The 57,671-nt window shown below is 71.3% G+C and carries 42 protein-coding genes (2 of these 42 cut by a window edge); 32 read left to right on the forward strand and 10 right to left on the reverse strand.

The window, feature by feature from the left end; translation table 11 throughout:
• Positions 1-1,395, reverse strand: partial view of an FAD-dependent oxidoreductase gene (locus C6C15_RS02115; protein ID WP_105949171.1) — the 5' portion only. Its footprint begins 135 nt before the window's first position; 1,395 of the gene's 1,530 nt are visible here — the first part of the coding sequence; it begins with the start codon at positions 1,393-1,395; the stop codon falls past the left edge of the window.
• Positions 1,396-1,482: 87 nt separating this feature from the next.
• On the opposite strand from C6C15_RS02115, the gene C6C15_RS02120 reads away from it, so the two are divergent.
• The 9 genes from C6C15_RS02120 to C6C15_RS02160 all read left to right on the forward strand — a co-directional run bounded on the left by C6C15_RS02120 (position 1,483) and on the right by C6C15_RS02160 (position 11,880).
• A complete protein-coding gene (locus C6C15_RS02120; RefSeq protein ID WP_234024204.1) occupies positions 1,483-1,857 on the forward strand; it encodes a fluoride efflux transporter FluC in 375 nt (124 codons plus the stop codon).
• Positions 1,854-2,213 carry a fluoride efflux transporter FluC gene (locus C6C15_RS02125; RefSeq protein ID WP_060922306.1) on the forward strand — a complete coding sequence of 120 codons (360 nt, stop codon included), beginning with the start codon at positions 1,854-1,856 and terminating at the stop codon, positions 2,211-2,213. Before C6C15_RS02120 ends, C6C15_RS02125 begins: the two co-directional genes overlap by 4 nt.
• Positions 2,214-2,324: 111 nt before the next feature.
• Positions 2,325-3,584 (forward strand): ABC transporter substrate-binding protein, encoded by a 1,260-nt coding sequence (locus tag C6C15_RS02130; protein ID WP_105949173.1) that lies wholly within the window; start codon positions 2,325-2,327, stop codon positions 3,582-3,584.
• A gap of 4 nt (positions 3,585-3,588) precedes the next feature.
• A complete protein-coding gene (locus tag C6C15_RS02135; protein ID WP_105949174.1) occupies positions 3,589-4,551 on the forward strand; it encodes a carbohydrate ABC transporter permease in 963 nt (320 codons plus the stop codon).
• Positions 4,544-5,434: a carbohydrate ABC transporter permease gene (locus C6C15_RS02140; RefSeq protein WP_199787683.1), complete on the forward strand. Its 891-nt coding sequence runs from the start codon at positions 4,544-4,546 to the stop codon at positions 5,432-5,434. The genes C6C15_RS02135 and C6C15_RS02140 overlap by 8 nt, the downstream gene beginning before the upstream one ends.
• Before the next feature lie 3 nt (positions 5,435-5,437).
• Positions 5,438-6,493, forward strand: a complete 1,056-nt coding sequence (locus tag C6C15_RS02145) for a LacI family DNA-binding transcriptional regulator (RefSeq protein ID WP_105949175.1) — start codon at positions 5,438-5,440, stop codon at positions 6,491-6,493.
• A gap of 40 nt (positions 6,494-6,533) precedes the next feature.
• Positions 6,534-7,727 carry a Gfo/Idh/MocA family protein gene (locus C6C15_RS02150; protein ID WP_199787684.1) on the forward strand — a complete coding sequence of 398 codons (1,194 nt, stop codon included), beginning with the start codon at positions 6,534-6,536 and terminating at the stop codon, positions 7,725-7,727.
• A gap of 408 nt (positions 7,728-8,135) precedes the next feature.
• Complete coding sequence (locus C6C15_RS02155; protein ID WP_060922311.1) at positions 8,136-8,723, forward strand: TetR/AcrR family transcriptional regulator; 588 nt, start codon at positions 8,136-8,138, stop codon at positions 8,721-8,723.
• Between the two features lie 16 nt (positions 8,724-8,739).
• Positions 8,740-11,880 carry an efflux RND transporter permease subunit gene (locus C6C15_RS02160; RefSeq protein ID WP_105949177.1) on the forward strand — a complete coding sequence of 1,047 codons (3,141 nt, stop codon included), beginning with the start codon at positions 8,740-8,742 and terminating at the stop codon, positions 11,878-11,880.
• Between the two features lie 96 nt (positions 11,881-11,976).
• On the opposite strand, the gene C6C15_RS02165 is transcribed toward C6C15_RS02160, so the two are convergent.
• A complete protein-coding gene (locus C6C15_RS02165; RefSeq protein WP_105949178.1) occupies positions 11,977-12,873 on the reverse strand; it encodes an aldose 1-epimerase family protein in 897 nt (298 codons plus the stop codon).
• 273 nt (positions 12,874-13,146) lie between these two features.
• On the opposite strand from C6C15_RS02165, the gene C6C15_RS02170 reads away from it, so the two are divergent.
• Positions 13,147-15,255: a DEAD/DEAH box helicase gene (locus tag C6C15_RS02170; RefSeq protein WP_105949179.1), complete on the forward strand. Its 2,109-nt coding sequence runs from the start codon at positions 13,147-13,149 to the stop codon at positions 15,253-15,255.
• Positions 15,256-15,322: 67 nt separating this feature from the next.
• Here the strand turns inward: C6C15_RS02170 and C6C15_RS02175 are convergent, their stop codons facing one another.
• Both C6C15_RS02175 and C6C15_RS02180 read right to left on the reverse strand, forming a co-directional pair.
• Positions 15,323-15,862, reverse strand: a complete 540-nt coding sequence (locus C6C15_RS02175) for a YaeQ family protein (RefSeq protein WP_060923581.1) — start codon at positions 15,860-15,862, stop codon at positions 15,323-15,325.
• A gap of 43 nt (positions 15,863-15,905) precedes the next feature.
• Positions 15,906-16,997: an Rv2578c family radical SAM protein gene (locus C6C15_RS02180; protein WP_105949180.1), complete on the reverse strand. Its 1,092-nt coding sequence runs from the start codon at positions 16,995-16,997 to the stop codon at positions 15,906-15,908.
• Positions 16,998-17,071: 74 nt separating this feature from the next.
• On the opposite strand from C6C15_RS02180, the gene C6C15_RS02185 reads away from it, so the two are divergent.
• Complete coding sequence (locus C6C15_RS02185; protein WP_105949181.1) at positions 17,072-18,001, forward strand: M15 family metallopeptidase; 930 nt, start codon at positions 17,072-17,074, stop codon at positions 17,999-18,001.
• 164 nt (positions 18,002-18,165) lie between these two features.
• Positions 18,166-19,329, forward strand: a complete 1,164-nt coding sequence (locus tag C6C15_RS02190) for an acyl-CoA dehydrogenase family protein (RefSeq protein WP_060923068.1) — start codon at positions 18,166-18,168, stop codon at positions 19,327-19,329.
• A 97-nt stretch (positions 19,330-19,426) separates the two neighbouring features.
• Here C6C15_RS02190 and C6C15_RS02195 read toward each other — a convergent pair whose 3' ends face one another.
• From C6C15_RS02195 to C6C15_RS02210, 4 genes are all read right to left on the reverse strand, one after another.
• Positions 19,427-20,302, reverse strand: a complete 876-nt coding sequence (locus tag C6C15_RS02195) for a siderophore-interacting protein (RefSeq protein ID WP_105949182.1) — start codon at positions 20,300-20,302, stop codon at positions 19,427-19,429.
• An 11-nt stretch (positions 20,303-20,313) separates the two neighbouring features.
• The gene (locus C6C15_RS02200; RefSeq protein ID WP_105949183.1) at positions 20,314-21,132 is read right to left on the reverse strand and encodes an energy-coupling factor transporter transmembrane component T; all 819 of its coding nucleotides are present in this window, start codon (positions 21,130-21,132) and stop codon (positions 20,314-20,316) included.
• A complete protein-coding gene (locus tag C6C15_RS02205; RefSeq protein ID WP_105949184.1) occupies positions 21,129-22,796 on the reverse strand; it encodes an ABC transporter ATP-binding protein in 1,668 nt (555 codons plus the stop codon). The genes C6C15_RS02200 and C6C15_RS02205 overlap by 4 nt, the downstream gene beginning before the upstream one ends.
• A gap of 80 nt (positions 22,797-22,876) precedes the next feature.
• Positions 22,877-23,422 carry an ECF transporter S component gene (locus tag C6C15_RS02210; RefSeq protein WP_060923064.1) on the reverse strand — a complete coding sequence of 182 codons (546 nt, stop codon included), beginning with the start codon at positions 23,420-23,422 and terminating at the stop codon, positions 22,877-22,879.
• 175 nt (positions 23,423-23,597) lie between these two features.
• On the opposite strand from C6C15_RS02210, the gene C6C15_RS02215 reads away from it, so the two are divergent.
• The 7 genes from C6C15_RS02215 to C6C15_RS02245 all read left to right on the forward strand — a co-directional run bounded on the left by C6C15_RS02215 (position 23,598) and on the right by C6C15_RS02245 (position 33,363).
• Positions 23,598-26,783, forward strand: coding sequence for a S8 family peptidase (locus C6C15_RS02215; protein WP_158698507.1), 3,186 nt, complete (start codon positions 23,598-23,600; stop codon positions 26,781-26,783).
• A 191-nt stretch (positions 26,784-26,974) separates the two neighbouring features.
• Positions 26,975-29,260 (forward strand): carbon starvation CstA family protein, encoded by a 2,286-nt coding sequence (locus tag C6C15_RS02220; protein WP_105949186.1) that lies wholly within the window; start codon positions 26,975-26,977, stop codon positions 29,258-29,260.
• Between the two features lies 1 nt (position 29,261).
• On the forward strand, positions 29,262-29,507 hold the full coding sequence (locus C6C15_RS02225) for a YbdD/YjiX family protein (protein ID WP_105949187.1): 246 nt from the start codon (positions 29,262-29,264) through the stop codon (positions 29,505-29,507).
• Between the two features lie 121 nt (positions 29,508-29,628).
• Positions 29,629-30,810 carry a sensor histidine kinase gene (locus C6C15_RS02230; protein ID WP_083370996.1) on the forward strand — a complete coding sequence of 394 codons (1,182 nt, stop codon included), beginning with the start codon at positions 29,629-29,631 and terminating at the stop codon, positions 30,808-30,810.
• An 8-nt stretch (positions 30,811-30,818) separates the two neighbouring features.
• A complete protein-coding gene (locus tag C6C15_RS02235) occupies positions 30,819-31,538 on the forward strand; it encodes a LytR/AlgR family response regulator transcription factor (RefSeq protein WP_060923613.1) in 720 nt (239 codons plus the stop codon).
• Positions 31,535-31,909, forward strand: coding sequence for a heavy metal transporter (locus C6C15_RS02240; RefSeq protein ID WP_105949188.1), 375 nt, complete (start codon positions 31,535-31,537; stop codon positions 31,907-31,909). The genes C6C15_RS02235 and C6C15_RS02240 overlap by 4 nt, the downstream gene beginning before the upstream one ends.
• Positions 31,906-33,363, forward strand: a complete 1,458-nt coding sequence (locus C6C15_RS02245; RefSeq protein ID WP_105949189.1) for a sodium/solute symporter — start codon at positions 31,906-31,908, stop codon at positions 33,361-33,363. Before C6C15_RS02240 ends, C6C15_RS02245 begins: the two co-directional genes overlap by 4 nt.
• A gap of 488 nt (positions 33,364-33,851) precedes the next feature.
• Here C6C15_RS02245 and C6C15_RS02250 read toward each other — a convergent pair whose 3' ends face one another.
• Both C6C15_RS02250 and C6C15_RS02255 read right to left on the reverse strand, forming a co-directional pair.
• A complete protein-coding gene (locus C6C15_RS02250) occupies positions 33,852-34,769 on the reverse strand; it encodes a pirin family protein (RefSeq protein ID WP_105949190.1) in 918 nt (305 codons plus the stop codon).
• Positions 34,766-35,134, reverse strand: a complete 369-nt coding sequence (locus C6C15_RS02255; protein ID WP_105949191.1) for a GNAT family N-acetyltransferase — start codon at positions 35,132-35,134, stop codon at positions 34,766-34,768. Before C6C15_RS02255 ends, C6C15_RS02250 begins: the two co-directional genes overlap by 4 nt.
• Positions 35,135-35,239: 105 nt before the next feature.
• On the opposite strand from C6C15_RS02255, the gene recQ reads away from it, so the two are divergent.
• From recQ to C6C15_RS02320, 13 genes are all read left to right on the forward strand, one after another.
• Positions 35,240-37,267: a DNA helicase RecQ gene (recQ, locus tag C6C15_RS02260; protein ID WP_186326334.1), complete on the forward strand. Its 2,028-nt coding sequence runs from the start codon at positions 35,240-35,242 to the stop codon at positions 37,265-37,267.
• A 245-nt stretch (positions 37,268-37,512) separates the two neighbouring features.
• Positions 37,513-39,576 (forward strand): acyl-CoA dehydrogenase family protein, encoded by a 2,064-nt coding sequence (locus C6C15_RS02265; protein ID WP_105949192.1) that lies wholly within the window; start codon positions 37,513-37,515, stop codon positions 39,574-39,576.
• Between the two features lie 98 nt (positions 39,577-39,674).
• Entirely contained in the window at positions 39,675-40,721 is a 1,047-nt protein-coding gene (locus tag C6C15_RS02270; protein ID WP_105949193.1) for an NAD(P)-dependent alcohol dehydrogenase, read from the forward strand.
• A gap of 612 nt (positions 40,722-41,333) precedes the next feature.
• On the forward strand, positions 41,334-41,903 hold the full coding sequence (locus C6C15_RS02275) for a DNA-3-methyladenine glycosylase I (RefSeq protein WP_060922374.1): 570 nt from the start codon (positions 41,334-41,336) through the stop codon (positions 41,901-41,903).
• Positions 41,904-42,032: 129 nt separating this feature from the next.
• Entirely contained in the window at positions 42,033-43,166 is a 1,134-nt protein-coding gene (locus tag C6C15_RS02280) for a serine/threonine-protein kinase (protein ID WP_167627851.1), read from the forward strand.
• Positions 43,166-49,084 carry an Ig-like domain-containing protein gene (locus C6C15_RS02285; RefSeq protein WP_105949194.1) on the forward strand — a complete coding sequence of 1,973 codons (5,919 nt, stop codon included), beginning with the start codon at positions 43,166-43,168 and terminating at the stop codon, positions 49,082-49,084. Before C6C15_RS02280 ends, C6C15_RS02285 begins: the two co-directional genes overlap by 1 nt.
• 34 nt (positions 49,085-49,118) lie before the next feature.
• Positions 49,119-50,108, forward strand: a complete 990-nt coding sequence (locus C6C15_RS02290; RefSeq protein ID WP_060922371.1) for an AAA family ATPase — start codon at positions 49,119-49,121, stop codon at positions 50,106-50,108.
• Positions 50,105-51,475, forward strand: a complete 1,371-nt coding sequence (locus tag C6C15_RS02295) for a DUF58 domain-containing protein (RefSeq protein ID WP_105949195.1) — start codon at positions 50,105-50,107, stop codon at positions 51,473-51,475. The genes C6C15_RS02290 and C6C15_RS02295 overlap by 4 nt, the downstream gene beginning before the upstream one ends.
• Complete coding sequence (locus C6C15_RS02300; RefSeq protein WP_105949196.1) at positions 51,472-54,021, forward strand: transglutaminase domain-containing protein; 2,550 nt, start codon at positions 51,472-51,474, stop codon at positions 54,019-54,021. The genes C6C15_RS02295 and C6C15_RS02300 overlap by 4 nt, the downstream gene beginning before the upstream one ends.
• The gene (locus C6C15_RS17400; RefSeq protein WP_105949197.1) at positions 54,018-55,577 is read left to right on the forward strand and encodes a DUF5684 domain-containing protein; all 1,560 of its coding nucleotides are present in this window, start codon (positions 54,018-54,020) and stop codon (positions 55,575-55,577) included. Before C6C15_RS02300 ends, C6C15_RS17400 begins: the two co-directional genes overlap by 4 nt.
• Positions 55,574-56,401: a PP2C family protein-serine/threonine phosphatase gene (locus C6C15_RS02310; RefSeq protein WP_105949198.1), complete on the forward strand. Its 828-nt coding sequence runs from the start codon at positions 55,574-55,576 to the stop codon at positions 56,399-56,401. The genes C6C15_RS17400 and C6C15_RS02310 overlap by 4 nt, the downstream gene beginning before the upstream one ends.
• Positions 56,398-57,069: a hypothetical protein gene (locus tag C6C15_RS02315; RefSeq protein WP_060923219.1), complete on the forward strand. Its 672-nt coding sequence runs from the start codon at positions 56,398-56,400 to the stop codon at positions 57,067-57,069. The genes C6C15_RS02310 and C6C15_RS02315 overlap by 4 nt, the downstream gene beginning before the upstream one ends.
• A gap of 66 nt (positions 57,070-57,135) precedes the next feature.
• On the forward strand, positions 57,136-57,671 hold the 5' portion of the coding sequence (locus C6C15_RS02320; protein ID WP_105949199.1) for a hypothetical protein. 214 nt of this gene lie beyond the right edge of the window; only the first 536 of its 750 coding nucleotides appear in the window; it begins with the start codon at positions 57,136-57,138; its stop codon lies off the right edge, out of view.

The following is a 57,671-nucleotide window of genomic DNA, read 5'->3' on the forward strand; positions in this document are numbered from 1 at the left end:
GATGCCGCCGAGGTGCGGGCACACCGCGCTGACGGCCCTGGTCACGCCGTCGACCGTGGAGATGGCGACCGGGCGACCGCCGCGATTCGCCACGACGCCTTCGCCCTCCGCGGGCTGCGGAACCGGGACCGGCGTGGTCTCGGCCTCGACCCAGCCTTTCGTGGCGGCGGCGGCCACCTTCGCGCCCTCGACGGCGCCGCGCGCGAGATCGGCGGGGACGGTGAGTCGGGTGCCGAGGCGCAGCATCCAGGACGGGCGCTCGCTGCGCTTCGTCCCGATGATCTCCTCCGTGAGTCGCAGCGCCGCGGCGGGCGCGTTCGACAGCCCCCATTTCGCATATCCGGTGGCCATGCGGATGCGCCCGAGGCCGCGCGGCAGCGCGCCGACGAACGGGATGAGGTTGTGCGACTGGTAGTCCTGCGCAGACCAGCGGTGCGTCTCCTCCGCATCCGGGAAGTGCAGGCGGGTCCAGTCCACCAGGTCGTCGATCGCCGCGGTCTCGCCGTCCGAGCGGCCGACCGGATGCCCGTTGCCGCCGACCACGAGCTGCGCGGTGTCGGCGGGGCCGTCGGCGGCGGACACCGGCCGGATGGACCGCGTCGGGCCGTCGGCCGAGATGAACGAACCCTCCGGCACCCCGCCGGAGACCCGGAACGAGACGCAGTACGACCGCATCCCGGCGACCTTGGAGAAGTACAGGCCCCGGTCGAGGATCGGGGTCCCCGTCGCGAGGACGATGTGCTCGGCGAACATCGGGCCCGCCGTGGTCTCCACCCGGGGCTCCGGGAAGGCGTGCGCGCCGGTCACGCGGACGCCGGTGTGCAGCGTGCCGCCGCCCGCGAGCAACTCCTTCGCGAGCGCGTCGGCGACGGCGACCGGGTCGATCGTCACCTGCGAATCGAGGGCGACCGCGCCCGCGACGGGGAACGGCGTCGACAACTCGCCCGCGGTGAGCAGCCGCGTCGGCAGTCCCGCCTCCCGCGCGGCGGCATGTTGGGCTCTGACCGCCTCGAGCCCGTCCGGACCTTGGGCGTAGGTGTGGTCGGTCCGCTCGGTGTAGCTCAGGCCGGCGGTGTCGGCGAAACCGGTGAGCCACTCCATGCCGGCCCGGTTGGCGTCGACGTACGCCTGGACGAGCGCCGCCGGATGGTGCTTCCGGATGGTGGCGAGCTGCTGCCCCTGGAGGAGCGAGAGCTTGCCCGTGTTGCCGCCCGTCGACAGCTCCGCCACGTCCCCCGCGTCCACGACCACGACGTCGAGTCCGGCGCGGGTCAGGAGCACCGCGGTCGAGAGCCCGGTCAGGCCCGCCCCGACGATCAGCACGTCGTGCTGCGCGCCGGGATCGAAGGGAGTGCCGTGGGGTGCGTCCTGGTCGACCTTCCAGAGGGGCTTCATGCCGACAGTCAACGCCTGTCCCCGCCCCCACCCCAACGCCTTGACATCCGACGGTCGCGCTGTCATACGGCGACTACAGTGGCGAGCGTGAGTCTCCGTCGTGTCCTGCTCGTCGCGCTCGGCGGCACGCTCGGGACGGCGGCGCGGCTGGGCCTCGGACTCCTCGTGGACGATCCCGGCGGTTTCCCCCTCGCGGTGCTGCTGGCCAACGTGCTGGGCGCCCTGCTCATCGGGGTCGTGGCGGCGCGGCTCCCGGCCTCGGCGGAGCTGCGGCTGCTGCTGGGCACCGGCGTCCTCGGCGGCTTCACGACCTACAGCGCCTTCATGACCGGCACGTTGGCCCTGTGGGGGTCGGCACCGCTCCTCGCTGCGGCGTATGCCGTAGGCAGCCTCGTCCTCGGTCTCCTCGCGGCAGCCGTGGGGCTCCGGGTGGGACGCCCGCGCCGGGGAGGGGCCGCGTGAGTCCGCTGCTGTTCCTCGCCGCCGCGCTCGCCGGGGGCGTCGGCGCCGTCCTGCGCTATCTCGTCGATGTCGGAGTCGCCCGGCTCGTCGGCCGTCGGTTCCCGTGGGGGATCCTCGTCGTCAACCTCACCGGCTCCTTCGCGCTGGGGCTCGTGACGACGGCGCTGCCGGAGGCGGCGTTCGTGCTCGGGGCCGGTCTGCTCGGCGGCTACACGACCTTCAGCACCGCGATGCTCGACGCGGTCGCTCTGTGGCGAGACGGCGAACGGGGCGCCGCCGTGTTCGACGCGGTCGGCATGCTCGTGCTCGGTCTCCTCGCCGCGGGACTGGGGCTGGCGCTGGGGGCTGCGCTCTAACCGACGCTTGCGCAGAGCCGTCGGCGCGCGCTACTCTCGCTGCTAATCGTTTAACGCTAAACGGTTAACATCGCGCACCGCCTTCTCGTGCACCCGTCAAAGGAGACCTCGATGCCCCGCACCTCCCGCCGCGCCCTGGGCGCCCTCGCCGCCTCCGCGGCCGCCGTCCTGGCACTCTCCGCCTGCTCCTCCTCCGCCACCGGGGAGTCGGGCGGCGACATCACCCTCAGCTACGCGATCTGGGACGAGAACCAGAAGCCCGCGATGGAGGACATCGCCGCCGCGTACACCGAGGAGCACCCGAACGTCTCGATCGAGATCCAGGTCACGCCGTACAAGGAGTACTTCACCAAGCTCCAGACCGCGGTGACGGGCGGCTCGGCCGCCGACGTGTTCTGGATGAACGGCCCGAACTTCCAGCTCTACGCCTCGAACGGACAGCTCGCCCCGCTCGATGACGTGGACGCCGCCGACTACCCTCAGGGGCTCGTCGACCTCTACACCTACGACGACGCGCTCTACGGTGCCCCCAAGGACTTCGACACCGTCGCGCTCTGGTACAACAAGGCGCTGTTCGACGCCGCGGGGGTGGAGTACCCGAGCGCGGGCTGGACCTGGGACGACTTCCGTTCCGCGGCCGCGAAGCTGACCGACCCCGCGAAGGGCCAGTTCGGCGTCGCCGCCAGCCAGTACGGCCAGGAGAACTTCTACAACTCCATCGCGCAGGCCGGTGGCGAGGTCATCTCCGCGGACGGCACCGAGAGCGGATACGGCTCCCCCGAGGCTCTCGAGGGCATCGAGCTGTGGACCGACCTCATCGCCGACGGCTCCTCGCCCACGGCGCAGCAGATGACGGACACGAACCCGGAGGACTTCTTCCTGTCGGGCAAGGTCGCCATGTTCCAGAACGGCTCCTGGGCCGCCATCGCCTACGCGGACAACGCGGACATCGGCGGCAGCGTCGACGTGGCGCCGCTGCCGGCGGGTCCGGAGGGCAACCAGAGCGTGATCCACGGCGTCGGGAACGTCGCGAACGCCAAGAGCGCGCACGTGGAGGAGGCCAAGGACTTCGCCGCCTTCGCCAGCGGCGAGCAGGCCGCGAAGATCCAGGCCGAGACCGGCACCGTGATCCCCGCGTACAACGGCACGCAGCAGGCGTGGGTCGACGCCCTCCCGCAGTACGACCTGCAGGTCTACATCGACGCGCTCGAGACGGCCGTCCCGTACCCCGTGTCGAAGAACACCTCCGCGTGGACGAGCATCGAGAGCGAGGTGCTGTCCCAGGTGTGGTCCGGAGCGGTCTCCCCGAAGGACGGCCTGCGAGACCTCGCCGCGCAGATGCAGACCGCGCTGGACGCCGAGCAGGAGTGACCGCGTGACCGTCCTCGCGCCTCGCGCGGTCGCCCCCGCCGCCGGGCGGACCCCGGAGGCCCCGCCCTCCGGGGTCCGCCGGCGGCGCCGCACGCCCGGTGCCTCGCCGTGGTGGGCTCTGGTGTTCCTCGGGCCCACCGCCCTGGGCTTGGCCGTGTTCTACCTGTGGCCGACCGTGCGCACGCTCATCATCTCCTTCACGAAGTCGGGGCCGTTCGGCGGTGCGGAGTGGATCGGGTTCGAGAACTACGTGCGGCTGTTCCAGGACCCGGAGCTCCTCGGCGCCCTCCGCAACACCGCGGTCTACACGGTGATCGCGCTGATCGGCATCCCCCTCGCGGTCGGGATCGCCGCGCTGCTGAACACCACGGGTCTGAAGGGCCGCAGCGCCTACCGCACCCTCTACTTCATCCCCGTCGTCACCATGCCCGCGGCGATCGCGCTCGTCTGGCGCATGATCTACAACGGCGACTACGGTGTGCTGAACGCGGCCCTCGGTGCGGTCGGCATCGAGGGGCGGGGCTGGCTGACCGACCCGAACACCGCGCTGATCGCGATCGCCGTCGTCGGCATCTGGGCCGGCCTCGGGACCAACATCGTCATCTTCCTCGCCGGACTCCAGGGCATCCCGGACACGATCATGGAGGCGGCCGACCTCGACGGGGCGGGCCCCGTGCGCAAGTTCTTCTCCATCACGATCCCGCTGCTGTCGCCCTCGATCTTCTTCGTCAGCGTCATCAGCGTGATCGGGGCGCTGCAGGTGTTCGACCTCATCTACATGATGCTCGGCCGCAGCAACCCCGCGATGCCGAACACCCGGACGGTCGTCTACCTGTTCTACGAAGCGGGTTTCCTCGACAACGACCGCGGCTACGCCGCCGCCGTCGCCTTCCTCCTGCTGCTGATCATCCTCGTCCTGACGATCGTGCAGTTCCGGCTGCAGAAGAAGTGGGTGCACTATGAGTGACGTCTCCCTCGACACCCGTGCGGTCGTCGGTGCGGCCCCCGCACGATCGCGGAGGGCGGGCACCCCCCGGAACCGCGGACTGTGGATCGTGCACGTCGTGCTCATCGTCGGCGCCGCGCTCATGGTGTTCCCGTTCGTCTGGCAGCTGCTGACCTCGTTCAAGACGCTGTCCGACTCGGTGCAGGTGCCGCCGTCGTTCCTCCCGCGCGAGTGGGTGTTCACCAACTTCGCCGAGGTCTTCGACTCGATGCCGTTCGGGCAGATGTTCCTGAACTCCGTGCTCCTCACGGTCGGCCGCACGGTCGGGCAGGTCGCCCTGTGCACCATGGCGGGCTACGCGTTCGCGCGCATCGCCTTCCCGGGCCGGAACGCCCTGTTCGTCGTGTTCCTCTCGGTGCTCATGGTGCCCTCGCAGCTCTACCTGCTGCCGCAGTACGAGATCATCCAGACCCTCGGCTGGCTGAACACGCTGCAGGCGCTCATCGTGCCCGGCATCTTCAGCGCCTTCGGGACCTTCCTGATGCGGCAGTTCTTCCTCTCGATGCCGGCCGAGCTGGAGGAGGCGGCGCGCATCGACGGGGCGAATCCGTGGCAGACCTTCTGGCGGATCATGGTTCCGCTCGCGAAGCCTGGCATCATCGCACTTGTGGTGTTCACTGTGCTGTGGTCCTGGAACGATCTGCTGTGGCCGCTGATCGTGACGACCGATCCGGCGAAGATGCCGCTGTCGGTCGGACTCTCGCAGCTCGTCGGCATCCACGGCACCGATTACCCGGTGCTCATGGCGGGTGCCCTGCTGGCGACCCTGCCCATGCTGGTGACGTTCATCATCCTGCAGCGGCAGTTCATCCAGGGCATCGCGTTCAGCGGGACGAAGGGCTGAGACATGGCACAGCGTGAGCACGCCCCGAGCCGCCGACCGACCCTGCGGATGGTGGCCGAACGTGCCGGGGTGTCGACCGCGACCGTCTCGTACGTGTTCTCCGGGCGAGCAGGCGCGAGCGGCGCGGGCGTGGCCGAGGCCACCGCGGCGCGGGTGCTCGCGGCGGCGGACGAGCTGAACTACCGGCCGAACACGGCGGCCAGGGCGATCCGCACGGGTCGCAGCGGCATGGTGCAGCTCTCCCTGCACATGCTGAGCGATCCGTGGTCGCTGGCGGTGGCCGACGCCGTGAACGCCGAGGCGAACCGGCACGGGCTCACGACGCTGATCCTCGCCGACGGCGACTGGCACGCGGCCCTCGACCGCGTCGAGAGCGACGTGGCGTACCTCGACGGCGTCGGCCTGGACGAGGAGGACGCCCGACGGCTGGGCGACCTCGTCAAGCGCGGCCAGCGGCTCGTGGTGTTCTCGGAGCATCTGGAGCCGGACGGCTTCGACGTCATCCGCTCGGACGCGATCCCGGGGTGCGAACTCGCGATGGATCACCTGCTGGAGCGGCACACGGCCATCGGCTGCATCGCCGCGGAGGGTGCCGTCCGCCTCGCGGGAACCCGGGTCACGCGCTACACGCCGTACGTCGAGAAGCTCGCGGCGGCCGGCATCTCCCCGGATCCGGCGTGGACCGTGACCTATGCGGAGACCCAGGCCAGCGCCTTCACCGCCGCGATCGAGCTGCTGTCGCAGGAGAACCGCCCGGACGCCGTGTACGCGACGACCGACTTCGCCGCGATCGCCGCGATCAACGCCGCGCACATGCTCGGGCTCCGCGTCCCGCACGACGTCGCGGTGATCGGCGTCGGCAACACGCCGGACGCGCGGCTCATCGCGCCCACCCTCACCACCGTCGGCCCCACGGACTTCTACGAGCGTCAGGCGCGCATCATCGTCGAGAAGGCGCTCGAGAACGAGCCCTCACCCGGCGCGCTGCACGAGTTCCCCTGGGCTCTCGTGCCCGGAGGGTCGACCGACCTCGACGCCCCGGCCTCCCGCGGCCGCTGAGCCCCCCTCCTTTCTCCCCCTCTGTCACGAAGGACTTCTGTTGGACCTCCACATCGGCATCATCGGCTTCGGCGCGCGCTCCACCCTCCAGGAGGAGGTGCACCGGCCGGGCCACGGTTCCCGCATCACGGCCGTCTGCGACCTCGCCCCGCGCGCTCGCGCGGACGCCAGGGCGCTCGTCCCCGACGCGCTCATCACCGACTCCCTCGACGAGCTGCTCGCATCCGGTGTCGACGCGGTCATGGTGCTGACCCCGGACGACACGCACGCCGCCCTGACCATCCGGGCGCTGGAGGCCGGGGTACCCGTCTTCTGCGAGAAGCCCCTCGCGATCGATCTGGCCGACGCCGACCGCATGCTGGAGACCGCGCGACGCACCGGCACCCGGCTCTACATCGGGCACAACATGCGGCACATGCCCGTGATCACCCTCATGCGCGGGCTCATCCAGGACGGGCGCATCGGGCAGGTGAAGGCCGTGTGGGTGCGGCACTTCGTGGGGCACGGCGGCGACTTCTACTTCAAGGACTGGCACGCCGACCGGAGCCGCACCACCGGACTCCTCCTGCAGAAGGGGGCGCACGATCTCGACATCATCCACTGGCTGGCCGGCGCGTACACCGAGCAGGTGGCGGCGATGGGCGGCCTGAGCGTCTACGGCGACATCACCGACCGGCGGGACCGCACGGGGGAGCGGATGCCCGACTGGTTCAGCATGGACAACTGGCCGCCGACCGCGCTCACGGGACTCCACCCCGTCGTCGACGTCGAGGACATCTCGATGGTGAACCTGAGGCTCGAGGGCGGGATCTTCGCCTCGTACCAGCAGTGCCACTTCACCCCGGACTACTGGCGGAACTACACCGTGATCGGCACCGAGGGGCGCATCGAGAACTTCGGCGACGTGGCCGGCAGCGAGGTGAGGTTGTGGAACCGTCGGCACGCCGGAGCGGCCGACGCGGACGAGGTGTTCATCGTCCCCGAGGTGCCCGACGCCGGACACGACGGTGCCGACGCGCTGCTCGTGGCCGAGTTCCTGCGGTTCGTGCGGCATGGCGGGCTCACAGCGACCTCGCCCGTCGCAGCGCGGGAGGCCGTGGCCGCCGGGATCCTCGCGACCGCGTCCCTCCGCGGCGACGGCTCCGCGATCTCCGTCCCCCCGCTCGACCCCGATCTCGTCGCCTACTTCGAGCGCGGCCAGACCCCCTCCTCCTCTTCCTCCTCCGCCGCCTGACCCCCACCCTCTCGCCCGCCCCCTCCCACCCTCTCGCCCGCCCCCTCCCACCCTCCGGGTGGGAGTGCAATATGCCACCCCCACCGCGCGTTCAACGCCCCTTTCCCGTCCCGCCACCGCCTGACCCACCCGGCACCGGATCCAGCCCCCCGGCAGGGGAGTGCAATATGCCACCCGAACCGCGGCTCCCAGGCACGTTTCTGATCCCGCAGCGCGGCGGGGGTGCTCCGCCTGTGAGAGGGCGAAAGGGGGCGGGGAAGGGAGGTGAGGGGTGCGGAAGTGATCTCGCGGGGCGGGGGAAGGGGGAAGGGGAAAGGGGGAGATGGGGAGATGGGCGGGGGCTCTCAGGGAGTTCACACCGGAGCGAATGTACAAACGTACATGTACGGATGTCCAGGGGGGTGAGTGATGGCGGAGAGCGCGCGTCGGCGGCGGGATCCCGAAGCGCGCCGCCGGGAGATCGTCACCGCGACCGCCGAGTTGATCGTCGAGGTCGGGGCCGACGCCATCACGCACCGCATGGTCGCCGCCCGCGCCGGAGTGCCGCTCGGCGCGACCACCCAGTACTTCGACACCCTCGACGACCTGCGCAGCGCCGCCTTCCGTGCCCTCGCGGACGAGATCGAATGCCGGCTCGACGGAGTGCGGCAGACCCTCGCCGAACGCGGAGCCGGGGCCGACGTCATCGCCGCGCTCGTCCACGACAGCATCCACGACGGACACGCGGTGCAGGCGGATCGCGCCGTCGTCACGGCAGCCGTCCACGATCCGCGGCTGCGCGCGCTCGCGCGCCACCTGTCCGACCGCCTCGTCGACCTCCTGGAGCCGACCTATGGCGCCGACCGGGCCCGAGCGGCGATGATCTTCATCGACGGCGTCATGTGGAGCACGCAGATCCGCGACGTCGATCTCGAACAGTCCTTCCTCGAATCCGCACTGGCGCGGATCCTCGGAGAACCTCTCTCCCTCCCATCCGCAGCGACCGCCACCCCCTGACACCGAGGACCCCGCCTTGTCGAAACTCGCCATCCTCAGCCTGAAGAACCGCGCCCTCATCGCGCTCGTGACGATCGTCGCCGCGGTGTTCGGCGGGCTCGCGTTGACCAACCTCAAGCAGGAACTCATCCCGTCGCTCGAGCTGCCGGCGCTCGTGGTCATGACCACCTACCCCGGCGCCTCGCCCGAGGTGGTCGAGAACGACGTCTCGACGCCGATCGAGTCGGCCATCCAGGGGGTTCCCGACCTGGAGTCGACCACCGCGACGAGCACGACCAATGCGTCCATCGTGCAGGCGATGTTCTCGTACGGCACGAACCTCGCGACCGCGGAGCAGAAGATCCAGCAGGCGATCAACCGCATCTCCTCGCAGCTGCCGGAGGACGTCACGCCGCAGGTGCTCTCGGTCTCGATCGACGACTTCCCGGTGATCCAGGTGGCGGTCACCGGCTTCGACGACGCGGACAACGCCCAGGCCCAGCTCGAGAGCGTCGCGATCCCCGATCTGGAGGACGTCGACGGGGTGAACGCGGCCGAGATCGTCGGCGGCGTCGGACAGCGCATCACCATCACCCCCGACCTCGCGAAGCTCGCCGCCGCCGGACAGAGCAGCGAGGCGATCAGCACGGCACTCCAGCAGAACGGCACCCTGTTCCCCGGCGGCGAGATCACCGAGGACGACGAGACCCTCACGGTGCAGACCGGAGCGAAGATCACCTCGGTCGACGAGATCGCCGCCCTGCCGCTCGTCGGCACCGCGGTCACCATCGGCGACGTCGCGACGGTGGAGCAGGTGTCCGACCCGGTGACCTCGATCTCCCGGGTCGACGGCGAGGACGCCCTGTCGATCTCCATCACGAAGCTCCCCGCCGCCAACACGGTCGAGGTGTCGCAGGGGGTCATCGCGGCCCTCGACGAGATCGGGGAGGCGCTCCCGGACGCCGAGTTCACGGTCGTGTTCGACCAGGCGCCGTTCATCGTGCAGTCCATCGACACCCTCGCCACGGAGGGTCTGCTCGGCCTCGTGATGGCCGTCCTCGTGATCCTCGTGTTCCTCATGTCGGTGCGCTCGACCCTGGTCACCGCGATCTCGATCCCGACCTCGGTCCTCATCACCTTCATCGGACTGCAGGCGTTCGGCTACTCCCTCAACGTGCTGACCCTCGGGGCGCTCACGATCGCGATCGGCCGCGTGGTCGACGACTCCATCGTGGTGATCGAGAACATCAAGCGCCACTACGTGGGCGACGCGGACAAGGGCGATGCGATCCGTCTCGCCGTGCGCGAGGTCGCCGCCGCCATCACCGCCTCGACCATCACGACGGTGGCGGTGTTCCTGCCGATCGTGTTCGTCGGCGACATGGTGGGCGAGCTGTTCCGTCCGTTCGCGATGACGGTCACCATCGCCATGGTCGCGTCGCTCTTCGTGGCGCTGACGATCGTCCCGGTGCTCGCGTACTGGTTCCTCAAGCCCGGCAAGCCGCTCCTCGACGACCAGGGGAATGCGATCGACCCAGAGGACCCGGCCGCCCCGCCGACGAGGCTGCAGCGCGGCTACCGCCCCATCCTCGGCTGGACGCTGAAGCACTCGGGCATCACGGTCGCGCTCGCGGTGGTGGTCCTCGCCGGGACGCTCGCCGCCGCCCCGCTGATGAAGGTGAACTTCCTCAGCGACTCCGGTCAGAACACCATGACCGTGACGCAAGACCTCGGGCCGACGGCGAGCCTGCAGGCGAAGTCCGACGCCGCCGTGCCCGTCGAGGAGGCCCTCCTCGACATCGACGGCATCGAGCACGTGCAGGCCTCCATCGGGTCGAGCGGCTCCGCGCTGCGCGACGCGTTCTCCGGCGGTGCGGGCATCACCTACTCCGTGCTCACCGACGGCGACGCCGACCAGGAGAAGCTGCGCGCCGAGGTGCAGGACGCGATCGACGGTCTCGGCGACGAGGTCGGCGAGGTCACCGTCGCGGCCTCCGCGGGCTTCGGCTCCAGCGACATCGAGATCACCGTGTCGGCCGCGAGCGGTGACGACCTCGCCACCGCCACCTTCGCTGTGGTGAACGAGCTCGACGGCCGCGAGGGCATCGGGCAGGTCACGGACAACCTCGCCGAGGCGCTGCCGTACATCGCCGTGGTCGTGGACCGCGAGGCCGCCGCCCAGGTCGGGCTGTCCGAGGTCGCCGTCGGATCGATCGTGTCGAACACGATGCGTCCGCAGCAGATCGGCTCGGTCGAGATCGACGACACCGCGCTCACCGTGTACCTCGTCAACCCCGAGCCGCCGACGACCGTCGCCGCCCTTCAGCAGCTCGCGATCCCCACCGCGGCGGGCATCGTGCCGCTGCAGGACATCGCGACCGTCGAGCAGCGCAACGGTCCCACCTCGATCACCACCGAGCAGGGACGGCGCACCGCGACCGTCACCGTGCCGCCCGCATCGGACAACCTCGCGGTCGCCACCCAGTCGGTCACCGAGGCGCTCGCCGCGGCGGACCTGCCGGACGGCGCCTCGGCCGAGGTCGGCGGCGTCGCCTCGCAGCAGGCCGATTCGTTCGCGCAGCTCGGCCTGGCCATGCTCGCCGCGATCCTCATCGTGTACGTGGTGATGGTGGCGACGTTCAAGTCGCTGCGTCAGCCGCTGCTGCTGCTGATCTCGGTGCCGTTCGCGGCGACCGGCGCCATCCTGCTGCAGATCATCACGGGCGTGCCGCTCGGCGTGGCCTCGCTGATCGGCGTGCTGATGCTCATCGGCATCGTGGTGACGAACGCGATCGTGCTCGTCGACCTCGTCAACCAGTACCGGGAGAAGGGGCTGTCGACCGCGGAGGCGGTGATGGCGGGAGGGGAGAAGCGTCTGCGTCCGATCCTCATGACCGCGCTCGCCACGATCCTCGCCCTCACCCCGATGGCGCTCGGGATCACCGGGCACGGCGGCTTCATCTCGCAGCCGCTGGCGATCGTGGTGATCGGCGGGCTCGTCTCCTCCACCGTGCTGACGCTCATCGTGCTGCCGACCCTGTACAACCTCGTCGAGGGGGCGCGGGAGCGCCGCCGGGCGCGGAAGGACGACCCGCAGGCGGACGCGGGACCCGTCCCGGTGCACGCGGACGGCACTCCGGTCAGCCGGCGCGAGCTGCGCGAGAACCACGGCGAGTAGCCGCGCGTTCACAACTCAGGAGAAAGGCCCCGGTCCCGTCCGTAGGACGAGGATCGGGGCCTTTCGGCGTCGGTTCTCCGGAGTTGTGAACCGCGGTCAGGCGAAGGTGAGGCCCCACTCCAGGGTCCAGGTCTCGCCGGGAGCGAGACGGCGCAGGCCCCGGCCGCTGTTGAACGCGTCGGCCGGCGCGGTCATCGGCTCGATCGCGACCGCGAGCGGGGTATCGGGGTAGTTCGTGGCCGTGTACACCTGCACGAAGTCGAAGCCCTCGCCCTGCCAGAGGGTGATCGCGCGGCCGTCGGGAGCGGTCAGCGTGTGCCGCACCCGGCCGTCGGCGTCGCGTTCGAGGTCCGTGAACCCCGTGTCCAGGCTGACGTCACCGACGCGGACGCCCTCTCGCAGGGCGGACTCGGCCGGACGGGTGCCGACCGGCAGCATCCGCTCGTCCGTCTCGAAGGCGGTGCGGGCGGGGACGCGGAGGACGAGGTCGTGCGGATCGACGTCGCCGATCGTCGGGAACGGGTGCGTGCCGAGCGCGACCGGCGCCGCGGAGTCGGACCAGTTCGTGAGCGTGTGCGTCACGTCGATCCCGTCCGCGGTCAGGACGTACGCGACGGACGTCTCGATCAGGTACGGGTACCCGGTCTGCGGGAAGACGGTCGCGCGCAGGGTCGCGGCGCCCTCGGTCTGCTCGACCGTATAGGCGGTGAAGCGCAGCAGGCCGTGACTGGCGTTGTTCGTCTTGGGCTCGGTGACGGCGAGCTGACGGACTGTGCCCTCGTCGTCCCAGCGGCCGTCGCGCACCCGATTGGGCCACGGCGTCAGCACCACTCCGGAGCAGGAGGGGGTCGGGATGTCGAGCGGGTAGGGCGACACGAGATCGACCTCGCCGATCCGGAGGGCACGCAGCGAGGCGCCGACCTGGGCGATCTGCGCGGTCACGTCGCCGAGGCGGAGGTGCACCTGGGTGCCGGTGGGAGAGACGGAGTTCACCTCGACATCGTAGTGCCGCAGGCCGCCGGAGTGCGGGGGTCTCCCAGGGATGCCGGGTAGACTGAGACGGTCGGCTTCGGACACCCGCGCAGGGCGCGGACGTTTTTCAGTGTGTGAAGTGTGAGTCCAGGGGCCGATGGTGCGCGTCGATCGACGCGAATCAACCATCACAGGAATGGCCCCGGCCGCAGATCGTCCGGACTCCGCTGGATCGGAGTGCTCGCGCGTGCGCGCAGCGCTGTTCTCGTGCGAGAACGCAAGAAGGACACCCGAATGCCCAAGAACAAGAAGCCCCGCGGCGGTCGCGCCGCTGCGAACTTCGAGCCGCGCTACGGCGCCAAGAAGACCTCATTCCACGACCGTCACCGTCCGGCCGGCGGTCGGGACACGGCTCGCGACGAGCGTCCCGCGCGCGACGACCGCGAGGGTCGCGCGGCCGGCGGGTACGACCGTCGCCCCGGCAGCCGCAGCCCCGGGCACCGCGGCTACCGCCCGGAGGAGACCGAGTCCGGTGCTCCGAAGCGCCGCTGGAGCTCCCAGGAGCGCGCCGGTCGCGACGAGGCCCGCAGCATCCGCACCCGTGCGGAGTCCGGGCGTCGCGAGGCCCCGCACCGCCGCGACGACCGCGCCGGTGGCGGCCGGTTCGACGACCGCGCCGAGCGTCCGCGGTACAACGATCGGTCCGGCGCTGGACGGTTCGACGACCGTCCGCGGCGCGACGACCGCGGCGGCTCGCAGCGACAGGGGTTCCGCGACAACGACCACCGCGACGGCGGACGTCCGCGCTTCGACGACCGTCGGACGGAGCGCCCGCGCTTCGACCGCGACGACCGCCCGCGCTTCGATGACCGCCGGACCGAGCGTCCCCGCTTCGACCGCGACGAGCGTCCTCGCCGCGACGATCGCGACCGTGCGGGGGACCGGGGAGGCGAGCGTTCGTACGACGCCGCCCGTGCGCGCCGCGCGTTCGACCGCGACCGCACGCAGCGCTCCTTCGAGGGCGGACGCGAGCGGCCGTCGACCGGAGGGGCCTACCGCACCGAGCGGCCCCGTCGGGACGAGCGCCCTCGTCGCGACGAGCGTCCGCCCCGGAGCGACTGGAACGCGAAGCCGAAGGCGGCGTTCGAGCAGGCCGACGACGTCGTCCACGAGCGCCTCGAGGCACAGGCCGTGCAGGCCGTCGAGGTCGAGGGCGTCACGTTCGCCGACCTCGGCCTGGGCTCCAACATCACCGAGACCCTGAACAACATGGGCGCCGCGACGCCGTTCCCGATCCAGGCGGCGAGCATCCCCGCCGTCCTCGAGGGGCGCGACGTGCTCGCCCGCGGACGCACCGGCTCCGGCAAGACCATCGCCTTCGGGGCACCGCTCGTCGAGCGGGTGCTGCAGTCGCAGGCGGGCAAGCGCCGCGAGTTCGGACGGGCGCCGCGCGCGATCATCCTCGCCCCCACGCGCGAGCTCGCGCTGCAGATCGACCGGACCATCCAGCCGATCGCCCGCAGCGTCGGCCTCTTCACGACGCAGATCTACGGCGGGGTGCCCCAGGGCCGCCAGGTGGGCGCGCTGAAGAAGGGCGTCGACATCGTCATCGGCACTCCGGGCCGTATCGAGGACCTGATGAACCAGGGCAAGCTCGACCTGTCGGACTGCCGGATCGCGGTGCTCGACGAGGCCGACCACATGTGCGAGCTCGGATTCGTCGAGCCCGTGCAGCGCATCCTCCGCCGCACGGCCGAGGGCAGCCAGAAGCTCCTGTTCTCCGCGACCCTCGACCGCGAGGTCGCGGCGCTGGTGGACGAGTTCCTCGTCGACCCCGCCGTGTTCGAGGTCGCGGGCGAAGACCAGGGCTCCAGCACCATCGAGCACCGGGTCCTCGTCATCGAGCACCGCGACAAGGCGGACATCCTCACGTCGCTCGTCGACCGCGAGGGCAAGACGCTGGTCTTCGCCCGTACTCGCGCCTACGCCGAGATGCTGGCCGACCAGTTCGACGACGCGGGGATCCCGGCCGTCTCGCTGCACGGCGATCTCAACCAGGCCAAGCGCACGCGGAACCTGGAGAAGCTGACCTCGGGTCGGGTGAACGTCCTCGTCGCCACCGATGTGGCCGCGCGGGGTATCCACGTGGACGACATCGACCTCGTGGTCCAGGCCGACGCGCCGGACGAGTACAAGACGTACCTGCACCGCTCCGGTCGCACGGGTCGCGCGGGGCGCTCGGGCCGGGTCGTCACGCTCATCACGCGACAGCGCCAGCGCCGGATGACCGAGCTGCTCGGTCGCGCCGAGATCGAGGCCCCGTTCGAGCAGGCCCGCCTGGACGACGACGTGATCGAGGAGATCGCCGGGCGCGTGCCGTCCGCCGCCGAGCTCACTTCCTGACGCATTCGGGATCAGAAAGGCCCCGGAGACTTCGGTCTCCGGGGCCTTTTCGCACTCTGCACCGGGGTCAGGGGAGGGTGTGCTCGTGGAGGGATGTCGTGAGGGCGGTGCCGTTGAGGTCGAGGTAGAGGACGCCCTCGGTGACCGTGAGGGTCAGGGTGTTGCGGCGGGCGAGGTGAGGCGTGGCGGTGTCGACGAACCCGGGATCGAAGCTGTAGACCCGGATGTCCTCGGCCCGGTGGATGCGCTTGTCGGCCCACGGCGCCATGACCTTGGCCGGATCGCGGTGCGTGTAGACCACCGTCCGGTCCGCGAGGCGGGAGGCATGGTGCAACCGTGCGGCATCGGGAGCGCCCACCTCGATCCAGACGGTCACCCGGCCCGTGAGGTCGCGCACGAGCACGGCGGGCTCCTCGGTGTCGGAGACGCTGCCGCCGAACGCGATGCCCTCCGCGAACTCGAGTCCGTACGCGAGCACCCGGGTGAGCATGTACGCGTCGGTCTCGGATGGGTGCCGGGCGGCGCGGAGCGAGACGTCCTCGTAGACCCCGCGATCGGTGTCGGCCAGCTGCATCTCGAACGTGTGGACTGTCGAACCGATCGCCATGATCCTCGAGCCTACGCGGAGCTGCGCCCCCTCCTCGACCGGCTCAGAACAGCATCGGCTGGGGAGGGGCTGCGGCGGCGCGGCCGCTCGGGGTGAACAGGACCGGCCCGGCCGCCGGCGTCTCCGTCTGCACGTGGCCTTGGCCCGGGCGGAACCCGCGCCGCGGATAGTCGTCTTCGTGCCGCCCATCGAGTCCGTGCATCCGGATGAGGGGACGAGCGCGCTTGGCGAGCCACTGCCGGTACGGCTTCGGCGCCTCGACGGACGCTCCGGGATAGAGCCCCCGGTAGGACGACACGAGGTCGGGGCGGTTCTCGCCGAGCCACTGGAAGAACCACGGTTTGACGCCCGGACGCAGGTGCAGGGCCCCGTAGATCACGCTCCGCGCTCCGGCGGCCTTGATGCGGCGCAGGGCGTCGTCGATCGCGGCGAGGGAATCGGTGAGGTGCGGCAGGATCGGCATGAGGAAGACGGTGACCGGGAATCCGGCGTCGGCGAGGGCGCGTACCGTGTCGAGGCGGGCCTGCGTGGTCGGAGCGCCGGGCTCGATCGCCTTCTGCAGCGCGTCGTCGTACATCGCGATCGACATCTGCACGTCGACCGGCACGCGCTGTGCCGCCTTCTTCAGCAGCGGGATGTCGCGGCGGATCAGCGTGCCCTTCGTGAGGATCGACATCGGAGTGCCCGACGCCGCGAGCGCCTCGATGATGCCGGGCATGAGGGCGTAGCGCCCTTCGGCCCGCTGGTACGGGTCGGTGTTCGTGCCGAGAGCGACCGTCTCGTGCTGCCAGCTCCCGCGGCGCAGCTCCCGTTCGAGCACCTCCACGACGTTGACCTTGACGACGATCTGGGTGTCGAAGTCGGCGCCGCCGTCGAGGTCGAGGTACTCGTGCGTGCCCCGTGCGAAGCAGTAGGTGCAGGCGTGGGAGCAGCCGCGGTAGGGGTTGATCGTCCAGGCGAAGGGCATGCGCGACGCCCCGGGGACGTGGTTGAGGGCGGACTTCGACAGAACTTCGTGGAACGTCATCCCGGCGAACTCGGGCGTCGTCACCGTGCGGAGGACGCTGGACCGGTTCTCGAGACCGGGCAGCGCCGCCTCGTCGCTGTCCGCGAGCTTCTGTCCCTGCCACCGCATCGTCCTAGTCGAACAAAGAATCGAATCGAAGTCAAGCGAGTGTGGCATGAATGTTCGAATGGAAGAATGGACCCATGCCCTCCTCGCCGTACGCTCAGCATGCGGCGCCGCGCTCCCCGATCCTCGGACCCGCCCTCCCGGTCGGGCTGGCGGTGACCGCGCTCGGCGTGGTGCTCTCCCTCACCGGGGCGGCCGCGACCCCCGTGGCGTCAGAGCCCCTCCCGCGCCCCGTCGCGGTGATGCAGGTGCCGTCGGTGCAGAGCGCGGCGACGCCGGCGGCGGACCCTTGCGCCGACCCCGGGGTGCAGGAGGCGATCGCGGCGGGGGACGACGCCGCCGCCATCGCGGGGTTCGGCGGCGGAGCGCGCTTCCGTGAGGCGGTGGTCGCCGGGAACGCGCCCTGCGTCTCGCTCAGCGATCCCGCCCGGATCTGGGTGGTGGTCAACAAGGGGCGTCCGCTCGACCCCGCCGCCTACGAGCCCGAGGGGCTGGGCCAGGTGCCGCTGCAGATGACGACGCCGTCGGGCCGCGTGCGCGCGGAGGTCGCCGACGCGGCCGGGCGCATGGCGGAGGCCGCCGAGGCCGCGGGCGTCGGCCGCCTCGGCGCGAACAACGGCTACCGGTCCTATGGGCTGCAGGTCGCGACCTACGGCGCGCACGTGCGGGACCAGGGGCAGGCCGACGCGGACGCCGGCTCGGCGCGGCCGGGTCACAGCGAGCATCAGACCGGTCTCGCCCTCGACGTCGTGGCCTGCGATGCCGGGTGCGGCGGTCTCGACGGCTTCGGGGCGACGCGGCAGAGCGAATGGGTGGCCGCGCACGCCTGGGAGTACGGGTTCATCGTGCGCTACGAGCAGGTCGGCACCCCCGTCACCGGATACGCGCCGGAGCCCTGGCACCTGCGCTACGTCGGCACGGAGCTCGCGGCGGCGTATCACGAGGGCGGCTTCCACACCCTCGAGGAGTTCTTCGGCCTGCCCGCCGCTCCCGACTACGAGCACTGAGCGGACGGGTCCGCGGTGGCGCTCGGCGTGCTCTGAGGCTTTCCACAAAGGCGGTACCCAGTCCCACTCGGGATGGGATGCATTCTCACAATCGCCTGTCCTGCCCCGTGTTCCCGCCGTAGACTCGCCGGAGCAACGACGCACGACACGTTCGGGAGGACGGCATGGAACGCGACATCTACGAAGAGGATCACGAGGCATTCCGCGACCTCGTCAAGGATTTCGTCAAGCGCCACGTCACGCACGAGGCGATCGAGAAGTGGGACGCCGCCGGCGAGGTGGACCGCGCCACGATGCGCGCCGCCGGTGAGGCGGGCATCATCGGGCTCTCCGTGCCCGAGGAGTTCGGCGGCGCCGGGATGCTGCAGGACTACCGCTTCCGCGCGATCGTGAACGAAGAGGTCATCGCGGCCGGAGCCGGCTCGCTCGCCGGGGCCTTCGGCATCCAGGACGACCTGGCCGTGCCGTACCTCGTGCACATGGGCACGCAGGAGCAGAAGGAGAAGTGGTTGCCCCGCATGGCCACCGGCGAGGTCGTCGGCGCGCTCGCCATGACCGAGCCCGGGGCCGGCTCCGACCTCCGCGGCATCAAGACCACGGCGAAGAAGGTCGACGGCGGCTACCTCGTCAACGGCGCCAAGACGTTCATCTCGTCCGGTGCGACCGCCGACCTCGTCGTGACCTTCGTCAAGACGGGCGAGGGCAACCGGCCCGACGCGTTCAGCCTCGTCCTCATCGAGAAGGGCATGGAGGGGTTCGACAACGGCAAGAAGCTCTCGAAGATGGGCTTCCACGGTCACGACACCGCCGAGCTGTCGTTCAGCGACGTGTTCGTTCCCGAGGAGAACCTCATCGGCGGCGTCGAGGGTAAGGGCTTCATCCAGCTCATGATGAACCTCCCGCTCGAGCGCCTCTCGATCGGCGTGGCCGGAGCCGCCGCCGCGCAGGCCGCGTTCGACTGGACCGTCGCGTACACCAAGGACCGCGAGGCCTTCGGGGAGCGCATCATCGACTTCCAGAACAGCCGCTTCACCATCGCCGACATGTCCGCCACGGTCGACGCGCTGTGGGCCTTCATCGACCGCGCGCTCCTGGCGTACAAGGACGGCAGGCTCTCGGCCGAAGAGGCCGCGAAGGTCAAGTTCTGGGCCACCGAGCGTGAGTGGGAGGTGCTCGACGCCGGGGTCCAGCTCCACGGCGGCTACGGCTACATCACGGAGTACCCGATCGCCCGCGCCTTCCTCGACGCCCGTGTGCACCGCATCTACGGCGGCACGAACGAGATCATGCGCGAGATCGTCGGGCGTCAGATCGCCGGCAAGCGCTGAGGTCTCCAGGCACAGCTTCGGAGATCCCCGACGACACGCCGGGGCGGCCTCGTCCGCCCCGGCGTGTCGTGCTGTGGCTCCGAAGTCGTGCCCGGGCTCAGGCGAGAGGCTCGGCGGCGGCCTCGCGGGCGGCCTTCGAGGCGGGGGAGGCGGCGCCGATCTTCCAGTAGCCGCAGAAGCTGACGGCATTCTTGTCGACGCCGCGCTCGCCGACGAGCTGCTTGCGGACGCCGGAGGCCAGGGACTGCTCGCCGGCCGCGTACGCGTGGAACGGAGCATCGGGCAGAGCGGTGCGAGCGAGGGCGTCCAGGGCGAGAACCCCGGGTGGGATCTCCTGAGGCCGCACGATCCACGCCACATCGAGTCCCGACGGATGCGGGAACTCCAGGGCATCCTCCACGGACGGGACCTCGATGATCGCCGTGCCCGCGGCGTCGGCCGGCAGGGAGGCGCTGATCGACGCGATCGCGGGGAGGGCGGTCTCGTCGCCCACGAGCACCACCCGGTCGGTGCCCCGCTCGGGGTTGAACGTCAGGCCCTCGTCGATGATGAGGACATGTTCGCCGGGGGCGCAGGTCTCCGCCCATCGGGAGGCCGGACCGGCGGTGCCGTCGGCCGCCGAGCCGTGCAGCACGAAGTCGACGTCGAGCTCGGCGCCGGTCTCGGGCGTGGCCGGGCGGTACGCGCGCACGGTGTAGTTGCGCATCACGGGGCGCTCGCCGTCGGGGATGCGGAGGAACTTCAGATAGCCGAACATCCGGTTGGCCTTGGCGGGCACCCGCTCGAGCCCCGCCTCGCCGCCGATCGGCAGGAACAGCCGGAACCACTGGTCGTACCCCATCGGGCGGAAGCGGTCGATCTCGCCGCCGCCCAGGGTCACCCGCACCCAGTGCGGCGCGAGCCGTTCCGTGCGGAGGACCGTGAGGTGCAGGAGCTCGGCCGTCTCCGGCTTGACCATCTTGCTGAATGCCATGCGGGCGCCTTTCAGGGGAGCTGCCAGGGGAAGAAGACGACGAAGATCGCCGCCGATGCGGCGAGCATGGCCGCGGTGAAGACGGTGTCCCTCGTCCGGAACGGCACGAGGTGCCGCTCGGTCCGGGTCGGATGCGCGCCGAACGCCCGGGAGTCCATCGCGAGGGCGACGCGCTCCGCGTGCCGGATGGCGCCCGCGAGCAGCGGGACGATGTACCCCCAGCCCCGCGCGATCCGGGCGAAGGGCCCGCGGCCGCCGTGCGAGCCGCGCACCCGGTGCGCGGCACGGATGACGGCGAGCTCGTGGCCGAAGCGGGGCACGAAGCGGAAGGCGGCCAGGGCCGTGTACCCGATGCGGTACGGCACGCGCAGCTGCTGCACGCTCGCACGCACGAGGTCGGAGCCGCTGGTGGTGAGGCCGCCGACGAGCGCGAGCGCGACGATCGATCCGAGTCGGAGCGCCGTGGCGAACCCGATGAGGAGGGCGCCGCCGTAGAGGGTCCAGTCACCGATCGTCACGACGGGGGTGGTGTCGGCGACCAGGGCCGCGTCGACCCACAGCGAGAAGCCGACCCCGATCGCGACCATGCCCATGGGCAGACCGAGCAGGAGCAGCGCGAGGAGGCGCCCCGTCACCCGCGCCCCGACGAGGATGAGGACGTAGGCGAGCACGAGGAAGGCAGCGGGGGTGGCCAGATCCCGCACGAAGACGAGGAGCAGCATGGCGGGGGCGAAGCCGGCGACCTTCGCCAGCGGGTTGAGGCCGTAGAGTAACTGCCGCCGCGACGTGGCCGTGAGCGGCGCATACGGATCGAGCGTGGTCATCGTCATGGCGACACCTCCCACCCGGCCGCGGTGAGCACCCGCTGCAACGCGGGGACGCGCAAGCCCGCGGAGGGGAGGATCGCGGGATCGGCGAACAGCTCCGCCGTCGGGCCGGCGGCCCGCACCCGCCCGTCGGCGAGGACGACCGTGTCGGTGGCGTGCTCGGCGACGAGCTGCAGGTCGTGGGTGACGATGACCACGGTCGTGCCGTCCGCCCGGAGGCTCTCCAGCAGCGCCAGGAGCTCGGCCGCCCTGGCGCGGTCCTGCCCGAAGGTGGGCTCGTCGAGGGCGAGGACACGGGGACGGCTGATGAGGGCGGTGCCGACCGAGAGCCGTCGCTTCTCACCGCCGGAGAGGAGGAAGGGATGCACCTCGGCCTTGTGCGTCAGCCCGAACCGCTCCAGCATCTCCGCCACGCGGGTGCGGACCTCGTCGTCCGGCACGTGGCGCAGGCGGAGACCGTGGGCGAGCTCGTCGAACACGGTGGCGGCGATGAACTGGTGCTCCGGGTTCTGGAACACGAAGCCGATGCGGGCCGCGAGCTCCCGAGGGGAGGCCGTCCCTGGATCGATGCCGTCGGCGGAGACTCGACCCCTCGGCGGCGGCACGACTCCGGCGAGAGCCTGGATCAGCGTCGTCTTGCCCGCCCCGTTCGCCCCGACGATCGCGGTGAGGCTCCCGGCGGCGATGTCGAGGTCGACCCCGTGCAGGATCTCGGTGCGGCGCCGGGTCACGGTGAGGTCGCGGGCCCGGATGATCGGCTCTCGGTCGGCGGGGCGAGGGCCGTCGACCGGCACCGAGGACGCGGCGCCGGGGCCGGGAGGCAGTGCGGCGGCCAGCGCCTCGGGCGTCAGCGGCAGCGGGTCGAGGACGATCCCCCGGTCGCGGAGGCGGAGCGCGGCGAGCGTCGCGGCGGGCAGCCATACCCCCATCGCCAGGAGCTCGCCGGCGTGCGCGCGGATGGTCTCGGCCGCCGGACCGTCGAAGACCACCCGGCCCTCGCGGTCGAGCACGATGGTGCGCGTGACGAAGCGCATCGCCGCATCGAGGTTGTGCTCGACGAGGAGGATGGCCCGGTCTCCGGCGGCGACGACCTCGGTCAGCGCCGCGTACACGTCGTCGATCCCCTGCGGGTCGAGGTTCGCGGTCGGCTCGTCCAGCACGATGAGAGGAGAGCCCATCGCGAGGGCGCAGGCGATGGCGAGACGCTGCCGCCCGCCGCCGGACAGGTGGTCGGGGTTGTCGTCGCGGCGCTCCCACAAGCCGACGCGCCGCAACGCCTCCTCCACGCGGGCGCGCACGGCCTCCACCGGGAGCAGGAGGTTCTCCGGGCCGAAGGCCACCTCGTCGTACACCGTCCCCGTGACGATCTGCGCGTCCGGATCCTGGAAGACCATGGCGACGTGCGTGCTGAGCGTCGCGGTGTGCGCGGTGGTGGTGTCGATACCTCCGGCCTCGACCGTGCCGGTCATCGTCGTGGGGAGCGCGTGCGGGATGAGGCCGTTGAGGGCGAGCGTGAGCGTCGACTTCCCGGAACCGGACGGGCCGAGCAGCAGCACGACCTCGCCGGGATCGATGTCGAAGGTCACGTCACGGGGCGACGGGTGCACGGCGTCCGCGTGGGTGAGGGTCAGCTCGCGCACGCGGAGGAGGGGTGCGGATGGGCGCACGGCACGTCCCTGGTTCGACGGAGGGTGTGCCTCTAACTTAGCTGAGCCTTACCTGCGCTGCCAGCGGGACCCGTGCGCGATCAGCGGCGCGCGACCCCGGCGGTGCGCAGCGCCGAACCGATGGCGAGGCCGATCGCCGTCCAGGCCACCGGACCGAGCACGGAGATCGTCAGGTACAGCAGCTGGGCCCACAGCGGCATGACCGCGAGGTTCGCCGCGAAGAACACCGCGACCGCCACGACGACGCCGATCACGACCGCCGAGACGAAGAACCGCCAGGCGCCCCAGGAGCGATAGCGGGTGAGGGCGGCGACACCCTCCTGGATGAGGCCGAAGAGCAGCGCCGTGCCGATGAACCGCAGCGACCACGCCGGGTTGAAGGCGCTCGCGATGAGCGCCGCGAACACGTGCGTGATGAGCGCCACGAACGGCAGCCGCAGCACCTCCTGCGCGATGATGCCCGGCAGCACGTGCGAGCCCAGCACGAGCCCGTAGAGGAACAGCAGGGGGCTGGCCAGGAGGAGGGGAGTGACCCATCCGGCGATGCCGCCGAGGATGCCCGTGGCGACACCGATCGCCGCGCAGATCAGCAGCACTCTGGTCGACAGGACGGAGGTTCGGGCCACGTCTCCAGCCTACTGGCGACATTCGGAGAGTCGGCCGCCGTCCATCCTGACCGATCGGCACGATCGGGGGCGACCATCGTTCAGTTCTCGATCCGGCGCCGGAAGGCGGGGCTATCGTGAGCCGCGGTGCGGCGACGACGCGGCATCGGGATCATCGGATCATCAGGAGCGAGATATGGGTCGAACACCCCTTCGGATCGCAGCAGCCACCACCCTGGCGACGCTGTTCATCGCATCGACGGCAACCGCAGGCCACGCAGCGACCGGGGAGGTGACGCACCCCGTTCCGGTCGCGGGGACCCCCGGGCACTACATCGTGATCATGAAGGCCGATCCCCTCGCCAGCTACGAAGGCGACGTCAAGGGCCTGAAGGCGACGAAGCCTGACGAGGGCGAGCAGCTCGAGACGCAGTCGCAGGACGCGCGGCGCTACGTCAAGCACCTCGAGTCGGAGCAGAAGAGCCTCATCAACGACGTCGGCGTCACCCCGGACACGACCTACCAGGTGGTGCTCAACGGTTTCAGCGCCGACCTCTCGGGTGAGCAGGTGGACCAGCTCCGCGCCTCGAAGGACGTCCTCGGGGTGTACCCCGATGAGATCCGTCACCCCGATGCGCAGACCTCCACCGACTACCTCGGCCTCGGCGACGACCGCAAGGGGCGTGGCGGGGTGTGGCAGCAGACCGGTGGCGTGAAGAAGGCGGGCGAGGGCGTCGTGGTCGGCGTGATCGACACCGGCATCGCTCCCGAGCACCCCTCGTTCGAGGGCAAGAAGCTCAAGCAGCAGAAGAAGCAGAACAGCCGGCACAAGGGCACGGAGCCGTACACCGACGGCACCTACGTCTACTTCGACAAGTCCGACGGCGGACAGTTCCGCGGCGCGATGGTCGATGGTCAGGACTGGGACGAGCGCGACTACTCGACGAAGCTCATCGGCGGACAGTACTTCTTCGCGGGAGCCCAGGCGGCCGGGTTCGACTTCCAGTACGACTACCTCTCCCCGCGTGACGGCGACGGTCACGGCTCGCACACGGCGAGCACCGCCGCAGGCAACTTCGGAGTGGACGCCGAGATCGAGGGCGTCGACTTCGGAACGGTCTCCGGCGTCGCCCCCGGGGCGAAGGTCGCGGCCTACAAGGCCTGCTACGTCGGGCCGGACACGACCGTGACCACGGATGACATCTGCGCCCTGAGCGACCTCGTCGCCGCCATCGATCAGGCCGTCGCAGACGGCGTCGACGTTATCAACTACTCGATCGGCGGCGGCGCCGCGAGCACCGTGATGGCTCCGGAGGACCTGGCGTTCCTCAACGCCGCGGCCGCCGGTGTCTTCGTCGCGACCAGCGCGGGCAACGACGGCCCCGATCCGGTCACCGCCGACCACGCCTCGCCGTGGTACACCACGGTCGCCGCCTCCACCATCCCCACGTGGGAGGGCACCGTGCAGTTCGACGGCTTCGAGCAGGCCGGCGCCTCGGTGACCGTCCCGTTCGGCGAGAGCGTCTCCGGACCCTCCATCGCCGCTGTGGATGCCGCGGCGTCCGGTGCGGCGGATGCGCAGCTGTGCCTGCCGGGCACCCTCGACCCGGCGAAGGTCGCCGGACACATCGTCGTCTGCGACCGCGGCGGCAACGCCCGCGCGGAGAAGTCGCAGGTCGTGAAGGACGCCGGGGGCATCGGCATGGTCCTGGTGAACGTGCCCGGTGGTGCGGACTCCCTCGACAACGACTTCCACGCCGTGCCCACGGTGCACCTGAACGCCGTGCACCGTGCGGCCGTGCTCGCCTACGTGCAGGGCGGCGTCGATCGGCCGATCACCCTCGTCGGCGAGAACACCACCGGTGTGACCACGCCGACCCCGCAGATCGCGGGCTTCTCGAGCCGCGGACCGGTCCTCGCCGACGGCACCGATGTCCTCAAGCCGGACATCGCCGCTCCGGGAGTGGCGATCCTCGCCGCCACGCACAACGCCCCGGGTGAGGACCCGACCTTCGGCATCCTCTCCGGGACGTCGATGGCCTCCCCGCACATCGCCGGCCTCGGCGCGCTGTACCTCGGGGAGCACCCGCGGGCGACCCCGGGCGAGATCCGTTCGGCCCTGATGACGACGGCCTCCGACACTGTGCTCCCCGACGGCTCGAAGAACACGAACCCGTTCGAGCAGGGAGCCGGACAGGTCGATGCGACGCGGTTCCTGAACCCCGGTCTGCTCTACCTCAACGGCTTCAAGGACTGGGCGGCGTTCCTCGACGGGAAGGGGCTGTCGGACTTCCCCGGCATCGACCCCATCGACGGCAGCGATCTGAACCAGGCATCGATCTCGATCGGCTCCCTGGCCAGCGCGCAGACCGTCACCCGCTCGGTCACCTCGACCGAGAAGGGCGTGTTCACGGCGAAGGCCTCCGTCCCCGGCGTGAACGTCACCGTCACGCCGTCCCAGCTCTCCTTCGACAAGCCGGGGCAGACGAAGACCTTCACGGTCACGTTCGACAGCACCACCGCGCCGGTCGAGCAGTGGGCCACGGGTTCACTCACCTGGACGAGCAAGAAGAACACGGTGCGCTCGCCGATCGCGGTGTTCCCGGTCACGGCGGATGCCCCGGCCGAGGTCACCGGCACCGGCGTCGACGGCAGCACGACGGTGGACATCACCCCCGGCCTCGACGGTGATCTGGCGCTGGGCGTCTCGGGTCTCACACCGTTCCAGCTCCTCAGCGACCCGGACAACCCGGTCGAGGGGCATTCCGGGAACGAGAAGTCGGGCGACGCGAACAAGGACGTGTCCTGGATCGTGGACGTGCCGGAGGGCGCCACCCTCTCGCGGTTCGACCTCGACTCGTCCGACGACGAGGGCAGCGATCTCGACCTCACCGTCTACCGGGTGGTGAGCCCCGACGACCTGCGCTACTACGAGCGCTGGCAGTCGGCGACGGGCTCGGCCGACGAGCAGGTGACGATCCCCGCCCCGACCGCGGGCACCTACCTCGTCGTCGCCAACGTGTACGCGACCACCGGGCCGATGACGTGGGACATGACCCACGCCTCCGTGCTGCCGGACGGGGAGGGGTCGTTCACCGCGACGCCGAACCCGATCACCGCGGTCCGCGGGGAGAAGACGAGCTACGAGCTGAGCTGGAGCGGTCTCACCGCCGGCACCCGCTACCTCGGACTCGTCCAGTACGGCGACTCGGCCGTGCGCACCGTGGTGACGGTCACGACGCCCGCGGATGCCGCGCCGACGCCGACTCCCGCGCCGAAGCCGTCGCCGACTCCCGAGCCGACGCCGACCCCGGATCCGACTCCGACGCCGGGGCCGACTCCGGAGCCGACCCAGCCTCCGGAGACCGACGCCCCCGGGTGATCCGGGATCGTCTGCACGACACCGGCACGGCCGCACGAGGAATCCCTCGTGCGGCCGTGCCGTCGCATTCGGGCATCCGTTCGTCGCACGGCCGCCGCCGCTCGTCGCAGCGTCCCCGGATCCGGAAGCGACAGCGGGACGCCCTCCCTACCGTGGGGAGACGCAATGATGCGCCCTCAGAGGAGAACCCCATGACCGCACCTTCGTCGCGCCGCCGCGACGGCGCCGGGCTCGTCGATGACGACCCCGTCATCGAGACCGACCCGAACCTCCCACCCGTCGCCCTCTCCGCGGAGCACGAGGCGAAGAGCCGCCGCTGGACCCTGCCGAAGATCCTGCTGTGGACCGCCATCGCCCTCCTCGGCGGCGTCGCCTGGGTGATGCTCGCCATCGTGCGCGGGGAGACCGTGAACGCGATCTGGTTCGTGTTCGCCGCCGTCTGCACCTACTTGATCGGCTACCGCTTCTACTCCAAGGTCATCGAGCGGTACATCACCCGCCCCGACGACCGCCGCGCCACGCCCGCCGAGGTGAAGCAGGACGGCAAGGACTACGTCCCCACCGACCGCCGGGTGCTCTACGGTCACCACTTCGCCGCCATCGCCGGCGCCGGACCGCTCGTCGGCCCCGTGCTCGCGGCGCAGATGGGCTACCTCCCCGGCACCATCTGGATCATCGTGGGCGTCGTGCTCGCGGGAGCCGTGCAGGACTACACGGTGCTCTTCTTCTCGATGCGGCGCGGCGGCAGGACCATCGGCCAGATGGCGCGCCAGGAGCTCGGCAAGATCGGCGGCACCGCGGCGATCATCGCCTCGCTGCTCATCATGCTCATCATCGTCGCGATCCTCGCGCTCGTCGTCGTGAACGCCCTCGGCGAGAGCCCGTGGGGCGTCTTCTCCGTCGCGATGACCATCCCGATCGCCCTCTTCATGGGCGTGTACCTCCGCTACCTGCGCCCGGGCAAGGTCACCGAGGTCTCGATCATCGGCTTCGTGCTGCTCATGGCCGCGATCATCGGCGGCGGCTGGGTCGCCGGCACCGAGTGGGGTCAGGCGCTCTTCCACCTCGACCGCACCACGATCGCGTGGGGCATCATCATCTACGGCTTCATCGCCGCGGTGCTGCCGGTGTGGCTGCTGCTCGCGCCGCGTGACTACCTCTCCACCTTCATGAAGATCGGCGTCATCGTGATGCTCGCCGGGGCAATCGTCCTCGTGCGTCCGGAGATCTCGGTCCCCGCGGTCAGCATCTTCGGTGAGAACGGCATGGGTCCGGTGTTCGCCGGGCCGCTGTTCCCCTTCCTGTTCGTGACGATCGCGTGCGGCGCGTTGTCCGGATTCCATGCGCTGATCGCGTCGGGCACCACACCGAAGCTCGTCGAGAAGGAGCGGCAGACCCGGTTCATCGGCTACGGCGGCATGCTCATGGAGTCGTTCGTCGCGATCATGGCCCTCGTCGCCGCGATCTCGATCGACCAGGGCATCTACTTCGCCATGAACGCCCCGGCCGCCGCGACCGGGGGCACCGTGGAGGGAGCGGTCGCCTTCGTGAACTCGCTCGGGCTGACCGGGGTGAACCTCACCCCCGACATGCTCACGGGCACGGCGGCGGCGGTCGGCGAGGAGTCGATCGTCTCGCGCACGGGTGGCGCTCCGACGCTCGCGCTCGGCCTCGCGCACATCATGCAGCAGGCCCTCGGCGGCCAGGCGCTCATGGCGTTCTGGTACCACTTCGCGATCATGTTCGAGGCCCTGTTCATCCTCACGGCGGTGGACGCCGGCACCCGGGTCGCCCGCTTCATGCTGCAGGACTCGATCGGCGCCTGGTTCCCGAAGTTCCGCGACGTCTCCTGGCGTCCCGGGGTGTGGATCTGCACCGCGATCATGGTGGCCGGCTGGGGAGCGATTCTCATCCTCGGCGTCACCGACCCGCTCGGCGGCATCAACACCTTCTTCCCGCTGTTCGGCATCGCGAATCAGCTGCTCGCGGCGATCGCGCTCGCCGTGGTGCTGGCCATCGTCGCCAAGCGTGGTCGCAGCTACTTCCGGTGGCTGTGGATCATCGCGCTGCCGCTCGCCTTCACCGCGGTCGTCACCATCACGGCGTCGCTCTACAAGATCTTCTCGCCGGTGCCGGCGATCGGATACTGGGCGAACCACTTCCGGTACCTGGAGGCGCTGAACTCCGGTGACACCACGCTCGGCGCGCCGGAGGTGCTGCAGGCGGTCATTCGCAACACCGCGGTGCAGGGCACGCTGTCGATCATCTTCGTGGTGCTCGCGATCATCGTCATCGTCATGGCGGTCATCGCGACCGTGAAGGCGATCCGCAACGGCGGCGGTGAGAACACCGAGGACCCGCCCGTGCCTTCGCGCCGCTTCGCCCCGGCTGGGTTCCTCCCCGCCGCGGAGGAGCGCGAGCTGGAGAAGCGGTGGGAGCCGATCCTCGCCGAAGAGCGCGCGGCGGCACGGCACTGAGATGACCTCCACGGTGGATCGGACGGATGCCGCGACCTCCCCGCTGCGGGCGCTGTGGAGCGCCCTCGGCCGGGTCGGCCGCGGCATCCGCTGGTACATGACGACGCTGATGGGCGACACCGCGTACGCCACGTACGTCACCCATCACCGGCGGCATCATCCGGACGAGGAGCCGCTGGCGGAGCGGCAGTTCTGGCGTCAGCGGATGGACGACCAGGACCGCAATCCCGGTGCCCGCTGCTGCTGACCCTTCGACAGGCTCAGGGACCCAAGGTGGGTCGCTGAGCCTGTCGAAGCGCCAGGGTGGGTCGCTGAGCCTGTCGAAGCGCGGTTCGCTGAGCCTGCCTGCGCGTCCCTAGGCTGAGCGCATGAACGACGTCGTCCTCGCCGCGATCCTCGGCGCGCTCGGCGGCATCGCCCTCACGGCGCTGCTGCTGCTCGCCCGGCGGTTCGCGCGCGGCTCGGCCGACCTCGGCAGCGAGGCGGAGCAGGGGGCGCTGCGGGCGCTGCACCAGGCGAGCCTCGCCGCCCCGCACCTCCGCGGCGGACTGGCCGGGCCGGATGCGGTCAAGGCCGCCCGGCACCTGCGGACTCTGCTGGGCAGCGCCGCGGTCGCCATCGTCGGCGAGGACGACACGGTCACCCTCGACGGCGCCGCGGACGGGCTCGAATCCGCCGCCGTGCGCATCGCCGCCCAGGTGCGCGCGTCCGGGCGGCGGCAGGTCTTCCCCGCGCCCTCGCGGACGGACGACCTGGAGGCGGTCGGCGCGCCCATCCTCGTCGACGGGGTGCCGGTCGGGGTGGTCGTCGCCTTCGCGTCGCCGGTGCGGGCCGCCCTCGTGCGGGCGGCGGAGGAGGTGGCCGACTGGTGTGCGGCGCAGGTCGAACTCGGCGGACTCGAGGCCTCCCGCACCCAGCTCGCCGAGGCGGAGCTCCGGGCTCTGCGTGCGCAGATCTCCCCGCACTTCATCTACAACGCGCTCACCGCGATCGCCTCGTTCATCACGACCGACCCCGACCGGGCCCGCGACCTCGTGCTCGAGTTCGCCGACTTCACGCGCTACTCCTTCCGCCGGCACGGAGAGTTCACGACGCTCGCGGAGGAGCTGGGCAGCATCCACTCGTACCTCGAACTGGAGCGGGCGCGGTTCGGCGAACGCCTGCGGGTGACGCTGCAGATCGCGCCCGAGACGCTCGCGACGGTCATCCCCTTCCTCTCGGTGCAGCCGCTCGTGGAGAACGCCGTGCGGCACGGCCTGGAGCCGGGAGAGGGCGGGGGCGAGATCCGCATCACCTCCCGCGACGACGGCACGCACACCGAGATCCTCGTCGAGGACGACGGCGTCGGCATGGACCCGGCGGGTCTGCGCGCGCTGCTCACGGCGCGTGAGGACGGCGGTCACGTGGGCCTGCGGAACGTCGACACCCGGCTTCGCCAGGTCTACGGCAGCGGGGGTGGTCTGGTCGTCGAGACCAACGCCGGCGCGGGTACCCTGGTGCGCATGCGAGTCCCGAAATCGCAGCCCCTCCACGACCCGGACGACGACTGAGGAGCGGCATGATCGACGTCCTCGTCGCCGACGACGAGCAGCCGGCCCTCGACGAGCTCGTGCACCTGCTGCGCGCCGACCCGCGCATCGGCGAGATCCTCACCGCGAGTAACGGCGCCGACGCGCTGCGTCAGCTCTCCGCGCGTGCGGTGCGGATCGCCTTCCTCGACATCCACATGCCCGGCTTGCTCGGCACCGAGCTCGCCCGCGCGCTCCTCGGTCTCGCGGAACCGCCCGCGGTCGTGTTCGTCACCGCCGACGAGGCCCGCGCGGTCGAGGCTTTCGAACTGCGCGCCGCGGACTACCTCCTCAAGCCGGTCCGGCGGGAACGGCTCCGAAACGCCGTGGACCGGGTGATCGAGCAGGAGGCCGCACCGCGCGGCGAGGACGAGGTGCTGCCGGTGACCGTGGGCGCGTCCGTGCGGTTCGTGCGGCGCAGCGACGTGCGCTGGGTGCAGGCGCAGGGCGACTACGCGCGCCTGCACACCGAGGACGACGGGCCCGGCCATCTCGTGCGCATCCCGCTCTCCGAGCTCGAGACGCGGTGGGCGCCGGCGGGATTCCTCCGCATCCACCGTTCCACCCTCGTCCGGATCGCCGCGGTGACCGAGGCGCGGCTGTCAGGCGGGGAACCCGTCGTGGTCGTTGGCACGGCCGTGCTGCCGGTGAGCAGAAGGCTCGTCGCGGCGGTGCGGGAGGCCCTCGTGCGCGGAGAGGGGGCCGGATGACCGAGGCGCCGAAGCGGGTGCGCGTCACGGCGGACACCCCGCCGCGCCGCTCCTCCGCCGCCACCCGGGGGATCGCGCTGCCCGGTGCCCCGGTCGCGGAGGCCGATGCCGTCTACGCCCGTGCCCTGATGCGCAGCCAGCTCCGGCTCGCCCTCGGCACCGTTGCCGGCTTCGTGGTGGTCGTCGTCGCCCTGGCACTCGGGATCGCGCTCATCCCCGAGATCGACGCCGTCGTCCTCGGCGGGCTGCCGCTGTCGTGGCTCCTCCAGGCCTTCGCGTTCTACCCGGTGATCCTCGTCTTCGCGGTGCTGTACGTGCGCACGGCGGTCCGCAACGAGCGGCGGTACCGCGCCCTGCGGGACCGCGAGTGAACGCCGTGCTCGACCTCGTCGGGGTCGCCCTGGTCGTGATCGCCACCCTCCTCATCGGCGTGTACGGGCTGCGGGTGTCGCGCACGACGAGCGACTTCTTCGTGGCGTCGCGGACGGTGCGTCCGGTCTGGAACGCCTCGGCCATCAGCGGCGAGTACCTCTCGGCCGGCACCTTCCTCGGCCTCTCCGGGCTGGTGCTGCTGGACGGCGCCCGCGGCTTCTGGTTCCCCATCGGGTACGCCGCGGGGTACCTGCTCGTGCTCGTCTTCGTGGCCGCGCCCCTGCGCCGCAGCGGGGCGTACACGATCCCCGATTTCGTCGAGGCCCGGCTCGACTCGACCGCCGCGCGCCGTGTCACCAGCCTCGCGGTCCTCATCATCGGCTGGCTCTACATCGTGCCGCAGCTGCACGGCGCGGGCATCACTCTCGTCGTGGTCGCCGGGCTGCCGGAGTGGGTCGGGGCCGTGACGATCGCGGTGCTCGTGGCGGCGGCGGTCGCCGCGGGCGGCATGCGCGCGATCACCTTCGTGCAGGCCTTCCAGTACTGGCTCAAGCTCACGGCGCTCCTCGTGCCGGTGGTGTGCATCGCTTTCGCCCTGAGCGGCGGGCCGCACGACTTCGATCCCGCCCTCGTCTTCCCCGCTGAGGCCGGGCCGTCCGGCTTCGACGCCTACGAGACCGCGTCGCTGCTGCTCGCCCTGCTCCTCGGCACGATGGGTCTGCCGCACGTCCTGGTGCGGTTCTACACGAGCCCGACCGGAGCCTCCGCGCGGCGGACCACCGTGATCGTCATCGCCATGGTGAGCGCGTTCTACGCCGTGTCGAGCGCGATGGGGCTCCTGGCGCGGATCGCCGCTCCCGACCTCGCACGGCCGGGGGTCGCCGACACCGTGGTGCTGCAGCTCCCGTCGCGGGTGTTCCCCGGCCCCGCGGGTGAGCTGCTGACGGCGCTCATCGTCGCCGGAGCCTTCGCCGCGTTCCTGGCGACCTCGGCCGGGCTCGTGGTCTCGCTCGCGGGGGTCATCAGCCAGGACGTCTTCTCCGGCTCCGTGCGCTCCTTCCGGCTGTCCGCAGTGCTGTGCGCGCTCGTGCCGCTGGGGGTCGCGCTGCTCACGGTTCCCGCGGGACTCGTGTCGAGCGTGGGGGTGGTGTTCGTCGTGGCGGCGTCGACGCTTTCGCCCGTGGTGCTGCTGGGCGTGTGGTGGCGCGGCCTCACCGCGCGCGGGGCGGTCGCGGGCATGGTGTGCGGCGGCGTCGCGACCGGGCTCGCCCTGCTCGTGCACGCCGCGGTGGACGGGGTCGGCGTCGCGGCGCCCTACCTCGCGCAGCCCGCCGCCTGGACGATCCCGCTGGCGACCGGGGTCACCGTCGCCGTGTCGCTGCTCGACCCTCGAGGACCCTCGCCCCGCACGGACCGCTTCCTCGCCCGCGTGCACACGCCCGACCGCGCCTGAGTCTGCTTCTGCCTCCCGGACTCTGCCTCCTGGAACAGGCGATCGCGCGGGTTCAGGCCGGTGAAAGCCCATCGAGCCTGAGCCGGCGCGAGTGCCTGAAGAGCGGGGAGGGTCGGTGCGGTCGAGTCAGGGGACTCCAGCGCGTTGGCAGGCAGTGGCGCGAGAACAGGCAGGGAGACCCAGGAGTGCCTGAACTCGCGTGGGTGCCTGAACTCGCGTGGGTGCCTGTTCGGGCGCGTCAGCGAGGTCGCGCGCGAGGGCAGGCAGTGGCGTGAGAGCAGGCAGGGAAGGGAGGGAGTGCCTGTTCTGGCGGGAGTGCCTGGACTGGCGTGGGTGCCTGTTCGGGCGCGTCAGCGAGGTTGCGCGTGAGTGCAGGCAGTGGCGTGAGAGCAGGCAGGGAGAGTCATGAGTGCCTGAATCAGCGGGGGTGCCTGGATCAGCGGGAGTGCCTGTGCAGGAGTGCCTGTGCAGGAGTGCCTGTGCGGGGGTCAGAGGGTGCGGCTGCGTGGCATCAGGCGCACCGGGGGGAGTGGCGGCGCGGGGATGCGCTGGTCGTGCCCCTCGACGACGCCGAACCGGGGGGATGCGGCCTCCCAGTCCTCGCGGGCGGCGGCGATCTCGTCGTGGGAGCGCCCGGCGAAGTTCCACCACATGACGATCTCGTCTTCGAACGGCTCACCCCCGAGCAGGAACAGCAACCCGCCCTCGCTGCTGGTCACCTCGACGCCGTCGCGGGAATCGCCGAGGTAGAGCATGTCGTTGCGGGTCATCGCGTGCTCGGGGACGGCGGCGTCGCCCTCGACGAGGAGCAGCGCGTGCTCCCACTCGGGCCGCAGCGGCAGGCGCACCGTGGTTCCGGCCGGCACGACGATCTCCGCCCCGACGATCGGCGTGTGCACGGTCGCCGGCGAGTGCACGCCCGCGAACTCGCCGAGCACGACTGTGGCCGTGGCGTCCGATCCGGTCGCGGCCGAAAGGGTCGTCGTCGGCAGGTCGGTGTGCCGCTCGAAGCCGCCGTCGCCGTGGCGCGCGGACTCGGGGAGAACGACCCAGAACTGCAGCGCGTCCAGCGGGACGGGGCCCTCGCCCACGGAGTACTCCGAGTGCGAGATGCCGTTGCCGGCGGTCATGAGGTTGAGCTGACCGCGCCGGAGGTCGGCGTCGCTGCCCAGCGAATCGCGGTGCCGGATCTCGCCGACCAGTGGCCACGTCACCGTCTGCAGACCGATGTGCGGGTGCGGCTCGACGCGCATCCGGGTCTCGGCCGGGCCGAACCGGTCGAGGAAGCACCACGCGCCGATGGTGGGGAGGTTGCGATGCGGCAGCACCCGCAGCACCTCCATGCCGCGCACGCCCCCGAGCGGCACCGCCCGGGGCTCGAGGACGAGGCGGCGTTGCCCGATCATTCCGCCCTGCCCGTGGGGTCCTCATCCGCGCCGGCCGACTCCTCCTGCACCGGGGCGTCCGCCGTCGAGCCCGGGCGCTGCGGCCAGCGGATCTCGGCGCCGGGCACCTCGTGCGTCTTGAGGTACTTCGCGATGTACGGGCAGAGCGGCACGATCGCGTCGCCCGTCGACGCGACGTCGGTCAGTGCCGCCGCGGCGAGCTTTCCCGCCAGGCCCTGGCCCTGGAACGCGGGGTCGATCTCGGTGTGCAGGAACCGGATCACGCCGGGGCGGGTGTCGAACTCGGCGAACCCGGCCAGCACGTCATCGGAACGGATCTCGTAGCGGGAGGCCTCGTCGTTGCGGGTCACGGTGATGTCGGTCATCGGATGCTCCTTCCGGCGTCTGGAACCAACCTACGCCCGGGATCGAGGGTGCGGGCCTGTGGACGTCGCCGTGCCGCTGTCCGTCGGGGTGATTACGCTGGAGGGATGCCGCAGACTCCCCGCGATCCGTACGACGGATGGATCCCCGAGCCGGACGCGGCATCCGACCAGCCCTGGGACGACGGGTGGGAGCCGACCGAGCCGCCGGAGCCGATGGACTGGGAACCGCAGGGCGCGGGCTTCGAGCCGCCCCTCGACTGGGGTCCGGGTCCGACGACCGCGGTGACCACCGCGCCGGCCGTCCGCCGCGCCACGCCCAGCCGGTATGCGACGGCCCGCGAGGCACTGCACACGGTGTTCGGCTACGACGACTTCCGCGGCGACCAGGCGGCCATCGTCGAGCAGGTCATCGGCGGCGGCGACGCCGTCGTCCTGATGCCCACCGGCGGCGGCAAGAGCATCACGTACCAGGTGCCGGCTCTCGTGCGCGAAGGCACCGGACTGGTCATCAGCCCGCTCATCGCGCTCATGCACGACCAGGTCGATGCGCTGCGCGCCAACGGGGTGAAGGCCGCGTACCTCAACTCCACCCAGTCGATCGAGGAGCGCCGCGAGGTCGAGCGCGCCTATGTCGCCGGAGAGCTCGACCTCATCTACGTCGCCCCGGAGCGACTGTCGAGCGCGCAGACTACCTCCCTCCTGCAGCGCGGCACGCTCAGTGTCATCGCTATCGACGAGGCCCACTGCGTGTCGCAGTGGGGTCATGACTTCCGGCCCGACTACCTCGCGCTCGGCGACCTGGGCGAGCGGTTCCCCGGCGTCCCGCGGATGGCCCTGACCGCCACCGCGACGCGGGCCACGCACAAGGAGCTCACCGAGCGCCTGCACCTCGACGCGGCGAAGCACTTCGTGGCGAGCTTCGACCGCCCCAACATCCAGTACCGCATCGTCCCGAAGGTCGATCCCCGCAAGCAGCTCGTGCAGTTCATCCGGTCGCAGCCCGAGGGGGCGGCGGGCATCGTCTACGCGCTCAGCCGCAAGTCGGTCGAGCAGACGGCGACCTATCTCGCCGCGCAGGGTCTCGACGCGCTGCCGTACCACGCCGGTCTGCCCGCCGAGGTGCGGGCGGCGAACCAGTCACGCTTCCTCCGTGAAGACGGCGTGGTGATGGTGGCGACCATCGCGTTCGGCATGGGGATCGACAAGCCCGACGTGCGCTTCGTCGCCCACATCGATCTGCCGAAGTCGGTCGAGGGGTACTACCAGGAGACCGGCCGCGCCGGTCGCGACGGCGAGCCGTCCGTGGCGTGGATGGCGTACGGGCTCGGCGACGTCGTGCAGCAGCGCCGGCTGATCGATCAGAGTCCCGGCGACCGCACGTTCAAGATGCGCATGGGGCAGCACCTCGATGCGATGCTCGCGCTGTGCGAGACGGTGGAGTGCCGCCGGCAGAACCTCCTCGGGTACTTCGGTCAGGAGTCGCAGCCCTGCGGCAACTGCGACACGTGCCTCGACGACACGGCGACCTTCGACGGGCTCGTCCCCGCACAGAAGCTGCTGTCCACGATCGTGCGGCTCAAGCGGGAGCGGAATCAGGCCTTCGGTGCCGGCCACCTCATCGACATCCTCCGCGGGGCCTCGACCGAGCGCATCCGCCAGCAGCGGCACGACGCCCTCGCGACCTACGGCATCGGCGCCGACCTCTCCGACCAGGACTGGCGGAGCGTGGTGCGCCAGCTCCTCGCCCGGGGCATCCTCGTCGCGCAGGGCGACTACGGCACGCTCGCACCCGGAGAGGCCGCGGCCGGGGTGCTGCGCGGCGAGACCGCGGTACCGCTTCGGAAAGACACGATCGGACGCCCGTCGTCGCCGTCCCGCGCCCGGAAGGCGAGTGCCGCCGACGCCCTCGACGCCGGAGACCGGGAGCTGTTCGAGGCGCTGCGGGCCTGGCGCGCCGAGACCGCCAGGGAACAGAGCGTCCCGGCGTACATCGTCTTCGGCGATGCCACGCTCCGTGCGCTCGCGGAGCATCGGCCCACGTCGCACGCCGACCTCGATGGCATCACCGGCATCGGTGCGAAGAAGCGCGAGGCCTATGGCGACGGCGTGCTCGCCGTCATCGCCGCCTCCTGACTCCTCCTGCGCCGGCCCACCCCCTTCCGCGCGAGCCACCCCTTTGCGGACGCTCGCAGGGGGCCGGGACGCACGGAACGGGGTGGGTCGACGGAGCTACGAACGCGGAACCTGTCGCGAGCCGACAAGGGCGGGCGCGCACGGGGCGGTCAGGCGTTGGAGGATGCGGACAGGGGACTTCGTGCGGTTTTGTCGCACACCTACCATGAGAGGCATCCACCTTCGTCTCTCTGAGAGGAACGCTCATGGTCGACGCCGCCGTCCGCCCTTCGACGACACCTGACCCGCGCGAGAGCGCGACCGCCCCGCGGATCGATGTCGCCCGCCTGAACGACGCCCTCATGGGCACCTGGGGCGACGTGCGCCGCCAGGCCCGCGAGATGATCAAGGACTCCGCGTTCTGGCGGAAGGACGAGCTCGGCAAGGACGACCACCGCGAGCGCGTGCTCAGCCAGCTCCACCTCCTCGTCGACAACAAGGCCGTGCACCGGGCGTTCCCGAAGCGCTTCGGCGGCGAGGAGAACAACGGCGGCAACATCGCCGGGTTCGAGGAGCTCGTCGCCGCCGACCCGAGCCTGCAGATCAAGTCGGGCGTGCAGTGGGGCCTCTTCGGCTCCGCGATCCTGCAGCTCGGCACGAAGGAGCACCACGACAAGTGGCTCCCCGGTGTCATGGATCTGTCGATCCCCGGCGCGTTCGCGATGACCGAGATCGGGCACGGCTCCGACGTCGCCGCGGTCGGCACCACCGCCACCTACGACCCGGAGACGGAGGAGTTCGTTATCCACACGCCGTTCCGAGGAGCTGTGAAGGAGTACCTCGGCAACGCGGCGCTGCACGGCATCGCGGCGACGGTGTTCGCGCAGCTCATCACCAACGGCGTCAACCACGGCGTGCACTGCTTCTACGTGCCCCTGCGCGGTGAGGACGGCGTGGATCTGCCCGGCATCGGTCGCGAGGACGACGGGCTCAAGGGCGGACTGAACGGCATCGACAACGGCCGCCTCTCCTTCGACCAGGTGCGCATCCCGCGCACGAACCTGCTGAACCGCTACGGGGACGTCGCCCCGGACGGCACCTACTCCAGCGCGATCGACAGCCCCGGCCGCCGCTTCTTCACGATGCTCGGCACCCTCGTGCAGGGACGCGTCTCGCTCGACGGCGCCGCCTCCTGGGCCTCCGCGCTCGGTCTGCACATCGCGATCACCTACGCCACGCAGCGTCGCCAGTTCGACGGTGCGGACGGGCAGGAGGTCGTGCTCATGGACTACGGCAAGCACCAGCGCCGGCTGCTCCCGCGCCTGGCCACCACGTACGCGCAGATCTTCGCGCACGACGAGTTCCTGCAGAAGTTCGACGGGGTCTTCTCCGGCCGCTCCGACACCCCGGACGACCGCGAGGATCTGGAGACGCTCGCGGCGGCGCTCAAGCCGCTGTCGACCTGGCATGCGCTCGACACGCTCCAGGAGGCCCGCGAGGCGTGCGGCGGCGCCGGCTTCATGTTCGAGAACCGGCTCGTCGGGCTCCGCGCCGATCTCGACATCTACGTCACGTTCGAGGGCGACAACAACGTCCTGCTCCAGCTCGTCGGCAAGCGGCTGCTGACCGACTACGCGAAGCAGTTCCAGGGCAAGGACGCCGCGGCGCTCGCGCGCTACGCCGTGGGGATGACCGCCGGCAAGGTGTTCCACGGCGCCGGCCTCCGTCAGCTCGGTCAGGCGGTGACCGACTTCGGTCAGGTCGCCCGGTCGGTGGAGCGCGGGCTGCGCGAGGAGCAGCAGCACGACCTCCTCGCAGGGCGTGTGCAGCAGATGGTCGCCGACATCGCGACCCGGCTGCGCGCCGCCGGCAAGGACAAGGTGCTCGGGGCGCGGCTGTTCAACGAGAACCAGGCCGAGCTCATCGAGGCGGCCAGGGCGCACGCCGAGCTCCTGCAGTGGGAGGCCTTCACCGACGCCGTCCACGCGATGGACGACGCCGAGACGAAGAAGGTCATGACCTGGCTGCGCGACCTCTTCGGACTGCAGCTCATCGAGAAGCACCTCGCCTGGCACCTCATCCACGGGCGGCTCTCCACCCAGCGGGCGGCGGCGGTGTCGAGCTACATCGATCGGCTGTGCGCGCGACTGCGTCCGTACGCGCTCGACCTCGTGGACGCGTTCGGCTACGAGCCCGAGCACGTGCGGGCGCCCATCGCGAGCGGCGCGGAGAAGCAGCGGCAGGACGAGGCCCGTGCGTACTACGCCGACCTCGAGGCCACCGGTCAGGCTCCCGTCCTGGAGAAGACCCTCAAGCGGCAGAAGCGCTGAGCGGTCGGCCCGGGCCGTACCGACGGCCCGGGCCCTCCGGACAGCGGATTCATCGACGCCGGCGGATAGTCTCGGCGAGTACCGACCCGAGGAGCATCATGTCGACCGTCACCGCCTACGCCGCCCCCGCCGAAGCCGCCCCGCTCGAGAAGACCGTCATCGAGCGCCGGGAGCTGGGCCCGCACGACATCCTCATCGACATCGCCTTCGCCGGCATCTGCCACTCCGACATCCACACCGTCCGCGGCGACTGGGGCCCGCAGCAGTACCCGCTCGCCCCGGGACACGAGATCACCGGAACGGTCGCCGCGGTGGGGACCGAGGTCACGAAGCACGCACTCGGCGACCGCGTCGGCGTCGGCTGCCTCGTGAACTCGTGCCGGGAGTGCGTGTACTGCCTCCGCGGCGACGAGCAGTTCTGCACGCAGGGCGCCGTCGGCACCTACGGGGCGGTCGACCGCGACGGGACGATCACCCAGGGCGGCTACTCCCAGCAGGTCGTCGTCACCGAGGACTTCGTGCTGCGGATCCCGGACGCTCTGCCCCTGGACGCGGCGGCTCCCCTGCTGTGCGCGGGCATCACCACGTACTCGCCGCTGCGGCACTGGAAGGTCGGCCCCGGCATGCGCGTCGCGGTGGTCGGACTCGGCGGGCTCGGCCACATGGGCGTGCAGATCGCGCACGCCCTGGGCGCCGAGGTGACCGTGCTGTCGCAGACGCTCGCGAAGCAGGACGACGGTCTCCGGCTCGGCGCCGACCACTACTTCGCGACGGGCGACCGGGAGACCTTCCGCGAGCTGCGCGGCTCCTTCGATGTGATCCTCAACACCGTGAGCGCCGTCATCGACCTCCGCTCCTACCTCGGGCTGCTCGACGTGGACGGCACCATCGTGTGCGTCGGTGCTCCGGCGGAGGCCCTCGCCCTGAACGCGGGGTCGCTGATCGCCGGACGACGCTCCATCGCCGGCTCGAACATCGGCGGCATCCGGGAGACCCAGGAGATGCTCGACTTCTGCGCGGAGCACGGCATCACGGCGCAGATCGAGGTCATCCCCGCCTCGGCCATCAATGAGGCGTACGAGCGCGTCCTCGCGTCCGACGTCCGCTACCGCTTCGTCATCGACGCCGCCACCTTCGCCGACTGACCCCCTCCCGTCCCGGTCCCTCGTCCTATCCGGTACGGGATCAAAAGCGCACCCCCTTCACCCTCGCGAGGCGCGATCTCCGTCCCGCTCCCGTCCCGCTCCCGTCCCGCTTCCGTCCCGCTCCCGTCCGGTGCGGGAGCAAAAGCGCACCTCCGGTGCCCGCGTTGGGAGCGATTTCCGTCCCGTGACCGTGGAGCCCCTGGGGCGGGACGGAAAAGTCTCCGGGCGAGGGCCGCGTCGGTGCGGTTCTGATCCCGCGCTGGCCTTGGGTGGGCGCGCGCGGAGGACGAGCTGCGGGCGCGGAACCGGGTGCACCGTGCCACGGCGGTCGGCTGCCTCCGCGGTCGGTGCGGGATGGGAAAGGTGCCGGAGTTCCGTGTCGGAGGGTCTGTTTTGATCTCGCGTCGGAGGTGCGGGTGCGGGATCGAAAAGGTGCCGCGGATTTGTGTCGAAGGGCCCTTTTCGATCCCCCGTTGGAGGTGTGTATCGGGGCGGGATGAAGAACGGGCCTGGGGAGGCGGGGGGAGGGGCGGAAGTGAACTCGCACCGAGGACGGGGGGACGAGGGACGGGGGACGGGTGGGGCGTCGGTGGGGGCGGATACGGTGAGGGGATGACCTCCCTCCTCCTGGGGCCCGACTCCCGTGCGCGCTGCGCGTGGGTCGGCGACGACGCAGAATACCGGCGGTACCACGACGAGGAGTGGGGGACGCCGCTGCACGGGGACCGTGCGCTGTTCGAGAAGATGGCGCTGGAGGGGTTCCAGGCGGGACTCTCGTGGATCACGATCCTGCGCAAGCGCCCGCGGTTCCGGGAGGTGTTCGCGGGCTTCGAGCCCGCGGCGGTGTCGGCGTTCGACGAGGCGGACGTGGAACGGCTGATGGCCGACACCGGCATCATCCGCAACCGCGCCAAGATCCTCGCGACGATCGGCAACGCCCGGATCGTGGAGTCGATGGCCGACGGGGAGCTCGATGCGCTGATGTGGTCGTTCGCCCCGCCGGCGACCGGAGCACGGCCACGGGAGTTCGCCGACGTCCCCGCCGTCACTCCGGAGTCGACCGCGTTGAGCAAGGAACTGCGGCGGCGAGGCTTCCGCTTCGTCGGGCCGACGACGATGTACGCACTCATGCAGTCGGCGGGCATGGTGGACGACCACATCGAGGGGTGCTGGAAGGCTTGACGGTCCGACGAGAAGAGAGCGGGGCCACACTCCCTCGCCCGATATACTCGGCACATCGGGGGATCCCCCGGCGCACGACGCCGGGCGGCTGCAGGCGCGCGGTCTCCCATCAGACCGTGAGGAGCAGGTGTGGCAACGCGCATGGCAGCGACACCGCCGACGCTGGCGGGGTACAGCTATGTGCGTCCGCTCGGGTCCGGTGGATTCGCCGATGTGTTCCTCTACGAACAGGACATGCCGCGCCGCGTCGTCGCCGTCAAGGTCCTGCTCGCGGATGCCGTGAACCCCGAGGTGCTGCAGACCTTCAACGTGGAAGCCGACATCTCGGCGCGGCTGAGTGCCCACCCCTCGATCGTCACCATCTACCAGGCGTCCATCTCGGCGGACGGGCGGCCGTACTTCGCGATGGAGTACTGCCCCGACACGATGAGCGCGCGCTACAAGAAGGCCCCGCTTCCACTCGCGGAGGTGCTCGACATCGGCGTCCGCATGGCCGGCGCTCTGGAGACCGTGCACCGGGCCGGTCTGCTGCACCGCGACATCAAGCCCTCGAACGTGCTCATCAACTCGCTCGGCGCGCCCGTGCTGGCCGACTTCGGCATCGCCGCTGCCGTCATCGAGGAGGGCGAGGGCGAGACCATCGCGATGTCCGTGCCCTGGAGCTCCCCCGAGGTGCTGCAGGAGCGCGTGTCCGGATCCATCCCCAGCGAGGTGTGGAGCCTCGGCGCGACGCTGTACACGCTGCTCGCCGGCCGCAGTCCGTTCGAACGCGGCGACCGCGGCTCGAACTCCCGCGATCAGCTCACGGACCGCATCATCAAGGCGCGGTACACGGCGGTGCCGGTCCCCGGCATCCCGCCGATCATCGACGACATCTTCGCGAGCGCCATGCACCGCGACCCGGCGAAGCGGCCGGCGAGCATGGCGGAGTTCGCGGAGAAGCTGCGCTGGGCGCAGTACGAGCTCGGCATCTCGCCGACGGCCTTCGAGGCGGCGTCGGCGGAGTGGGCCGCGGCGGCGCCGGTGAACTTCTCGGATACGAGCGTCCGCGGGCCGGTCATCACGACGGTCGCGCCCGACTCGCGGAGGGCAGCGCGCGCCGCCCGTCCGCAGGCCGCACCCCGTGAGCGGGACGACATCCCCGCGAGCACCCGAGGCCGAAGCCGGTCCCCCCTGGTCGTCGGTATCGTCGGCGCCGTGATCGGCGCCGCCGTCATCGCGGGTCTCGGAACCGCGGTCCTGTTCCTCACGGGGATCCTCTGATGGCGGCAGGCAACCGCACCGCCGCCGAGGCGGCGACCCCGCCCAGGGGCAAGCTGATCGCGCTGATCTCGGGGATCATCGCGCTCGTGGTCGTCGTGGCGCTCGCGGTGACGGCACAGGGGTATCAGTCGCAGGAGGTGCCGCGTCTCGAACCGGCGGTCTGGGTCATGCGCGACAGCGGACAGTATGCGCGCGTCAACACCGAGCTCGCCGAGATCGACACCGTCCGCGATGTCGATGACCCTGAGGCGGTCTGGCAGAGCGGCTCCAGCACTGTGCTCTACGCACAGGGGAACCGGCAGCGGTGGGACGTCGATCCGGCCAGCCCCGCCGATCTGCTCTCCGACAGCTCTGAAGAGGGGACCCCGCTCGCTTCGCAGCCGACCCCCGCCGGGACCCGCGACGTCCTCTCCGCCGGGGTCTACGTGGCCTACCGCACCGACACCGGGCAGGTGTCGGTGTCGACCCTCGCACCGGGGGCGGGCACGGCCCTCGTCGACCCCTTCGCCGAGGTCGAGGTCGAGGAGGGGGAGGACCCGCCGACGTACACCGCCGATGCCATCGGGCTGTCGCCGGATGGCCTGCTCGTCCTCTACTCGGCGGACGAGGGGGCCGTGCGCCGCTTCGACATCGACGAGCACCGGTTCCTGGGGGATGAGTCACCCGTGGCCGATGCGCCGGAAGCCGGGGAGGGCCTGGCGATCGCGGTCGTCGGGGAACGCTGGGCGATGCTGCAGCCGACCTCCGGCGAGCTGTGGCTCTCCGGTCGCGATGCGGCGGTCACGCTCGACGTCGCCGAGGACGCACGCCTGCAGCGTGGAGCCGCCGAGGGCGACGCGGTGCTCGTCGCGGACTCGGACGGCCTCGTCTCCGTCGACCTCGCGTCCGGAGAGGCCGACCGGGTGGCGGAGGCCTCCGGCGTCCCCGCCGCACCGGTCACGGTCCGGGGGGAGACCTACGCGGCGTGGCTCGACAGCGGCGGCGGAACCCTGTGGAGCGCGGGGGAGACCACTCCGCTGCAGGTCCCGGACGAGACGCTCGACGCGGCAGCCATCGACCCGGTCTTCCAGGGCAACGGCGATCGCGCGGTGCTGGTCGAGACCGGGACGGGCCTCATCTGGACGGCGCCGGACGGCGTGCTGATCCCGCTCGAGCAGTGGAAGATCGAGGACGACACGGAGCAGCAGGAGGGCACGATCGTCGTCGAGGACGTGGCGGAGCAGCTTCCGCCGGTGGCCGTCGACGACGCGTTCGGTGTGCGTGCGGGGGAGCAGGTCCTCCTGCCGGTCCTCCTGAACGATCACGACCCGAACAAGAAGGACGTCCTCACGATCGATCCCGAGTCCGTCGCGGCAGGCCTGAGCGATCCGGCATTCGGGGAATTGGCGCTCGTGGCGGACGGCCAGTCGCTGGTCGTCGATGTGAAGGCGGGCTCGGGCCAGGCGAGCTTCACGTACGCCGTGTCGGACGGCGCGGCCGTCTCGCCGCCGGCGACCGTGACGCTGACGGTCGTCGATCCAGGAGTCAACTCCGCTCCGGTCTGGTGCGGCGTCGACGCCTGCAAGCAGGAGTGGCCGACGCCGCAGATCCTCGCCGGCGGCAGCACGATCGTCTCAGCGCTCTCCGGCTGGGTCGACCCCGAGGGTGATGCCTTCATCCTGAGCGACGCCTACGAGACGGATCCCTCGGCACCGGTGATGGTGGCGCCGACGGACGACGGCCGCGTCGCCATCCGGCACACCGACCCGAACGCCGCGGATGCCGTGATCCCGGTCACGGTGGTGGTGCAGGACGTGCACGGTGCGACCGCAGAGAAGACCCTCGAAGTCCAGGTCAGCGGCAGCCCTGCCCTCCAGGCATCGGCCGTCGCGGTGACCGCGCGCGTGGGCGAGCGGCAGTCCATCCGCATCTCCGACCATCTGTCCGGGGGCTCCGGGTCGTATCGCCTCGTCGACGCCGTCCAGACCGCCGCGACTGCGCAGGGCTTCGAGGTCACCCCCAACGCGGCCGCGGGAACCGTGGAGTTGACCGCGGCGGAGCCGGGCCAGTACGTGGTCACGTACACCGCGCAGGACGCCACGACCCAGGCGGAGCAGTCGGCGGTCATCCGCGTCACGGCGGTCGACGGCTCCGCAGCGCTCGCGATGGCGCCGTTGACGGCGTTCGTCCGCGAGGGCGAGGACACGACCGTCGATGTGCTCCGCGCGGTGCAGAACACCAGCGGACGGGTGCTGCTGCTGTCCGACGCCGTGAGCTCCACCCCGCAGCTCAACGTGCGCGTGGTCGGGAACGAGAGCCTGCGGGTGAACGGGACGACGGAGGACGGCGAGCCCGGCCTGATCGGCAAGGCCACCGTCACGGTCGCGGATGGCGCGGGCGGGGCCGTCCGGGGCACGGTGAGCGTGTTCCTCACCCCGCCGTCCACCGTCACCCGCCCGATCGTCTTCCCGGACGCGGTGACGGTGCGGGCGGGCTCGCTCACGCGTATCGAGGTCGCCGCCAATGACGTCGCCCCCCGCGGGGAGCCGCTCCTGGTGCTCCCGGAGGTGACGGGGTCGGGCGAACCGGACGAACTCGTCTTCGCCGACCGCAACGCGCTGCGCTACCTGGCGCCGAAGACGCCAGGCACCTATCGGCTGACGTACTCGGTCTCGCTCGAACGGAACCCCTCCCTCTCCGACGACGGCGTCGTGACGGTCACCGTCGTGCCGCCCGGGACGAACCGCGCTCCCACGCCGATCGCTCTCACCGGTCGCGTCCTCAGCGGGCAGACCGTGACGATTCCGGTACCCACGACCGGGATGGACGGAGACGGGGACCGGGTGGTGCTGTCCGGTGTCGACCAGCCGAAGAAGGGCGGGGGCACGGCGACCATCTCGGCCAGCGGCGAGGCGATCGTGTACCGGGCCCCGGCCGGGGGAGTGGACGGCGGACAGGTGTCGTTCCGGTACACCGTGCGCGACCCGCAGGGTGAGGAAGGCAGCGGCGCGGTCCGCATCGGCGTCCTGGACGCGGATGTCGAGGACGCCGCTCCGGTGACGTTCAGCGACTACGTCCGGGTCGAGGCCGGGTCCCGCACACCGGTCGTGCTGGACCCCCGGTCCAACGACCTCGACCCGGCGCAGAGCGAGCTCGAGATCACCGCGCTCGTCCCGAACGCGCCTCCCGTCAAGGGGAACCCGTTGTACGAGCGGCTGAATGCACTGATCGATTCCGACACCTCCCTGAAGGACGGGCGCGTCGTGCTGCGCGCCGGGGAGACGGCGGGGACGAACTCCTACTTCTACACCGTGAAGTCGACGCGGACCGGGAGCACGGCGCAGGGCCTCATCGTGCTGACCGTGACCGAGGGCACGGTCGCCGATCAGCCGGTCGTGACGGACACGGTGCTCACGGCGCGCGACCGGGACGACCTCGTGGACGGTGGCCTCGACGTCGTCACGGACCGGGTGCGCTGGCCGTCCGGCGACGTCTCGTCGCTCCGTCTGAGCCTGTGGGGCGATCAGGCCGGGTACACGGTGAAGGGGAACCGGATCATCGGCCCCGCTCCGAAGGAGGGCGCACTGGTGCCCTTCCAGCTCACCGGAAACGCCGCCGGCGGACGGGACGTGACCGCCTACGGCTTCCTGCGGATCCCGGCGTTCGACGACATGCAGGTCCAGCTCGTCCCCGGCGCGACGCCGGTCGTCGTCGATGAGGACGCGGCCGTCAGCTTCGCGGTGCCGGACTACCTCGATCTGCCGTCATCGGATGCCGTGGAGATCGGCTCCGGAGCGTTCACCGCGCAACGGGCTGCGGCGTCGTGCGCGGCCGATGGCCCCCGCAAGGCGGAGTACCGTGCCGGTCGTGAGGCGCCGTGGTCGGACACCTGCTTGATCCCGGTGCGTCTGGACGGACAGAAGCGCTGGTCCTACATCGACGTCCCGGTCAGCATCCGTCCGTCCGAACCGCAGCTGCTGCTCTCCTCGATCTCGCACACGATCGCGCCGGGAGCCACGGAGAGCGTCGACCTCTACGCCAACATGGCCGCGTGGGAAGGCGGGCGCGAGGGCAACGCGGGCTCCCTCGAGTACCGGATCGTGTACTCGGGTTCGGCGTTCGTGGTCACGCAGAGCGGGGCGAAGCTGACGATCGAGGCGCGCGCCGACGCGCGACCGGGCAACACCGAGAACGTCAGCGTGACGGTGCCGCAGTACGGACAGCCCTCAGCCTCCGTGCGTCTGGTCGTGGGCGCGGCCCCACCGGACGCCCCGCGGGGAGCGACCTTCACGAAGCAGTGCGTCGTCACCAGCGCCCGCTGCTCGATCGACGTCGTCGATGTGGCGGGCGAGTACGATCCCTTCGCCGGCAAGCCGGGATCCGGGCTGCGCCTGATGTCGCTCGGGGCGGGATCGCGCTGCGACGTCGCCTCGTTCTCGACGGCGGGCTCCAAGACGATCACCGCGAGCTGGCCCGGTGGCGGGCAGGCGCCGGGCGGGCAGTGCGTGGTCTCGTTCGTCGTGGCCGACGCGCAGGGACGAACCGGCACGGGCACCCTCACGCTCGACCTGCAGGGATTCCCGCAGGCGCCGGCGAGCGTGACCACCGTGGGTTTCACCCGCTCGACCGTCGTGCTGGAGGTGCCGCTCGGCGAGGCGCGCCGCGCCCACCCCGCGGTGTCGGGCGTGACCATCCTCCAGGACGGGGCAGCGGCCAATGCCTCCTGCAGTCCGGCCGGTGCTGTGTACCGCTGCACGGTGAACGGCCTGACCAACGGCGCGCCGCACACCTTCACAGCGGCAGCGGTCAACGCCGTCGGCACCTCGGCGTCCACCTCGCCGCACACGAGCTGGGCCTACGCCGCCCCGGTCGTGGCGAACGCGACGGCCACCCCGGAGTATCGACCGGGGGTCTCCGACCGCGGGCGCGGGGCGGTGCGGGTATCGATCGATGCCGCCGACGATGCTGTCTCCTTCCGGATCGAGGAGACGGGCGAGGTCATCAATCGCACGGGGGCGACCACCACGGCCGATATCTCGCTGTCGCCGGGGGCGCAGACGCTCACGATCGTCCCGATCAGCCAGTTCCAGCCGCCCACCGGCGGCGGCAACGAAGGCGGCGGGTTCCGTACATCCGTGACCGTCGCCGGCTCCGTGTACTTCGACCCGGCGACGACGCAGGCGACGGCGGTCTCGAACACGGCGGTGAACGTCTCCGGCATCGCGGCACAGGCGAACGGCAGCACCAGGGGCGTCCAGGTCACCTATGTCGCGTGGCGATCGGGCAGCGTCAGCTGCACGGCGAACGGAGACGGCACGCTGTCGGTCTCCGGCGGCGAGGTGCGGTCCGAGTCCCCCTCTCTGCAGGGGCTGCGGCCGTACCAGCTGTACTACGTCAAGGCGTGCGCATCGAACGGCTACGGCGTGGCCGAGTCGTCCACGACAACCGTCTTCACGTTCACGTTCGTCGACGGCCCCGGCGGTGACACCACCTACACGGTCGCGAAGGACCCCCGACGCGACGGGAACCGCTATGACTACGGCCTGGCGTCGGCGCCGCGCATCGACGTCGAGAACGGCTTCGTGCCGCAGTACTACATGTACGGGCAGTGGGTCGGCGACTTCGCCCTCACCCCGGACTCGTCCCCGGGGCAGGTCCGCGCCCGCGCCTGCCATGCCACGCAGACCGGCTCGTGCTCCGGAGAGGTGAACATCACCGCGACGACCGCACCGACCGTCGTCAACGCCGTGTTCCAGCCCTGCATGCCCGTCGTCGAGGGCGATGTCGTGACGGTGTCCGCCGCGGCACGCGGCTCGTACATCCTCGAGGTGACGCCCCTGGTCGACACCCCCGGCACCTTCGACGCGAAGATCACGTGGACCGGAGCCTTCGCCACCCTGACCCCCATCACGCATCGCATCACGGGCCTGTGCCCCTGACCGCCGAGCACACCGACACGAATACTCTTTCCCTATGCCAGCCACCGCAGCAGCCCCCGTCACCATCGCTCCCGAGCAGGCCTCCTGGTTCGCCGAGACGTTCTCGATCCTGACCGGCAACATCGAGCAGGCGATCCTCGGCAAGCGCCACGTGGTCGAGCTCGTGCTCGCCACCGCCGTCAGCGGAGGCCACGTCCTCCTGGAGGACTACCCGGGAACCGGCAAGACGGCCCTCGCCCGCGCCGTCGCGCAGACCGTCAACGGGACCAGCAGCCGCATCCAGTTCACGCCCGATCTCCTTCCGGGAGATGTGACCGGCATCACCGTCTACGACCAGAAGGAGGGCACGTTCGAGTTCCACGCGGGGCCCGTCTTCGCGAACATCGTGCTCGCCGACGAGATCAACAGGGCGAGCCCGAAGACCCAGTCCGCGCTGCTCGAGGTCATGGAGGAGGGCACGGTCACGGTCGACGGCGTCACCCGGTCCGTCGGCTCCCCGTTCCTCGTGATGGCGACGCAGAACCCCATCGAGCAGGGCGGCACCTACCGGCTCCCGGAGGCCCAGCTCGACCGCTTCATGATCAAGACCTCGATCGGCTACCCCGACGAGGCCGCGACGATGCGCATCCTGCAGGGCGCCGGCCGGCCGAAGACGGTGCTCGACGGCATCGTCGACACCGACACGATCCTGACGATGGCGGAGATGTCGCGCGGGGTGTACGTGAACCCGCTGGTGTCGGACTACATCATGCGCATCGTCGACGCCACGCGGCGGGCGTCCGAGGTCCGTCTCGGCGCCAGTGTGCGCGGCGCCCTCGCGCTGTCCCGGCTGGTGATGACGTGGGCGGCCAAGAACGGGCGCACGTTCGTGACGCCCGACGACGTGCGCGAGCTCGCCGTCGTCGCCCTCGCGCACCGCCTCGTGCTCGAGCCGGAGGCCGAGTTCGACGGGGTGACGGCTGTGGCCGTCGTCGGGCAGATCCTCCTCGACGTCGAACCCCCACGCGAGAACGGCACTGCGTGACCTTCAGCACCGAATCCCGCCTGACGCGCACGACCGCGGGCACGAGCACGTCGACGCGGACGTCCACCGTCACGCGTTACGACCGCACACGCCGCGGTCCCGTGCGCGGCGCGGTCTTCGGCGCGCGTCGGGTGGTCCGCTCCGTGGGGCGCGCGACCAGGGCCACGGTCGGCTGGGTCCGTGAGACGGTCACCACGGCCGGGATGCTCGTGGCCGTGGCCGTGGTGCTCGGCGTGCTCGCCGGGCTGCTGTTCGGCTGGGTGGAGGCCTGGGCGGTCGCCACGATCGCGCTCGTGCTGCTGGTGGCCTGTGTGCCGTTCATCCTCGGCGCCCACGACTACCGGATCGATCTCGTGCTCGACCGCGACCGCGTGGTCGCGGGCGCCGAGATCGGTGCGACCCTGGACGTCCGCAACAACGGCGAGCGCCTCTCGCTCCCCGGCGTCGTGGACGTGCCGGTCGGTGAGGGCCTCGTCGAGGCGCACGTGCCGCTGCTGCGGCCGGGTGCGCATCATCGGGAAGAGCTGACCATCGCCGCGCACCGCCGCGGCGTCATCGACGTCGGCCCGATGACCATCACTCGCGGCGACCCGATCGGCATCCTCCGCCGCGAGCTCCGGTGGCCGGACGTGCAGCGCATCCACGTGCACCCGGTGACCGTGCGGCTCCCCAGCACCAGTGCGGGACTGATCCGCGACCTCGAGGGCACGCCGAGCACCACTCTGGTGGACGCCGACCTCTCCTTCCATGCCGTGCGCGAGTACGTCGTCGGCGACTCGCCGCGCCACATCCACTGGAAGTCCACGGCGAAGACGGGCACCCTCATGGTGCGGCAGTACGAGGAGTCCCGGCACGCGCGCATCGCCGTCATCCTGGATCTCGATCCGGAGTCGTATGCCGACGACGACGAGTTCGAGAACACCGTCAGCGCGGCCGCCTCGCTGGCGCTGCAGGGTGTGCGGGACGGCAGGGACGTGCTGTTCTCCGTGAGCAACGAGATCCCGGAGCACGGCCGTGCGGAGGTGCTGTCGATCCGCACGCTGCCGACGGTGACTCCCAAGGCGCTCCTCGACGCGACCTCCACGATCGATCAGACGGCGCGGGTGATGAGGCTCGAGGCCGTCACCGCTCTCACGGCGCAGTCGTACCCCGACCTCTCCATCGGCTTCCTGCTCACCGGTTCCCTCCTGCCGATCGAGCGTCTGCGCCACGCGGCGGTGAAGCTCCCGGCTGCCGTGGAGGCGGTCGCGGTGCGCAGTGAACTCGGCGCGCAGCCGACGATGCGGACGGCCAGGGAGCTCGCGGTGATGACCCTCGGTGCGCTGGGCGATCTCCCGCAGATGCTCGCCCGAGGAGCGCTGCGATGAGCGCGGCCGGGCCGAAGCGCGGACGCGCTGGATCACGACGGGGCTCCCCGCCCTCTGCCCTGACCCTCTGGTCGCTGGGGTACGTCCTGGTCGGCGTCCTGCTCGCCACGGTGGCCGCCTGGCCGGTCTACGAGTCATCGCGAGCCCTCGCGGTGGGGATCATCGGCGGCCTCCTCGGCATGGCCGTCGCCGTCGTCACGCGTGTCCTGCGCTGGGGCACTCTGCTCGGGGCGCTCGCCGCCGTCGGGGTGTACCTGGTGGTCGCGGTGCCGCTCGCCATCCCGTCCGCTCTCACCTCTGTCCCCGCATTCCTCGGCGGTGTGCGGGATGCCGTGCTCGGGGTCGTGCTGGGCTGGAAGCAGATGCTCACTCTGAACCCGCCGTTGGGGGAGTATCAGGCGGTGCTCATCCCCTTCCTCGTGGTGATGCTGTTCGGGGCGTTCCTCGCCACGCTCTTCGTCTGGAGCGGCGGCAAGCGGGCGGTGGCCGCGGTCCCCGTGGTCGTGGTCATGAGCGTCTTCGGCGTCGCCTTCGGTGTGAGCGGCACGTCCTCCCCGGCCTCGGTGGCCGGCGTCGAGCTTCCCGCACCGCGGGAATGGCTGGTCGGGGTGGCGGTCTTCGTGGTGTCCCTGGTGTGGCTCGTCGGTCGCACGCGCCTGCAGCGCGCCGCCGCGCTGCGGACCGTGGCCGCGGCCAACATCTCCCGGCGGGCGACCCCCGTCTGGCTCACCGCCCGCCGGCACCTGCTCGCCGGGGCGCTGGCGGTCGTCGCCCTGGGGGCCGGCTTCGCGATCACCCCGGCGGCGGCCGGCTGGTCCGACCGCTCGGTGCTGCGCGACGAGATCGAGCCGCAGGTCGTGGTGCAGGAGCAGCCGAGTCCGCTCAGTTCCTACCGATCCTGGTTCTCCGGCGACACCCTGGACACTCCGGTGGTGGAGCTGGAGGGCGACCCGGGCGCCGTGGACCGCATCCGCTTCGTCACCCTCGACGCGTACGACGGCGAGGACTTCCACATCGACGCCGATGACCGCTTCAGCCGTCTGCCGCGCTCCGCGCTCCCGGGCTCCGGCCGGGTCACGCTGGAGATCACGATCGGCGAGGCCTACCGGGGCATCTGGGTTCCGTCGCCCACCGGTCTCGCCGAGGCACCTGCGTTCTCCGGCGAGCGTGCGGACGCGCTCGCCGACGGGTTCCATGTGAACGATGACGGTGACACCGCCATCACGATCGCGGAGGCGCCCGGCGGCGGGGAGGGTCTCGTGCCCGGTGATCGCTACTCGGTGCTGGTCGATGCGCCCGGTGCACCGGACGCGGTGACCGCTCTCCAGGGCAGCCGGTCGACCCTCGATGCCGATCGATACCCCGCGCTGGTCGAATGGGCGGAGATGCAGGAGCAGCCCCGCACCGGTGCCGGCTACCTCGAGGTGGTCGACCGTCTCCGATCCCGGGGCTACCTGAGCCACGCGCTGCTCGAGGACGCCGCTGCCACGGGGTGGATCGCGGCTCTCCAGGAGTCCGAGGGCTACGCTTTCGCTCCCAGCTATGCCGGTCACTCCGCAGCCCGCATCGAGGAGCTGTTCACCGAGCTCACCGAGCAGGAGCGTCGGGCGGGTCCCGACGCCGACCCGGAGCTGCTGGTGGCGGCGGTCGGCGACGACGAGCAGTTCTCTGTGGCCGCGGCCCTCCTCGCGCAGCACTGGGGCCTGGAATCCCGTGTGGTGGTGGGAGCGCGACTCGCGGCGGCCGAAGAGGTCCCCGGGATCCCGGCGTGCACCGACGTGTGCACCGGCGCGAACATGAGCGCCTGGGTCGAGGTGCGCGCCTCGGGCGGCGAGTGGATCCCCGTCGACGCGACGCCGCAGTATGCCATGCTGCCGAGCGCCATCACCGAAGGTGAGCAGCTCCCGGAGCACCCCACGGTTCCGGAGCAGCCGCGGTCCGAGGCTCTGGATCCCCCGCAGGCGCAGAGCGACGCGAACAACGATGCGCCCCCGCTGGAGGAGCCCGCCTCGGAGGTCCTCGCCTTCCTGCTGCCGATCCTCCGTGGAGTGGGTCTCGGGCTTCTTGCCCTGCTGCTGCTCGTTCTGCCGTTCCTCGTGCTCGTGGGCGCGAAGAGCCGGCGCGGGCATGCGCGGCGCACGGCCGCAGACCCCGAGGTGCGCCTGGCCGGAGCCTGGGAAGAGCTCGCCGACGTGTACGCCGACCATGACGTGCCCATGGACGCGCAGGGCACGAGGATGCAGCGCGCGCAGACGAGCGGTCGCGTGGCTGCACAGCGGCTGGCTGCTCTGGTCGACCGCGCTGTCTTCGCCGAGCACCCGCCCACTTCCGACGACGCGACGGCCGCCTGGGCGATCGTGGATGCGGAGCGGGTGGAACTGGCGAAGGCGGGGACCCGATGGCAGCGTCTTCGGACCCGGGTGCGGCCGACGTCTTTCGTCGCCAGGACGCGCTCCCTGCGCCTCCCTGGCTTCGGCGCGCGACCCGCGCTCGGTACGCTCGGATGGACCGGTTCACTGGATGACCGGAAGAAGGGGGACTCATGACCGCGCCCGCGGACTCCGGTCTGGCCACGATGCTCGTCATCATCGTCGGACTCGGGCTGCTCGTCGGCCTGGCCGTCTACGTCTGGTACGCCCTCGCGCTGTCGCGCCTGTTCCCCCGCATCGACGGGGAGGGCTGGAAGGGCTGGGTGCCCGTCCTCAACGAGGCCGAGATCCTCGCGCGAGGGGGAGTGCCCGCCTGGTCGGTGGTGTTCTACTTCATCCCGCTCGTGCAGATCTACGGCATCTACCTCAAGGTCGTCGCCACTCATCGCATCAACCGGCGCTTCGGGCGGGGCGCCGGCATGACCGTGCTCGCCATCCTCCTGCCGCCGGTGTGGGCGACCGTGCTCGCATGGGGCCCGGCGCCCTACCCGGAGGGGGATCGTCTCGCGGCCCTCCAGCCGGGTCCGCGGCGCAGCGCCCCGCCTTCCGCGGCTCCCGCGCGCGACGCGTCGGGGTACACGATCCCCTCCCTCGCCCCCGCGGGCAACGGATCGCCGGAGGCGCCGCCGCTGATCTTCCCGGACTACGCCGCGCCGTCCGCGGTCGCTCCTGCAGCGAGTGCCCCGCCGACCGCGGGTGCGCCGCAGGGCGAGCCCCCGGCACCGAGGTCGTTCGCTCCGCCGGCCTTCGCTCCGCCTGCCGCGCCGCCGGCTCCGTCGTCCGCGACGCCGTCTCCGTCGTTCGCACCACCGGCGCCGCCCGCGCCGTCTCCCGCGGCTGCTCCCGTTCCGCCGGCTGCCTCGATTCCGCCTGCTGCCCCGGTTCTGTCTGCGGCGCCCGTGCTTCCGCCTGCGGCCGCTCCGACAGCACCGTCCCCGGCCGCACAGCCGACGCCCTCCACTCCCGCGCTGCCGACGACCGGCATCATGGCCGCGATGGGCGACGTACCGCCGGCCGCCCCGCAGCCCGCGCCGGCCCCTGCTCCCTCCGTGGACTCCTCGCCGAGCGAGGAGCCCGCTGCCCCCGCGCCGGCTCCGGAGGCGAACCGTGTCGTCCGACCCGTGCCGCCCTCGTTCCGCGACGGCGGTCAGCCCGAAGCCCCGCCGATGCCCATGATCCGCCCTGTTCCGTCTGCGACCGATTCCCCCGCAGCAGGACAGAGCGTGCCGGTACCTGCTCCCGCTGTTCCCGAAGGCCTCATCCCCGATGTCGACAAGACCGTGGTGACGCCGCGCCCGACCGACGACGACCTCGACGCCACGGTGGTCGTCGCCCGCAAGCGCGGGGTGCGGCGCGTCCTCGTGCTGGACGACGGTCGTCGGTTCTCGCTGTCCGGCGCGAGCGTCGTGATCGGCCGGAACCCCACCGGGGAACCGGGCGAGCAGCGGCTGGCCATCCCGGACACCACCCGTACGCTCTCGAAGACCCACGCCCGCCTGGTGGTGCAGGAGGACGAGTGGCGCCTGACCGACCTGCACGCCACCAACGGCGTCGTCGTGGTGGCCGACGACGGCTCGGAGACGCTCCTGGACGCCGGGGAGAGCGTGGTCGGCACCGGCCGGTTCATCCTGGGCGAAGTGGGCATGCACGTCGTCGCGGAGCGCGATTCGTGACCGTGGAATCCGTCGTCCTCCGGGTCGCCGCGCTGACCGACACCGGGCTCACGCGGACGGCCAACGAGGACGCGGTGCTCGACGCGCGTCCGGTCTTCCTGGTCGCCGACGGCATGGGTGGGCACGACGCCGGTGATCGCGCCAGCGCGGCTGTCGTCGCCGCCTTCGAGCCGCTGCGCGGACTGCCGGTCGATGTCGGCGACATCAGCGACGCCCTGAGTCGAGCCGCAGCCGTGGTCGAGGACATCGCCGCCGCGCACAAGCGCGGGGCGGGCAGCACCGTGACGGGTGTGGCCCTCGTGGAGCACGAGGGGGCGCCGCACTGGCTCGTCTTCAACGTCGGGGACTCCCGGGTGTATCGGCACCACGGCACCGAGCTGGCGCAGCTCACGATCGACCACTCCCTCGGACAGGAGCTCGTCGATGCCGGTGAGCTCCGCCCCGAAGACCTGGCCTCGTTCTCGCGCCGCAACGTCATCACGCGCGCGGTCGGGGCCCCGGACAGCACGGCGGACAGCTGGCTGCTCCCCGTCGTCGACGGCGAGCGGCTCCTGCTGTGCTCCGACGGGCTGACCGGCGAGGTGAGCGATGAGGCCATCCGCGCGACGCTGACCATGAACGGTCGCCCGGAGACCGCGGCGGCGGCCCTCGTCCGCCGCGCGCTGCAGAGCGGAGGGCGCGACAACGTCTCCGTCCTGGTGATCGACGTCGTCTCCGGCGGCGCACGCACGCGTCCCGACGACGCGACGGGTGGACGGGCCGCCCTTTCCCCCCTCACCGATTCGATGCTCGAGGGCACGACGGTCCCGGTGCGCGCGCGATGAGCGACGACGAGGTCGAGGAGACCGTCATCCTGACACGCCGAGACCGCCGGCGGGCCGGAGCGGCGGACCCGGTTCCCCCGGCGGCCGATGACACATCGGCCGCCGTCGATGAGGCCACCATCGTGGTGGATCGCGCGAAGACGGCTCCGGCTCCCGACCGGACCGACGATGCCGCGGAGGACGCGTCCGAGGGCGCCATCACCGATGAGCCGGACGATGCCGGGCCCGAGGACGCCGCGGGCGAGGCCATCGACGACGCGACCGTGGTCGTCGATCGCTCCACCCCTCCGGCGGCCGACGTCCCCGAGGACGCCACCGTGGCGGTCGCGCGTCCGGCTCGACGCCTGCGGCGGAAGAAGGGCGCCGCCGCAGAGGGCGACGGCACCGCACCCCAGGCCGCCGAACCGCGGTTCCACGTCGATTCCTTCGCCGCCCCGGATGGCGCACCGGCTCCTGCGATCTACAAGCCCCGGCCGGCACCGCGCACTCCCGTCGCTCCGCCCGTCGTCGTCGGGGCGGCCGCTCCCACGCGCGTGGTGGAGCCCGGGCTGCCGTCCGTCGCCAAGCAGGCGCAGCGGTGGAGCATCATCACCCTTGCTGCGACCGTCGGGGCGAGCGTCGTGTCGGTCGTCGGGCTCGTCGCGCTCGGCTTCGTCGTCTTCGGCTGAGGATCTCCACGCCGGCCGGGAGGCTCTGTATGGTGGACGAGGAAACGCCTTGAGGGGGGATAGTCGATGAGCGACGATGCGGAACGGTTCTTCGAGTTGCGCGACGAGGTGGACAGTCAGGCGAAGATGTTCGCCGATGCGTCCGCGCGGGCTGTTCCCGCCTCCTTCACCGATGAGGCAGGCCTGGTGACGGCGCAGATCGACGAAGACGGAGTGCTCTCCGTCGAGATCGCCGACCGCTGGCGTGACGGCATCGAACCGTCGGCTCTCGGCGACCGCATCGTCGCCGCCTTCCAAGGCTTGAGCGCCGCCAGGGTCGAGGCGTGGGCGGCCAACATCGGCGACGCGGCCGAACAGGATCATCGCCCCTCGCCGATCCCCTCGACGCACGACTCGGTGGCGGCGAGGCTGCAGGAGGCGCTCCTCGCGGAGCCGGAGACCACGCCCGCGGTGGAGAGGGCTCTCGAGAACATGCTCGCCTTCCTCGACGACGTCTCCGCCAACATCGACGCGACTTTCGCGGGCGCTCTCAGCCGGGGACGACAGACCGAGGAGGTCGCACCGCTCTCCCGGCACCTCACCGTGGAGCTGTCCGCGGGCGG

It is taken from the genome of Microbacterium sp. str. 'China' (assembly GCF_002993305.1).
Taxonomy (GTDB): domain Bacteria; phylum Actinomycetota; class Actinomycetes; order Actinomycetales; family Microbacteriaceae; genus Microbacterium; species Microbacterium paraoxydans.

What these genes read in the sequence shown, in the direction of transcription:
- C6C15_RS02130 (WP_105949173.1), top strand. Translation starts at nt 2,325, where the DNA reads ATGCCCCGCACCTCCCGCCGCGCCCTGGGCGCCCTCGCCGCCTCCGCG.
- C6C15_RS02140 (WP_199787683.1), top strand. Translation starts at nt 4,544, where the DNA reads ATGAGTGACGTCTCCCTCGACACCCGTGCGGTCGTCGGTGCGGCCCCC.
- C6C15_RS02145 (WP_105949175.1), top strand. Translation starts at nt 5,438, where the DNA reads ATGGCACAGCGTGAGCACGCCCCGAGCCGCCGACCGACCCTGCGGATG.
- C6C15_RS02155 (WP_060922311.1), top strand. Translation starts at nt 8,136, where the DNA reads ATGGCGGAGAGCGCGCGTCGGCGGCGGGATCCCGAAGCGCGCCGCCGG.
- C6C15_RS02170 (WP_105949179.1), top strand. Translation starts at nt 13,147, where the DNA reads ATGCCCAAGAACAAGAAGCCCCGCGGCGGTCGCGCCGCTGCGAACTTC.
- C6C15_RS02175 (WP_060923581.1), bottom strand. Translation starts at nt 15,862, where the DNA reads ATGGCGATCGGTTCGACAGTCCACACGTTCGAGATGCAGCTGGCCGAC.
- C6C15_RS02180 (WP_105949180.1), bottom strand. Translation starts at nt 16,997, where the DNA reads ATGCGGTGGCAGGGACAGAAGCTCGCGGACAGCGACGAGGCGGCGCTG.
- C6C15_RS02185 (WP_105949181.1), top strand. Translation starts at nt 17,072, where the DNA reads ATGCCCTCCTCGCCGTACGCTCAGCATGCGGCGCCGCGCTCCCCGATC.
- C6C15_RS02190 (WP_060923068.1), top strand. Translation starts at nt 18,166, where the DNA reads ATGGAACGCGACATCTACGAAGAGGATCACGAGGCATTCCGCGACCTC.
- C6C15_RS02195 (WP_105949182.1), bottom strand. Translation starts at nt 20,302, where the DNA reads ATGGCATTCAGCAAGATGGTCAAGCCGGAGACGGCCGAGCTCCTGCAC.
- C6C15_RS02200 (WP_105949183.1), bottom strand. Translation starts at nt 21,132, where the DNA reads ATGACGATGACCACGCTCGATCCGTATGCGCCGCTCACGGCCACGTCG.
- C6C15_RS02215 (WP_158698507.1), top strand. Translation starts at nt 23,598, where the DNA reads ATGGGTCGAACACCCCTTCGGATCGCAGCAGCCACCACCCTGGCGACG.
- C6C15_RS02220 (WP_105949186.1), top strand. Translation starts at nt 26,975, where the DNA reads ATGACCGCACCTTCGTCGCGCCGCCGCGACGGCGCCGGGCTCGTCGAT.
- C6C15_RS02225 (WP_105949187.1), top strand. Translation starts at nt 29,262, where the DNA reads ATGACCTCCACGGTGGATCGGACGGATGCCGCGACCTCCCCGCTGCGG.
- C6C15_RS02230 (WP_083370996.1), top strand. Translation starts at nt 29,629, where the DNA reads ATGAACGACGTCGTCCTCGCCGCGATCCTCGGCGCGCTCGGCGGCATC.
- C6C15_RS02235 (WP_060923613.1), top strand. Translation starts at nt 30,819, where the DNA reads ATGATCGACGTCCTCGTCGCCGACGACGAGCAGCCGGCCCTCGACGAG.
- C6C15_RS02240 (WP_105949188.1), top strand. Translation starts at nt 31,535, where the DNA reads ATGACCGAGGCGCCGAAGCGGGTGCGCGTCACGGCGGACACCCCGCCG.
- C6C15_RS02250 (WP_105949190.1), bottom strand. Translation starts at nt 34,769, where the DNA reads ATGATCGGGCAACGCCGCCTCGTCCTCGAGCCCCGGGCGGTGCCGCTC.
- C6C15_RS02255 (WP_105949191.1), bottom strand. Translation starts at nt 35,134, where the DNA reads ATGACCGACATCACCGTGACCCGCAACGACGAGGCCTCCCGCTACGAG.
- recQ (WP_186326334.1), top strand. Translation starts at nt 35,240, where the DNA reads ATGCCGCAGACTCCCCGCGATCCGTACGACGGATGGATCCCCGAGCCG.
- C6C15_RS02265 (WP_105949192.1), top strand. Translation starts at nt 37,513, where the DNA reads ATGGTCGACGCCGCCGTCCGCCCTTCGACGACACCTGACCCGCGCGAG.
- C6C15_RS02270 (WP_105949193.1), top strand. Translation starts at nt 39,675, where the DNA reads ATGTCGACCGTCACCGCCTACGCCGCCCCCGCCGAAGCCGCCCCGCTC.
- C6C15_RS02275 (WP_060922374.1), top strand. Translation starts at nt 41,334, where the DNA reads ATGACCTCCCTCCTCCTGGGGCCCGACTCCCGTGCGCGCTGCGCGTGG.
- C6C15_RS02285 (WP_105949194.1), top strand. Translation starts at nt 43,166, where the DNA reads ATGGCGGCAGGCAACCGCACCGCCGCCGAGGCGGCGACCCCGCCCAGG.
- C6C15_RS02290 (WP_060922371.1), top strand. Translation starts at nt 49,119, where the DNA reads ATGCCAGCCACCGCAGCAGCCCCCGTCACCATCGCTCCCGAGCAGGCC.
- C6C15_RS02300 (WP_105949196.1), top strand. Translation starts at nt 51,472, where the DNA reads ATGAGCGCGGCCGGGCCGAAGCGCGGACGCGCTGGATCACGACGGGGC.
- C6C15_RS17400 (WP_105949197.1), top strand. Translation starts at nt 54,018, where the DNA reads ATGACCGCGCCCGCGGACTCCGGTCTGGCCACGATGCTCGTCATCATC.
- C6C15_RS02315 (WP_060923219.1), top strand. Translation starts at nt 56,398, where the DNA reads ATGAGCGACGACGAGGTCGAGGAGACCGTCATCCTGACACGCCGAGAC.